This window comes from Paenibacillus sp. SEL3 (assembly GCF_054602585.1).
In genome coordinates, this window is the sequence record NZ_CM137725.1 from 6,163,186 (window position 1) to 6,220,856 (window position 57,671).

Below are 57,671 nucleotides of genomic sequence, written 5' to 3' on the forward strand. Positions count from 1 at the left end.
CTTGTCAACATATCTTACGCATGGAAAAAGGAATATAGGCTTGCGGATATGGATGTAAAGCTGTTGCAAATCGCAAGTTTTTCTTTTGATGTATTTGTGGGAGATGTTTCGAGAACGCTGCTCAACGGAGGCCAAATGGTTATTTGTTCATCCGAGGAGAGATACGATCCTGCACGATTATATTCACTTATTAAAACCCATAAAATAACCATCTTTGAATCCACACCGGCACTGATTATTCCTCTTATGGATTATATCCATGATAATGCTTTGATTATTGATAGCCTCAAGTTGCTTATACTTGGATCAGATACTCTCTCTGTGGAAGATTATGAAAGATTACAATCCTGGTATGGAGAGAAACTGCGGGTTGTTAATAGCTATGGGGTTACTGAGTCCACCATAGATTCCAGTTATTACGAAAAGAGACTGGGAAGCTATTTGGAATCCGGGAGTGTACCTATCGGAAAGCCAATGCAAAATATAAAATACTACGTTGTTGACAAACACTTGAGACCTCAGCCTACAGGGGTTTTGGGTGAGTTGTGCATAGGGGGAGAAGGGCTTGCAAGGGGATATCTAAACCGGCCCGAACTGACAGCTGAAAAATTTGTACCTAACCCGTTTATACCAGGGGAAAGGATGTATCGTACAGGGGATCTGGCCAGATGGCTGTCTGATGGGAATATGGAATTTTTAGGAAGAGTAGATCATCAGGTAAAGATAAGGGGATTTAGAATAGAGCTGGGGGAAATAGAAGCACAACTGCTAAAGCACGTTTCAATAAAGGAAGCAGTGGTTATTGCAAGGGAAGATCAGAAGGGAAACAAGTATCTGTGTGCCTATGTGGCAGGGGAAAATGAATTAACAATAGCAGAACTAAGGGGACATCTCTTAAAGGACCTTCCAGACTATATGATACCATCCTATTTTATGCAGTTAAAAAAGCTGCCGCTGACTCCCAATGGCAAAATAGATAGGAAGGCATTGCCCGAACCTGACGGCAATATCGATGCTGGAATAGAGTATGTCGCACCCTTGGGTGAAGTGGAGGAGAAACTTGCGGGGTTGTGGCAGGATATCCTTAGTATAGAGAAAGTGGGAAGAAACGACAATTTCTTTGAGCTGGGGGGACATTCCTTAAGGGCAGCAAATCTTATTGCCAGGATTCACAAAGAGTTCAATGTAAACATACCGCTTAAAGAAATATTTAAGAGCCCAAATATGTCTGAAGTTGCCGAGTGCATCAAGATTGCAAAGGAGAGTGTATTTCATTCTATTGGGCCGGCTGGGGAGATGGAGTACTATCCAATTTCATCCGCCCAGAAAAGGCTGTATATTCTAAACCAGCTTGACGCAGTTGGGATGGCATACAACATGCCTGGTATTATGCTAATTGAAGGCAAACTCGATAAACTGCGCTTTGAACAGGCTTTTAGGGAGCTTGTTGACAGACATGAGTCTTTCCGTACCTCATTCCATATGATAGATGGTAAACCGGTACAAAAGGTCCATAGCAATGTGGATTTTAGTGTTATGTATATGGAAACCGATGAGGAAAGAGCTGCGAAAATAGCCAGTGAATTTATTAGGACCTTTGACCTTGATGAGGCTCCTTTACTTAGGGTTGGGCTTATAAAAGTTGGAGAAGACAGATATATTATGATGTTTGATAAGCACCATATTATATCTGACGGGGTGTCTGACGACATACTGGTAAGAGAATTTATGAGCCTGTATGAAGGTAAGGAACTTCCGGAACTTAAGATTCAGTACAAGGATTTTTCCGTATGGCAGAACAGGCTGTTTGCTGATGGGACAATTAGTAAGCAGGAAGAATACTGGCTCCAAGTATTCAAAGGAGAAATTCCTTTGCTTAATATGCCGCTAGACTACCCTAGGCCAGCTATACAGAGTTTTGAGGGAGATGTGATCAGTTTCAAAGCAGGCAAGGAGCTTGCTGTTAAACTGAACAAACTTGCAGTGAATAATGGTGCCACGCTCTACATGGTACTTTTAGCTTCATACAATGTCCTTTTATCCAAGTACACCGGACAGGAAGATATTATAGTTGGAAGTCCCGTTGCAGGAAGGCCGCATACTGATCTTCAGGACGTTATTGGTATGTTTGTAAACACGCTAGCCATGAGGAATCACCCTCAAGGTGGAAAGACTTTTGTGGACTTCCTTAATGAAGTAAGAGAAAACTCCTTAAGGGCTTACGAAAACCAAGATTACCAATTTGAAGAACTGGTAGATAAGCTTAACCTGGAAAGGGATCTGGGTAGAAATCCACTTTTCGATACTATGTTTGTACTGCAAAATATCGAGGCATCAGAAGTGAAGATGGATGGGCTAAGGTTTATGCCCTATGACAGTGAAGTAAGAATATCCAAGTTTGACTTGACTTTAAACGCTGAGGAAACAGAGGACGGTATTGCATTTGAATTGGAGTATGCTACCAGGTTGTTTAAGAAAGAGTCAGTTATAAGGCTTATTGCCCATTACCTTAATGTATTGGAAGAGGCAGCAGCCTTTCCTGAAAAAAGGCTATTAGAAATTGATATGCTGTCACAAGACGAAAAACATCAAATATTATATGAATTTAATAATACAAAAGCAGGATACCCTCGGGAAAAGACCATCCATCAGATTTTTGAGGAACAGGTGGAACGGACACCCAATAATATTGCTGTAGTGTTTGAAGATAAACAGCTGACTTATAGGGAGCTAAACGAAAAGGCAAACCAACTGGCCAGAAAATTAAGAGAAAAGGGAATAAAACCTGATAGTGTAGTGGGAATTATGGTAGAACGTTCCCCGGAAATGATCATAGGGATCATGGCTGTCCTAAAAGCTGGGGGGGCTTATTTACCCATAGCTCCTGAATACCCTGAAGACAGGATCCAGTTTATGCTTGATGACAGTGGCAGCCAAATTATTCTGATACAGGATAAATTTATAAATGCTAAAGGTAGTTACAGAAATGCTGAATTTATTAGCATAGAAAATCAGGAACTATTTACTGGGGATGTATCAAATCCAAAGTTAATTAGTAAACCTGAAAACTTGGCTTATGTAATATATACATCCGGTTCTACCGGCAAACCCAAAGGGGTAATGATAGAGAACTACTCCGTAATCAACCGGATCAACTGGATGCAGAAGCAATACCCGATAGCTGAAGGTGATGTGATCCTGCAGAAAACTCCCTATACCTTTGACGTATCGGTATGGGAATTATTGTGGTGGAGCTTTACTGGGGCCAAAGTCTGCCTGCTGATACCGGGAGGAGAAAAAAATCCGGAAGAAATCGTGAAGGCAATCGAAAAAAATAAAGTTACCACAATGCACTTTGTACCATCCATGTTGAGTGTATTTTTAGAGTATGTAGAAGAAAAGGGGATAATAGAGGAAATAGCAAGCTTAAAGCAGGTATTTGCCAGTGGAGAAGCACTGAACCTGAAGCAAGTAGAAAAGTTCAACAAGCTGCTGTACAAAGAAAAAGGAACAAGCCTGCATAACCTGTACGGGCCAACAGAAGCAACAGTAGATGTATCCTACTTTGGCTGCTCCACGGAAGAAGAATTGGAGCTTGTACCAATAGGAAAGCCCATAGATAACATTAAGTTATATGTTGTGAGTAAGGAAAAAGGCCTGCAGCCGATAGGAGTAGCGGGAGAACTATGTATAGCAGGGGATGGACTGGCAAGAGGGTACTTGAACAGACCGGAACTTACAGAAGAAAAATTCGCAGCAAACCCATTCGCACCGGGTGAAAGGATGTACAGGACAGGTGACCTGGCAAGGTGGCTGCCTGACGGCAACCTAGAATATCTGGGCAGGATCGACCATCAGGTAAAGATAAGAGGCTACAGGATAGAACTGGGTGAAATAGAGAACCGGTTATTAAAGCATGAAGCAATAAAAGAAGCGGTGGTATTGGACAAAGAAGGAGCTGACGGAAATAAGTATCTTTGTGGATACGTCGTACCGGATCAAGAAATAACCGTACAGGGGATGAGGGAACACTTGTCAAAAGAGCTCCCGGACTACATGATCCCTTCCTACTTTGTGCGGATGGAAAAGCTGCCATTGACCCCTAATGGAAAAATAGACAGGAAAGCATTGCCCGAGCCTGACGGAAGTATGAGTACGGGAACAGAATATGTAGCGCCGCGGAATGAAGTGGAAGAGAAACTGGTTGAAATATGGCAGGAAGTGCTTGGAGCAAAACAGGTAGGAATAAGGGACAACTTCTTTAAAATAGGCGGAGATTCTATACGTGCAATATCATTAGTCAGCACAATATGCAAAAAGTTGGATATAAACATCCAAATCAGGGATATATACATGAATCCTGATATTGAGAGATTGTCTGCATTCTTAAAAGTAAAAGATACGGAAGCTTTTAACAGTAAGATGGGTAAAGCAAGGGAAGAACTGGAGTTATTTAAACAGCGAATATTGATGAATGAAACTCTCTCAGAAAAGTTACCTTCGGACATGGAAGATATATATCCGATGAGTCACATAGAGCTGGGTATGATTTATCATTCCAAAAAAGACTATGAAAATGCAGTTTATCATGACCAATTTGCATTTCATCTGAATGACAAAGACTTTGATTTCCCAGCATTTAAAGAAGCGATGCTTCTAATGACGTCAAAACATGATATTTTAAGGACGGTTTTTAATTTAGAGGATTTTGAAACTCCTGTGCAAATTGTTTACAAGGGCAGTAGTCTTGATATTGAGCAGATAGATATCATGAATTTTAGCAGGACAGGGCAGGTTGAGTATATAAACAAATATTTGGAAAATGACAGAGCGAATCCGTTTGATATATCAAAGCCCCTTTGGAGGATAAGAATATTCAAACTTGACGCAAACCATATTTGTCTGGTTCTGATATTCCACCATGCTATCCTGGATGGCTGGAGTGTTGCTTCATTGATTACGGAAGTTTCAAACCTATACTCTAAGCTTAAGCAAGAAAAAGATTATATACCAACACGGCTTAAATGCAGCTATAAAGATTATATAGCAGACCAAATGACAATTAAGGACAACCAGGAAGTAATTAATTATTGGAGAGAGGAATTAAGTGAATATAAAAGGTTGAATATGCCTGCAAATATTCATGGAAAAACAAAAAAATCTTATAAAGTAGACCATGTAACACGTCATTTAAGTCAGGAATTTTTAGGTGATTTAAGAAGTACTGCCAGAAGATATGATGTAAGCTTAAAGACACTTTGCTTTGCTGCATACACTTATATGCTCAATATGCTTTCATACGAGGATGACTTTGTCGTAGGTTTGGTAGAAAATAACAGACCTGTATGCGAAGATGGAGATAAGATGCTGGGGTGCTTCTTAAATACGGTTCCCGTCAAAATGTGTTTTGATAAAATCGCTATATGGGAGGAATTGATAAAAGTTGCAGAAAAGAAATTAATAAACTTAAAGCTTTATGGAAGACTGCCTTTATTTGAGATCATAAATATCCTGGGCGGAAAAGAAAACAAAGAGGAAAATCCTTTATTTGATACCATATTCAATTATGTGGATTTTCATATATATAACGAGATAATAAACAAAGAAATCGGTGATGTTAAAGATAGAATTTCAGTTGATGAATATGAAGCAACCAATACAAGTCTTGACTTTACAGTAAGTAATACATTCGATGATCTTAATATAAGCTTGATCTACTCGGACAAAGTATTGGAAAGAAAACAGGCAGAAAAGTGTATAGACTATTTTATTAATATTTTAAATATGTTTATCCATAACCCCAAAGGGTCAGTTGACAAGCTTATTATATTAAGTCATGAAGAAAGAAAGCAGTTGCTGATAGACTTTAATGATACTAAGAAAGACTATCCGCAGGACAAAACCATACATGAGCTGTTTGCTGAGCAGGTGGAAAGGACACCTGACAACATAGCTGTGGTATATGAAGACAAGCACTTGACTTACAGGGAATTGAACGGAAAGGCAAATCATTTGGCCAGAGTATTGAGGAACAAAGGGGTAAAGCCTGACCGTATTGTAGGAATTATGGCCGAACGTTCATTTGAGATGATTGTGGGGATATTTGCCATATTGAAAGCTGGAGGGGCGTATCTGCCGATAGATCCTAATTATCCTGATACAAGGATAAAGTATTTGTTGGACGATAGTGGTTCCCAGATCCTTTTGACCTCCAGGACCTTTATGGAAAATAAGCAGATTGATGCGGATATTATATATCTGGAGGAAGAATATTTAAATGAAGAGAACTCAAAGCTTGAAAATGTAAACAAACCCTCGGACCTTGCGTACGTCATTTATACATCAGGTTCGACAGGGAAGCCCAAAGGTGGAATGATTGAGCATACTAGCGTTGTAAACATAATTACAGCCCTCCAGGCCATGTATCCGCTTAAAGCGGAAGACGCTTTTCTATTTAAAACAACTTATACCTTTGACGTATCCGTAGCTGAGATATTTGGCTGGTTCCTCAACGGAGGAAAGCTTGTAATATCACGCCAAGGTGTGGAAAAGGAAGCTATGGAGTTAGTAGAGGTAATAAACAAGCATAAGATAACCCATGTAAACTTTGTACCATCAATGCTGAATATAATGGTACAAACTTTAAAAGATAATGGTATAAAACTGCCATCAACTCTCAGGTATATTTTTGCTGCTGGAGAAGCGCTGCCCAAAAAGCTTGTCCATGAGCTTTTCGATGTCTCAGAGAACACATCTCTGGAAAATATCTATGGGCCTACAGAGTCCACGATATATGCAGCGGGTTACAGTATAACAAAGAAAATAGCAGAAGAACTTATAACAGTACCTATAGGGAAAGCTTTACAGAATGTATACCTTTATATACTGGACAAGCACAACCAATTAACTCCTGTAGGAGTGGCCGGTGAACTTGTGATAGGTGGAAGCGGTCTTGCAAGGGGCTATTTGAATAGACCTGAACTGACAGCAGAAAAATTTGTACCTAACCCGTTTATTCCCGGCGAAAAAGTGTACCGCACAGGGGACTTAGTAAGGCGGCTTCCTGATGGGAACATCGAATTCATGGGCAGGATCGACCACCAGGTAAAGATAAGAGGCTTTAGAATAGAGCTTGGAGAAATTGAAGCACATCTGGTGAAGCACACTGCTATTAAGGAAGCAGTGGTTATTGCAAAGGAAGAGCAGCAAGGGAAGAAGTACCTGTGTGCATATATTGTAGGGGAAAATGAATTGACCATTTCCGAGCTAAGGGAGCATCTCTTAAACGAACTACCTGACTACATGGTACCAGCATATTTCATGCAGCTGGAACAGCTGCCATTTAATGCCAACGGTAAAATTGATCGGAAAGCATTGCCTGAACCACAGGGGAATATTAATACCGGAGTAGAGCATGTAGTTCCTAGAAACGAAAGAGAAGAAATACTGGCCAAAGTATGGGAAGACGTACTAAAAACTGAAAACATCGGGGTAAAAGATAATTTCTTCAGCCTTGGAGGAGACTCAATAAAAGCCATACAGGTAATGTCGCGTCTTAACGTCCATGGGCTAAAGCTCGAAATGCGGGACTTATTCAAACATCCTGTAATTGAGGAACTCGTCGAATATATACAATCTACAAGCCGAAGAATTCATCAAGGCCCGGTAGAAGGCATAGTACCGATAACACCTATACAAAGATGGTTGTATAAACAAGACAGCAAGGATATCCATCATTTTAATCAGGAAATAATGATATATGGGCGTAACGGATTTGAAGAAGCTATTATTCGAAAAGTATTGTCAAAGCTTGTAGAGCACCACGATATTTTTAGAACAGTGGTAAAAATAGAGGATCAAAATATACTCCAATACAACAAAAACCTTGAAGGTGAACATTTTTCATTGGAAATTGTAGACCTTAGGGACAGCTATAATTACCGGGAAAAAATAGAGCTGGAAGCGTCGAGGATTCAGAGGAGCATGGACTTGTATAACGGTCCTTTAGTTAAGGTTGGTCTGTTTAAGACTAAAGAAGGGGACCACCTGCTAATAGCTATTCACCACCTTGTAGTTGATGGGGTATCGTGGAGAATCATACTGGAAGATTTGGACATAGGATACAGACAGGCGCTAAACAATGATGAAATAAAATTCAGCAACAAGACCGACTCTTTCAAAGATTGGGCACAGAGGCTTGATGAGTATGCCAATAGCCCTGAACTATTAAAAGAAATAAATTACTGGACCAATTTGGAAAAAACTGAAACAATACCGCTTCCAAAAGACCGAGAGATTGAAGAAAGAAGGTATATGAATAACAATAGCGTCAAGATCGAGCTGAGTATTGAAGAGACTGAGAAGATGCTAAAGCGGGTAAACCATGCTTATAACACAGAAGTAAACGACATATTGCTTACCGCCTTGGGATTAGCAGTGAGGGAATGGACCGGAAATGATAAGGTTCTGATCAGTCTGGAGGGGCACGGCAGGGAGGAAATCATTAAAGACATTGACATAAGCAGGACCGTGGGATGGTTCACCACCCAGTATCCCGTGGTGTTAGATGTCAGCGGACAACTCGATATTTCCCGCATGATCAAATCGGTAAAAGAAAACATCAGGCAGATACCTAACAAAGGGATAGGTTACGGCATACTAAAATATCTTACCTTGCCGGAAAACAAAGCCGATTTAAATTTTAATCTAAACCCTGAAATAAGCTTCAATTACCTCGGTCAATTCAACCAGGATAATGTAGACAATTTATTTGGAGTGTCTGATATTCCTGCCGGAGAGTCTACAGGACCAAACTATAAAAGTGAGTATTGTATTGATATTAACGGCGGAACTGTAGAAGGCGGGAAGCTGGAATTAAACTTTAGCTACAACCAGGGCGAGTATGAGAAGAGTACTATTGAAGGGGTAGCGGTGAGTTTTAAAAAGCATTTAGTAAACATAATAACCCATTGTGCAGAAATGGACTATTCAGAAGCTACACTCAGTGATTTTACAGTAGACGATCTGAATATGGATGAGTTTGAAGACGTATTGAATAACTTCGAATAAAAAGAGTTTGTATTTAAGGAGGAGTACTTATGAGTGATTTGAAGAAACAAAACATAAAAGATATGTACCGGCTCACTCCTATGCAGCAAGGGATATTGTACCACTATATGATGGATAAAAATTCAGACGCCTACTTTGAGCAGATATCACTTTCTATAAAAGGCATCCTGGACATTGATTGTGTTGAAAAGAGCGTTAATATCATTATTGAAAAGTATGACGCTTTGAGAACAATTTTTTTGTATGAAAATGTAGCCAAGCCCTTACAAGTAGTCATGAAGGAAAGAAAGCTGTCTGTCAGCTATGAGGATATTACCTCCCTTGCCGAAGAACTAAGGGATAGGTATATAGAAGAATACAGGGTTAAAGACAGAAAAAAGGGCTTTGACTTATCAAGGGATATTTTAACAAGATTAAGTGTAATTAAAACAGGCTACCAATCTTATAACATGGTATGGAGCTTTCATCACATCATTATTGATGGGTGGAGTCTCGCAAATATATTTAGAGAATTTATGGAAAACTATGAAGCCCTGATGAATAGCCGGGAGCCGGAGTCAGGAAAGGTATATCCTTACAGCCGCTATATCAAATGGTTGGAAGGCAGAAATCAGAACGAGGCCGCAGATTACTGGGAAACCTATCTTAAAGGTTACGAGCATCAGACAGTCCTTCCCCAAAACGGCAGGTCTGCAAGTGATGATTTCAGGATTGAAGAAACGGAGTTTAAAATATCTGAACAAATAACTAGCGATCTTGAGAAGTTTGCAGCCAAAAACAATACAACCATGAGTACCATTATAAAGACCATATGGGGGATATTATTACAGCGGTATAACAATACCGATGATGTGGTGTTTGGTGAGGTGGTATCGGGAAGGCCTCATGAAATACAGGGAATTGAGAGCATGGTGGGTTTATTTATAAATACCGTTGCAGTAAGGGTGAGTTGTGATGAGGATAAAACTTTTACCGAACTGATCAAAGAGATGCAGCAATCGGTGCTTGAATCTGACCGGTACAGTTTCTATCCTCTGGCGGATGTGCAGTCAAAAACATGCTTGAAAGATGCCTTGATACATCATGTTATGGCTTTTGAAAATTACCCTATGGATGAAGCGGTTAATGCTTCATCCAGTAATGGCATTTTAAATGTAGTTGGAATGGAAATATTCGAGCAGACGAATTATGATTTTGGGATACTCGTTGATGGCGGTAAGGAATTATCTATTAAATTCAGTTACAACTCACTGGTATATGATGGTAATTTCATAGAAAAAATCAAGGGACATTTTCAGTCGGTAATAGAAATTGTAACCGATAGTCCCGATATGCATATTAGGAATATTGATATACTCACCGAAGTGGAAAAAAAAGAAATAGTACACTGCTTCAATAATACAACGGAGGAATACCACAGGGAAAAGACCATTCACCAACTATTTGAGGAACAAGCGGTGAAGACACCTGACAATGCGGCAGTGGTGTTTGAGGGTAAGCAGCTAACCTATAGGGAACTCAATGAGAAGTCAAATCAGCTTGCAAGAGTGTTGAGGGATAAGGGAGTTAAACCAGACAGCATAGTGGGTATTATGGTAGAACGCTCACTGGAGATGGTCATAGGTATATTTGGCATACTTAAAGCCGGAGGGGCATACATGCCTATAGATCCTGACTACCCTAAGGCAAGAATCGAATATTTACTCGAGGACAGCGAGATAGGGGTGCTGATTTCCCAAAAGCAATTCCTGGAGAAAGTGGAGTTTTACGGGAAGTATATAGACATAGAAGATGAAAGCCTTTATGCCGGAAACCCTATGAACCTGGAAGTGGTATGTTCACCGCAAAATTTGGCATATATCATTTATACATCTGGGTCTACAGGAAAACCTAAAGGGGTTATGGTAGAACATAAAGGGGTAGCAAATCTGGAGGCGTTTTTCAAGACCCGCTTAAATGTAAGTGAAAGCGATAGGATTATTCAATTTGCATCAATTTCATTCGACGCTGCAGTTTGGGAAATATTTATGGGACTATTGGCAGGAGCAACACTATATATATCTTCAAGCGATATTATCAATGACTATCGAAGATTTGAAGAATACCTAAATGAAAATGAGATAACTATTGCTACTTTACCACCTCCGTATCTGGCAAATCTGGACCCGGAAAAAGTAACTTCCTTAAAGAAGGTAATTGCAGCAGGTTCGGCTTCCACTCCCGAACTTTTAAAGAAATGGAGCAACAGGATTTCATATATAAATGCTTATGGACCTACTGAGACAACCGTATGTGCAACGGTATGGAAAGCAGATGATTGTGAGACGGCCGATAAGTCGGTACCTATTGGTAAACCTATTACCAATACCCGGGTGTTTATAGTTGATGAAAACAATAATCTTAAGCCCATAGGTGTTGAGGGTGAACTCTGTGTTTCCGGGGCAGGATTGGCGAGAGGATACTTGAAAAAACCGGAACTTACCAGGGAAAAGTTTGTACCGAACCCATTTATGCCTGGAGAACTGATGTATAAAACAGGAGATCTTGCAAAGTGGCTTCCTGACGGGAATATTGCATTTGCCGGCAGAAAAGACCACCAGGTTAAAATAAGAGGGTATAGAATCGAGCTTGAGGAAATAGAAGCAGCCCTTTTGAAGCATGCTGATATAAATGAGGCGGTGGTCATTGACCGGGAGGATTCAAGTGTAGGCAGGTATCTTTGCGCTTATATAGTGTCTGACCGAGAAGTGACAGTGACCGAAATAAGGGAGCTTATATCTAAAGAGCTGCCCGATTATATGATTCCATCCTATTTTATGAGGATAGCAAAAGTACCGTTAACCATAAATGGAAAATTGGACAGAAAGGCGCTGCCGCTGCCTGATGGAAGAATAAATACAGGAACAGAGTATGCAGCGCCTTCAGGTGAAGTGGAGGAAAGGCTTGCGCTGCTGTGGCAGGACATCCTTGGAATAGAGAAGGTAGGAAGAAATGATAACTTCTTTATGCTCGGAGGACACTCGTTAAAGGCAACAAGCCTTGTAGCAAGAATTCACAAAGAGTTCAATGTAGACATACCTCTTAAGGAAATATTCAAGACACCAACCATCTTAGAAATTGCCAGCTACATTGAAGACTCAAAGGAGAGCCTATATCAGTCCATTCAACGTGCTGGGGATATGGAATATTATCCCATTTCTTCCGCCCAGAAAAGACTATATATATTAAACCAGCTTGAAGGAGCTGGAATCGCCTACAATATACCTGGCATAATATTGCTGGAAGGTACTGTTGATAAAGCACGTTTTGAGCAGGCTTTTCATAGTCTGATAGAAAGGCATGAGAGCTTTCGAACCTCCTTCCATATGATCGAGGAAGAGCTGTCTCAGAAAGTCCATGACAAGGCGGACCTAAGTATCATGTACCTGGAAACCAGTGAAGAGAAGGTTCCCGAAATAGTGGAGAAATTCATAAGGCCCTTTGACCTTGGAAAGGCTCCACTATTAAGAGTTGGACTTGTAAAGATTGGAGAAGCCAGACATATTATGGTGTTTGACATGCATCATATCATATCGGATGGAGTGTCCAACGACATACTGGTAAGAGAGTTTATAAGCTTATATGAAGGGAAAATACTTCCTCCACTGCGTATACAGTACAAGGACTACTCAGTTTGGCAGAGGGAATTGTTTGCAGGAGCTGCCATAAGTAAGCAGGAGGAATTCTGGCTCCAGACCTTTCAGGGAGAGATCCCTGTGCTGGATTTATCCACCGACTACCCAAGACCCGCAGTACAAAGCTTTGAAGGAGACTACATCAGCTTTGAAGCTGATAGCGAGCTTGCGGTTAGACTTAACAAGCTTGGATCAGACAATGGAGCTACATTATATATGACGCTTCTTGCTGCATACAATGTGCTGTTATCTAGATACACTGGACAGGAAGATATTATTGTGGGAAGTCCTATAGCTGGAAGGCCTCATGCTGACCTTCAAGACATCATAGGTATGTTTGTAAACACTCTGGCCATGAGAAATCACCCGCAAGGAGAAAAGACTTTTATTGAATTCTTGAAAGAAGTTAAAGAAAATGCTTTGAAAGCATACGACAATCAGGACTATCAGTTTGAAGAATTAGTGGATAAGCTGGACATAAGGAGGGATATGAGCAGGAATCCCCTCTTTGATACCATGTTTGCCATATACAATGTTGGAAAAGCAGAGCTCATAACGTCTGATCTAAGCTTCAAGCCGTACAACAAAGGGATAGAAGGCAGAATATCAAAATTTGACATCACCTTAAATGCATTTGAGACTGAGGATGGTATAGCCTTTGAACTCGAATACTGTACAAGACTGTTTAAGAAAGAAACAGTTGAAAGACTTGGGGCTCATTACATCAATTTGCTGGAAGAAATTGCAGCATACCCCGAAAAAAGGCTTTATGAAATCGAAATGTTATCACAGGAAGAAAAACAGCAAGTATTATACAGCTTTAACGATACTGCTCTCGAATATCCCCTGGATAAAACCATACACCAAATGTTTGAGGAGCAAGTGAAAAAGACTCCTGATCATATTGCAGTGGTTTTTGAAGGTAAACAATTAACCTACCGAGAACTGAATCAAAAGGCAAACCAATTGGCCAGGGCATTAAGAGAAAAGGGAGTAAAGCCTGATGATATTGTAGGCATAATGGTGGACCGCTCGCCTGAAATGGTTATAGGTATAATGTCAGTAATCAAGGCTGGGGGGGCGTACCTTCCTGTAGATCCTAATTATCCATTGGAAAGAAAAAGGTATATGATGGAGGACAGCAAGGCCAAAATTTTACTCACCCAAAATCATCTTATGGATCGTGATGATTTCGATGGTGAGATTATTGATTTATCTGATTATGATTATAATTTTATAAACGATGTGAATATAAAATGTATAAATAAGCCTGGTGATACAGCGTACATCATCTATACCTCTGGCTCAACGGGAAACCCTAAAGGTGTTTGCATTGATAATAAGAGTGTATTAAACCTGGTAGAGGGTCTGTTCCAGAGAATATATAGCAAATATGAATCACCGTTGAATGTTTGCCTCATTGCCCCTTATGTTTTTGATGCTTCGGTGCAGCAGATTTTCGCAGCACTGCTAATGGGGCATGCATTGTACATTGTACCGGAGGAAGCAAGGAAAGACGGTAAAAAGCTGCTGGACTTCTATAGTGAAAATAGGATTGATATTTCGGATGGAACGCCCATACACGTAAATATGATGTTAAATTCTCCTCCTATAGATAATAACCTAAAAGTGAGACATTTTATTATAGGCGGAGATGTTCTTCCATTTGATGCAGTAAAAGACTTCCTAAGCAGATTTGAGGATGTGCAACCTTGCATCACAAATGTTTATGGTCCTACCGAATGCTGTGTGGATTCTACGGAATATTTGATTACTGCGGCGGGGCTTAGTAGATTGGATAATATCCCCATAGGCCGTCCTTTGCCAAACACCAGAGCATTCATACTTGGTAAGAAATTAGAAGTAAATCCTATAGGTATCGCTGGGGAATTATATATATCTGGGGATGGTCTTGCCAAAGGCTATTTAAACAAGACGGGGCTTACTGCAGAAAGATTTGTATCTAACCCGTTTATAAAGGGAGAAAGAATGTATCGTACTGGGGACTTGGCAAGATGGCTGCCTGACGGGAATATAGAATTTTTAGGCAGGATGGACCACCAGGTAAAGATAAGGGGATTTAGAATAGAACTTGGAGAAATAGAGGCTCAGCTATTAAGACATGCTTCAATAAAAGAAGCTGTGGTTATTGTAAAGGAAGACCAACAGAAGAACAAGGATCTGTGTGCATATTTCGTTGGGGAAAATGAACTGACAATAACTGAACTAAGGGAATGCCTTTCAAAAGAATTGCCCGAGTATATGATCCCGGCATACTTCATGCAGCTGGATGAAATGCCTTTGACAGCCAATGGTAAGATAGACCGGAAGAACTTGCCCCACCCTGCTGCTCATTTAAATACTGGAGTAGAGTATGAAGCACCTTCAGGTGAAGTGGAAGAGAAGCTTGTACAATTGTGGCAGGATATCCTGGGGGTTGAGAAAATAGGGAGAAATGATAATTTCTTTGTGCTTGGGGGGCACTCATTAAAAGCAATAAACTTTGCAGCCAAAATTCACAAAGAGTTCAATGTAAATATATCTCTTAAGGAGATATTCAAGCTGCCGACAATTGCAGAAATTGCCAAGTACATCCAGGAAGCCCAAGAGAGTATTTATCAATCTATCCAGCCCACTGGAGAAATGGAATACTATCCTATGTCGTCTTCCCAAAGAAGGCTGTATATATTAAATCAGCTTGAAGGAGCAAGGGTGGCATACAATATGCCAGAGTTTATGTTGTTAGAAGGCAGTATTGATATAGAACGTTTTGAGAAAGCCTTAGATCAGCTGGTAAAAAGGCATGAGGCTTTCCGGACCTCCTTCCATATGGTAGATGGTGAACCGGTGCAGAAGGTCCATGATGAGGTGGAATTTAGTATCATGTACATGGAAACCGGCGAAGAAAAAGCCTCAGAAGCAGCAAATGAATTCATAAGGCCATTTGACCTTGGCAAGGCTCCTTTACTAAGAGCAGGGCTCGTAAAAATTAGAGAAGACAGGCATGTCATGATGCTTGATAAACACCATATCATATCTGACGGGGTGTCGGATGAAATACTGGTAAGAGAATTCATAAGCTTGTATGAAGGAATGAATCTTCCAGCACTTCAGATTCAGTACAAGGACTATTCCGTATGGCAGAATAAATTGTTTGCTGACGGCACAATCAGTAAACAAGAAGAATACTGGCTCCAGGCATTTAGGGGAGAAATACCAGTACTTGATATGCCGGTAGACTACCCAAGGCCGGCTATACAGAGTTTTGAAGGCGATATGGTCAGTTTTGAAACAGGCCGGGAACTTGCACATAAACTGAACAAGCTTGCCGTGGATCATGGAGCAACACTGTATATGGTGCTTCTAGCTTCATACAATGTGCTTCTTTTCAAATACACCGGACAGGAAGATGTCGTAATTGGAAGCCCTATAGCAGGAAGGCCACATACAGATTTGCAGGACATCATAGGCATGTTTGTCAATACCCTAGCTATGAGGAATTACCCTCAAGGTAAAAAGAATTTCAGCGAGTTTTTGATGGTAGTAAAAGAAAACGCTCTAAGGGCTTATGAAAACCAGGATTACCCATTTGAGGAACTTGTGGAGAAGCTTAGCATTAAGCGGGATTTGAGCAGAAATCCGCTGTTTGATACTATGTTTGTCTTGCAAAATAAAGAGGCATCAGAATTTAAGATGAATGGGCTAAGGTTCATGCCCTATGATAATGAGTTCAGGGCGTCCAAATTTGATTTGACCCTAAACGCCCAAGAGACCCAGAATAATATTGTATTTGGGTTAAAGTATGCTACTCGTCTGTTTAAGAAAGAGACAATAGAAAAACTTGGGGTCCATTTCATCAATGTACTGGAAGAGATCACAGCTTACCCCGAAAAGATGCTGTCCGAAATAAATATACTATCTCAGGATGAAAAACAGCAAATACTAAATAGTTTTAATGATACAAAGGCAGAATACCCTAGGGATAAGACTCTACATGAGCTGTTCCAAGACCAAGTGGAAAGGACACCTGATAATGTAGCTGTAGTGTTTGAGGACAAGCAATTAACCTACAGGCAGCTCAATGAAAAGGCAAATCAGCTTGCCAGAGCACTAAGAAGTAATGGTGTAAAGCAAAACAGCATAGTTGGAATAATGGTAGAAAGATCCGTAGATATGCAGGTTGGAATACTGGGAATTTTAAAAGCAGGAGGTGTATATTTACCAATTTCAACCAAACTTCCTGAACTAAGAATAAAAAAATTACTGGAAGATAGTAATGCAACTATGCTGTTGACGCAATCACATTTAGCGGATAAAGCAGAGTTTTACGGTAATATATTACTGCTTGATTCCCCTGAAATATACATTGGAAGTGCTGAAAACCTTGATAAAATAAATAAACCAGAGGACTTAGCTTATATCATTTATACATCGGGATCTACTGGAGTTCCGAAGGGTTCAATGATAGAGCATCGAAGTGTAGTTAACTTGGTTTATGGACTAAGAAAGCTTGTCTATGAAAATTATGATAATTATTTAAATGTTGCCCTTGTGTCCCCTTACTTTTTTGACGCATCTGTAAAACAAATATTTGCGGCTTCTCTCCTTGGCCATACGCTGTTTATAGTTCCTGAGGATACAAGGCTAGATGGTGAGGGCCTTCTAAAGTACTATAACAGGAATTCAATTGCTGTTTCAGACGGAACACCAGCACATATAAAGCTTTTAACAGATACTGCCAGGCCTGGCGAAAGTCTTTCAGTTATGCAGTTTATTATCGGAGGGGAAGAACTTTCATGTAAAGGTATACAAGGTTTCTATGATCGGTTTAAAGATAATAACCCTACTATAACAAACGTTTATGGTCCAACAGAATGCTGCGTAGATTCAACTTATTACCATTTAAGCCGTGAGAAGGTGAGAAATCTAACAAGTATACCTATAGGTATGCCATTGCAGAATTATAAGATATATATACTTAATGAAGACATGAATATCTTACCGGTTAATACAACTGGTGAAATATATATATCTGGAGATGGGCTGGCAAAAGGCTATTTGAACAAACTTGAATTGACTACGGAAAAATTTGTAGCTAATCCTTTCAGCTCTGGAGAAAGAATGTATCGTACCGGTGATCTTGGAAGGTGGCTTCCTGACGGAAACATCGAATTTATAGGCAGAGTAGACCATCAGGTAAAGATTAGGGGCTTTAGGATAGAGCTTGGGGAAATAGAAGTGCAGCTATTAAAGCATCCTTCAATAAAAGAAGCTGCGGTAATTGCAAAGACAGACCAGGAGGGCAACAAGTATTTGTGTGCTTATATAGCAGGGGAAAGTGAATCTACAATATCAGATTTAAGGGCGCTTCTCTTAAAAGAACTTCCCGATTACATGATACCACAATACTTTGTTCAGCTGGAAAAGCTGCCTTTGACAGCCAATGGCAAAATAGATCGGAATAATTTACCCCAAAATGACGGTACTTTAGCTACATCAGTAGAGTATGTAGAGCCTTGCGGTGAAGTTGAGGAGAAGCTTGCACTGCTGTGGCATGATGCCCTTGGAGTACAAAAAATTGGTGTGAATGATAACTTCTTTGAACTGGGAGGATACTCACTGAAGGCAATATCCCTTATAAGCAGAATTTATGAACAGTTAAATGTTGAGGTACCACTAAAAGACTTTTATATGGCCCCAACCATAAAGGAAATTGCCCGTTTTATACACAATACGTACGCCAATGATTATATTACACCAAGTCCGGCAATTCATTTTAATTCAGCAATGGAGAGTCTTATGTTTGCATTCCCTCCAGGAGGAGGAAATGGAATAGCTTATGGTAGTTTATCAAAACAAATGAATGCTTATTCCATATATTCCTTTGACTTTATAGAAAATGAGAGCAGGATGGAGGAGTATGTGAAGGCAATTACTTCTGTCAAACCCGAGGGCCCATATATTCTATTTGGTTACTCGGCAGGAGGTAATCTGGCATTTGAAGTTGCTAAAGTATTAATTGAAACTGGACATCATGTATCCGATATAATCTTTCTGGATTCGGCTAAATCATTTGTCCTTATTGAGGAAGAAAGCGAAGATGCTAAGAAACTTGCTGAGCAACAGGATAAAGAATTTATAGAAGAAAATGAGAAACTTATAAAAGGCATGTTTGGAGATAACCAGGCAGTTATTGAAAAGGCCATTGAAAGAATGAGAAATTATCATAAATACACTAGAAGTGTTATAAACTCGGGACAGATAAACTCCAATATCCATCTTATTATATCACAGCAGCAAGACAATGAAGGTGAAGCTGATTTATGTGAAGGATGGAGAGAGGCAACAACGGGAGAGTTCAAAGTATATAACGGATTTGGCAGTCATTTTGATATGTTAAGTACAGGATATATAGATAAAAATGCGGCTATTATTAAAGAAATATTGGAAGAGATCAACCAATAGTTCAGATATAAGGGGTAGATATAATGGATAAGATTAAATTGTTTTGTCTGCCGTATGCAGGAGGTTCTGCAGCAGTATATAAATATTGGGAACAATACTTGCATGATAGGATTGAGCTTTTCCCGATTGAGCTTGCGGGAAGAGGCAGCAGGATTGGTGAACCGTTTTACGGAAGTGTTGAGGAAGCGCTTGAAGATATACACCGTATTATCATAAGCAACCTTGAAGAACAACCTTATGCGTTGTTTGGCCACAGTATGGGCAGTGTACTTGTATATGAACTTGCCTATAGAATAAAGGAGCTCGGACATCCATATCCTGTCCATATGTTTATTTCCGGCAGATATCCTCCGGGTTTTGTAAGTAAGAAGAAGGTACTCTATGATTTGCCGGATAAGGAGTTTGTGGATGAGGTATTTAAGCTGGGAGGCACGCCCAAAGAGGTTCTGAAAAGCAATGAATTAATGGAGTTGTTTTTACCGATACTCAGAGCGGATTTTAGAATTACTGACACATACAGGCACATTGAAAAAAACGCTAAGCTTGACTGCGATATAAGTGTATTGTGGGGAAAAAGAGAAAAGGGAGCCACTATTTTTGACGTTGCAAAATGGCATGATTATACGTCCAAAAGTTGTAAAATTCATATGTTTGACGGGGATCATTTTTTTATACACGATTACAAAAAGGATGTAGCAGCAATAATAAATAGTAGTCTCATCGACTTTGCAGACAATGTTATGTGAAGACTGAAGTTTATTTAAAATTTAATATGAAATCAAGAGGCTAAGTTTTTAGGTTGACTTTAATGACCTGTAGACTTAGCCTCTTTCCAGTCTAATCAAAAATTTCAAGAAAGTAGAACCTACGTCCTATTGGAATTATTTTCATGTTTCTGTATTATCAGAATTGTAATCATTTGTTTAATCGCTTTAATTATGGAATGAACTTGAAGTATTTGTGAAAACAAAGGGGGGGAAATAGTGCTGATAAATGTTGAAAATGAGCAACACAGGAAAATACCAGAAGAAAAATACAAGGAGGTTTGAAAATGACTAGCAAAAAGTTTTCTTTTAAAGCCACATCACTTTTGGTAGTTTTAGCAGTATTCTTATCCACCTTTTGCGCAGTCTTGCCGGTGAGCGCAGCCGCTAGGGGAGCATGGGCACCAAATACTGCCTATGCAGTAAATGATACAGTAACATATAGTGGAAGTACTTATACCTGTCGTCAGGCACATACTTCCCTCGTAGGTTGGGAACCACCTATTGTTCCTGCTTTATGGGAGAAAGGCGGCAGCGGAACTACGCCACCTACAACACCGCCAACAACGCCACCAACAGGTCCTTCAGTAACAAAGCCTTCCGAAGTTCCAAGCCACATATGGACATACACAATGAATGCGGGCGATAAATTCGGTAAAGGCGGAGATTTTGCTTTATTGCTGAGTGCTGTGATCAAAAAGGAAAGCAGCTTTGGAGCAGGCTTACCAGGCAGTCCATCAGCCGGCGACGGATTGATGCAGGTAGAACCAAACACACGTAATGCTTATTTATCTCAATTCAGTTCAAAATTTGGCCGTGCTTATAATCACGGCAGTGAACAAGATCAGGTATGCTTGGGCGGACTGATTTTAAATGAAAAGATTACTAGATTCGGCAACATATATAATGGCTTATTACACTATAACGGAGGAGATAACTGGTATCCGGGAGCTACAGACTCTTATGGCCGTCCTATTCTGGCCAATCAATATGCAGATGCAGTTTACGCTACTTATAAGGGCTATGGCGGTAAGAACTAAGGTGGATTTTAAAAAAAGATAAGCAAAATCGGGCTGAAAAATGCGTTTTTTCAGCCCGATTTTTTTAGGGCCTGTACGCAAACTGTACAACTCGTAGAAATCTAGTAAAATAAGGCACATGAGACGAAGATACGAGTTAACGGATGAAGAATGGAATATAGTTGACCCCCTGTTGCCCCCAGCCCGAAAAAAACAGGGAGGACGTCCGCCCAAGGATCGGCGCCAGATGCTCAATGCCGTGCTTTGGGTTGCTCGAACGGGCGCGCCATGGCGGGATTTACCGAGTTACTATGGCCCTTGGTCTTCAGCCTACAGCTTTTTCTGGCGGCTACAAAAAGCGAATATTTGGGGTGAAATACTGAAGCATGTCGCCATCGAGCCGGATTGGGAGCAGGTCATGGTCGATGCCACCATCGTCCGCGTCCATCAACATGGAGCGGGCGCAAAAGGGGGCAGGACCGGCAAGCAATCGGACGTTCGTGCGGAGGATTAACTACCAAAATTCATGCGATGGTGGATGCGCTCGGCTATCCGCTGCGTTTCGAATTGACGCCAGGACAAGACCACGATTCTGTCACCGGCTATCGCCTTCTTCATGAACTGGACTTCTGCCCGGGCGAAGTGTTGGCTGATCGCGCCTACGATACCAATGCCATTCTGGAGCTTTTGCAAAGCCGAGCGATCACTCCGGTTATCCCAAGCAAACGCAATCGGCGGGTAAAGCGCCCGTTAGATTCTGAAACGTATAAAGAGCGACACTTAATTGAATGCTTTTTCAACAAAGTAAAAAACTATCGACGCTTGGCCACTCGCTATGAAAAAACAGCGAACATGTTCATGGCTTTTTTGACGCTGCTTTCAATTCGTTTATGGCTCAAATAGGTTTGCGTACAGGCCCTAGAGAATTGTACAATTAAATTTTTGAATAAGAACAAAGAGAAGGTTCTAAAACAGGCATTCTCTCTAAAAAATATGTACAATATACTATTTGTGAAAAGTTATGTAGATACTCGAGCATTTGAAGTCCAAAGAAGAAGCGGTTATTATCAACACGACTTCGTCACTTGGATTCGTGCCACTGGCGGGTGCTGCTGTTTATAGTGCGACGAAAGCAGCGCTCCATTCCTATACGCTATCCCAACGGTACATGCTTAAAGACACATCGGTGAAAATCCTGGAAATTGCGCCGCCAGGGGTTCAAACGTATTTCAATAACGATCCGAGCTCTATGCTACTAGCATCATTCATTGATGAAACGATGAAGGTACTTGGTACGGATGCGGACGAGGTTCTAGTGGAAGAAGCGAAAGTATTTCGAAACAACCCGGGCCCGAACGAAGGTATTTTTGTGAACCAGTTAAACAATATGATGTTTGAGCCGCCAAAGGGTCATTAATCCGTTTAATACTTAGCGTATATTTTCGTTAATTATCTCAACTCGCTTTTAGAAAATCCTTGATTATCAAGGGCGTGTACATCGAAGACATGTAAACAACGTATTCGCCTTGACAATGAGCCTCGCGGCATCGGAGTCTAAACACGTGCGCCGATGCCCATAGGACACGGTTTACCTAGGGCTTGCTGAACGAATCAAAACTCCAACAGGCACAAGGGTTTAGGGCCTCTTATGTCGAAGGAAAACGGGGCAGCCCCGTGAAAAACCGTGCACTTGGAGGCGTCAGGATTGTATCAGCGAACCGAGAACCAGATGAACCTGCCCGTCGACTTTTTTCTGCCGTTCGGCGGAAAGCTCGCAGAAGATAACCGCTGGGTGCTGCTGGCCCAGATGATTCCGTGGTGGATGCTCGAAGAGAAGTATGCGAAAAACTTCAAGAAAAGCCTCAAGGGCCAAAAAGCCGTTTCGATCCGTATCGCGCTCGGCGCACTCATCATCCAGGAGCGGCTTGGCACCGATGATCGGGAGACACTTCGTCAGATTCTGGAGAACCCGTATCTGCAGTACTTCCTCGGTCTGCCGGAATATCGGTACCGCCGTCCGTTTCATCATTCTCTCATGACGCATTTCCGCAAGCGATTGGGTGGCGAAATTCTGGATGAAGTGAATGAATGGATCGCTCTGGAAGAAGCGCGCAAGTGTCGGATGATTCATCGGGCGACGATGAACCTGGCAGCGGAACTGACGCAGCGTCCGGTAAGCCTTCAGAAACGCAGCTACAGCAGATGGAACTGACGAACGAGGGCGAACTGCTGCTGGACGCTACCTGCGCGCCGGCGGATATCGCCTACCCGACGGATTTGTCGTTACTGAATCAGGCCAGAGAAAAGCTGGAGAAGATCATCGACATCCTGCACGAACTGGAACGTGGAAAGACCCGCAAGCCCAGAACATACCGAGAGCGTGCCCGCAAAGCTTATCTGGCGGTTGCCAAGCAGCGGCGCGTGAAGCCGCGCGCGATGCGAAAAGCGATCGGCAAGCAGCTCAGGTTCGTTTCCCGTGATCTGCGCATGATCGCCGAACTCGCCGATATGACGAGCGGCCTGCCGCGGCGTTTGTACAAGGAACTGCTGGTCATTCAAGAGCTTTATCGTCAGCAGCAAACGATGTATGACAAGCGGACACACAGCATATCGGATCGGATTGTCAGTATCGCACAGCCACATGTCAGACCGATCGTGCGCGGCAAAGCCAGGGCAAACGTCGAGTTCGGAGAGAAGCTGGCGATTAGCGTGGTGAACGGCTACGCTTTCCGCGAGCATCTGTCGTGGGATAGCTACAACGAAGGGCAGACATTGCAGGACGCCGTAGAGCGTTACCGCGCCAGATTTGGTTATTATCCCAAAGCGGTGCTGGCCGACCAGATCTATCGAACCCGCGACAACTTGCGCTTCTGCAAAGAGGGAATTCGCTTAAGCGGACCGCAGTTGGGTCGTCCGTCAGCCGATCAGCAGGAGAAAAAGAAAATCGCCAAGACGGATGCAGCCGCACGCAATGCGGTGGAAGGCAAGTTCGGCGAAGGCAAGCGCAGTTATGGGTTTGGCCGTATTCGAGCACACCTTCAGACGACGAGCGAGACCGTGATCGGGCTGCAACTGCTGGTGATGAACCTCGAAAAGAGACTTCGGGGTCTCTTTTTGTCTATTTTGCAATGGCTGTGGTTGAGACTCGCGGTCCGCTTGCTCGTTCCACTGTAAAATGTGACCCGTTCAGCAAGCCCTACCTAGCAAGGTTATCCGATGCCTCTCATTGTAAAGGCACCACTACGCTGAATACGTTGTTTACAGAGTTAAGATATCCCGTAAACAAAGTAACATTATCGGTGAAATTCGTTACTTTGTTTACTATTAATAGCATGGTTTAAGCTAGTCAAGATAAAGTTAAAATGTTGGCGGATCGCCAATAGGACTAATGACAAATTGAAGGTGAAATTGCATATCGACAGCGGACACGATGCCGGGGCGATGTGGTTTGCGTACTCGACCGTCTATTCTTCACCGGACGAAAGCGGCTGGTATTCGCTCGTTATCATTGAAAAAAATGGTTTTTTTCCAATGCGCCACACGGAGCAAAAGCCAGTGCAACGATCTACAGTGTCATTGAAACAGCGAAGAAAAACGGGCTAAATCCTTTCAAGTATTTGACGGACCTGCTCGAACAGCTTCCGCAGCTTGCGAATCCGAAAGATCCGGTTGAGCTAGACGAATTGTTGCCATGGTCGCCTTCGCTCCCACTGACGTGCCGCCTATTTCAATCAAACTAAGACTAACAGGCCCTCATCTTGGGAACAAGGTGGGGGCTATTTTGCGCTTACACAACTGCTGGTGATGAACCTGAAAAGAGACTTCGGGGTCTCTTTTTGCCTCTTTTGCAATGGTTTTTGTCAAGGCTCGCCGTTCATTTGCTCGTAACATCGTAAAACATGATCCGCTAAGAAAGCCCTAATTATCAAGATTCAATGTGATGTCTGAAAAGAAAATTGAATTTACCTAAGAATGGATATAAAAAAAGAGGGAGTGAAGCCCAGCAACTATTTCATACCACTTATTATCATTTTGCTGTATATAATTCTAAGTCATGAAATTGAACCGATTTGCTGATATAATCAATTTATAGTTCTCTCAGAAAGGTCCGTGACATATTGAAACTTATTATTGCGGAAAAACCGGATCAAGGGGCGAAGTTGGCTTCACCTTTTAAACATAAAAAAACAACAAGGGTATATTGAAATCTCACCGAACGATACATTTAAAAATCGCCTACTAAAGGCGATTTTTTATTTTTGACTGTGATAATATTTATCGGATATAATTAAATGTGAATAGGGAATGAGATAAAGTTCTTGTCATTTATGGGATAATGTTCTTGTCATCCGACATGGATGTCGGGAGATAAGAACATTATCTCATTAATTGCTGCGAAAATCGCGGCTTTTTTATTTATGGGATAAAGTTCTTGTCAAAACCAAATGACAAGAACTTTATCCTATTACCGATTTTGACAAGAATATTATCCCATTCCCAACGAACCAATCATCGAAGGTTTATATTTTAACAGCTTTTTTGTTTATCGGTACAAGTTAGTGTCCGGAGTCGACAACAAAAACTTGTATTAGTTAACTCAACAATTATGAATTCATAACCGCCTGAATTTTTGCCGGTTATCATTAAGTGCCGCGGCATAAGAACATTGTACCATTGCCGATTAGATAGGTATTTAAAGTGGAATTGGTTGGTCTTTTGTGTATGACTGGAATCCTAAAGGCAGATTTAGCGGTATTCAATGAGGTCTTTATTGGTCGGGAAATACGACATTATTGTGTCCTAATTTGAAGGCGGGATACGCTAGTTATTCATTCAATGCCCGGACAAAGAATGCGCTGTTGTATCAAGAAATGGAGGCATGAGCTAAAATCAGTGGCATATGTATCCGGGTCTGGTGATCCTTCCGAACCGGACACAGTGGCTTGCTGGGAATATTGATGTACTTTCCTTCTTTGCGAAACGTTACATTGAGTATTATCATTTAAAGAACGAGGAGTCGTCCTGGGTTAATAAGTACGATTATCACTATCAAAAGCGAAGATGCTGGACGTCATATTAAATCAATGACGTTTTACACACCTCAAGCAGTTGCAGTGATGGTCATGAGTAACTAAATTTTTGTTTTTTACTGGCACAAGTGCTTGTCTTGAGCTGAGGACAATCGCTTGTATTAATTATCGAAAGGCACGAGAACAGGCTTAGCGATCCTGCAAGCAGAAGTCCAAATATGTAGACCTTGCATCCCTAGGAAACCTGCAACGCACAGCAGTAGATAGGAATATTATGTAAGCTGCGGTTAAACGGTAAGTCATTTCATGCGCTAAAATGTTTCAAGCTCGCATTATTCACGGCACGTGCAGACGGCAAGGAACCAGTTTACCAGCTGAAACATGAACAGCCTGGCCAGAACCTTAGCACGGTTCAATTCCGCTATGACACTTAATGAATAGCGTAAATAAGTTGGCTGCTCAACCAAAAGTGAAGCTAGGAGTGGCAACAGAGGCACAGCATGAACCATGCTGTGCCTCTGTTTTTTTAAGTGCTTTTGCCAGTCAACATATACTTTTTTGACATGGAGTAATTTAGGGAAAATTGATAAATTATTAACTGTAAGCGCTAACAAGACATTAACATACTTGGGTATTTTGGAGGGAGCATCAAAAAATTAGTATTGAAAAAGCTTGATAAAGGAGAAATTCACTTGAACAAAGACAGCAATCTAATGAAGTTTTCTTTATTATCTGTATCTTTAATATTGACTTCGTCAACGGCGATTAGTGCCGCAATCCCGCAAATGAGCGAAACATTCAGTGGGTATTCATTATCTTCAATTGAGCTGTTAACTACAATTCCTTCCTTCATGGTTATGATTTTTGTGTTGCTGAGCAGCTTTATTGCCCGCAAGATTGGTCAAAAGCAAACCATAGTTATTGGACTGATTATTACTGGGGTTTGTGGCATTATGCCAGCATTTGTGAGCAGTTATGAGCTGGTGCTGATCTCAAGAGCTGGTCTAGGGATTGGTTTTGGCTTGATGAACTCACTGGCAGTTAGCATGATTTCATCATTCTATAGTGGCAATCAGCGTGCGACATTAATTGGCTTCCAAAGCGCATTCCAAGGCTTGGGAGGAGCATTCATGACGTTCTTGGTAGGAAGTCTTCTGGTAATTGGCTGGCAGTATTCATTTTTAGTGTATGCATTAGCTTTTCCAATTCTCTTATTATTTATAATGTTTGTTCCTAAGCCGGAATCCTATGGTTCTGTTACGGGTGAAGAAGCGCCACAAGCCTTTAAAACGAATAAAGCCATAATCGGGTATGCTATTTTCCTAATGGTCTTAGCAGTTCTATACAATGCTGTTTTCGTGAAGCTTGCAACATTACTAACGACCAACCATCTGGGTTCAGAAACAAGTGCAAGCACTATCTTTAGTATTTTGCAATTAGCAAGTATGGTCACAGGCTTTATGTTCGGTATTGTTCAATCCAAACTTCGCAAGTTTACACTGCACACTTCTTTGCTGTTGATGGCAATAGGTTTCTTTTTGATTGCCAGTATTTCAAATATGTATGTTGTTGCAATTGGTTCTATCTTAGTAGGCATTGCATTCTCTTTATTTATCCCGTTTTTGTTCAATCAAGTGAGTATCTTATCGCCTAAAAATTCAGCAACCTTCAATACGTCGATTCTGTTGGTCGGTGCAAACATCGGATCGTTTGTGGCACCATATGGACTGCTCGCATTATCAAGTATTAAAACTGCAGAGCCTTTGATCGCAGTTTTCATCAACGGTGGTATATTGTTATTTGCTCTGGCAATTTCAGGACTTTTTCTGGTTAAGAAAATCAAAGCATAAATGAAAAGAGGCTGAACAAATGTTTAGAATTACTGAATTTAAGGTAGAGTACCGCAAAGTTCCTATCGGGTTGGATATTGATAAACCACGTTTTAGCTGGACGATGACCTCGTCAAAGCAAGAAGTGAAGCAGCAAGAATATAGAATTAGGGTTCGAGATCAAGCGCGATTAGTCTGGGATTCAGGTATCTGCCAGTCAGACGTGTCTCATTTAATCGAATATGACGGTAGTTGTCTGGAACCACTAAAAAGCTACCAGGTATCGCTTGAGGTATCAAATAATTATGGTGAGAAGGCATCAAGCTTAAGCAGTTTTGAAACAGGGTTAATGGATTATCGAAATATGAAAGCGGATTGGATTACGGTGAACAGTAAAGGAAGAGATGAGATTCCTATTTTCAGAAAGACATTCAAATTGAAGAGTGAAGTTGCGAAAGCACGTATCTATGCTTCTGCTCTTGGAGTGTATGAGCTATCCCTAAATGATAACAAAGTGGGCGACAGCTATTTCGCTCCAGGCTGGACGTGTTATCACCATCGGATTCAATATCAGACCTATGATGTCACTGAAATGCTCAAAGAGACGAGCAAAGATTACAAGCTGGATATAACGGTTGCAAACGGCTGGTACAAAGGAATATTTGGATTGGAATCCTCCCCCAACAACTATGGAGATAGAGTCGCATCCATTGCTTATGTGAGAGTGGAATATGCGGATGGGGGAATAGACGAGTTTGGAACCGACAGTAGTTGGTCTTGCTTTACGGGGCAGACCGTAACAAGCGAAATGTACCTAGGTGAGCATATCGACAAAACGATCAGCGAAACGGAATTGGGTAAGGTTGAGACGTATAGCTATCCCAAAACGGTGCTTATCGCACAGGAAAACGAGCAAGTTAAAATTACCAAGAGGTTTAAAGCGATAGAAAAAATAGTGACCCCAAAAGGCGAAACCGTTTTAGATTTTGGTCAAAATCTAACAGGCTTTATTAGCTGCGTATTGAAGCAGCCCAAAGGTACTAGAATAACCATCAAGCATGCTGAAGTGCTTGATAAAGAAGGTAATTTCTATACTGAGAACTTACGGGCTGCCAAGCCAGAAGATGTGTTTATTTGCAGTGGTGAGGAAGACGTATTCACACCTAAATTTACTTTTCACGGCTTTAGATATATAGCAATTGAGGGGCTAATCGATGCGTGGGGTATGAAAGACTTTACCGCATGTGCTTTACACACGGATATGGAGGAGACAGGAACATTTACCTGCTCAAATACCAAAGTTAATCGTCTTCAACAAAATATCGAGTGGGGACAAAGAAGCAATTTTCTGGATATTCCTACCGATTGCCCACAGCGTGATGAACGTTTGGGCTGGACAGGTGATGCCCAGGTGTTTGCTAGAACAGCCGCATTTAACTTTAACACAGCACTTTTCTTTACGAAGTGGCTGAAGGACCTGGCGGTGGAACAAACTCGCAAAAGCGGAGTGCCTTACGTTGTACCGAATATCCTGGGTGAGGCAGATGCAGCTACGGGTTGGGGAGATGCGGCGACGATTATTCCATGGACGATGTACCTGGTCTATGGGGATAAGCGTATCCTGGAGCACCAATATGAAAGTATGAAGAATTGGGTAGAGTACATCCATAGCAAGGCGCAAGGCCCTGAATTATGGCAGCAAGGGTTCCATTTTGGTGATTGGGTAGCACTGGATAAAGAGGAGGGTAGTGACCGAGTAGGTGCAACAGACGTATATTTTATTGCTTCTGCGTTTTATGCATATTCGACCTCGCTTCTAATGGAGACTGCTAAAGTCCTGAACAAGGAGGAAGATGCCACAAAGTATCGACAATTGTATCAGCGGATTATTGCAGACTTTAGGGATGAGTATATTACGAAGAAGGGTCGTCTGGTCAGTGAAACGCAAACAGGTTGTATTTTGACGCTAAACTTTGACCTTGCAGAAGAAAAAGACCGACCAAGAATTTTAAAAGCGTTGGTAGAAAATCTGAATCGTCATGATAATCATTTGGTTACAGGTTTTTTGGGAACACCATATTTATGCCAGACACTTACTGAAAATGGATACCATCAATTAGCAGGTGAGGTCTTTCTGAAGGAAGATTACCCTTCATGGCTTTATACAGTTAACATGGGCGCTACTACGATGTGGGAACGATGGAATTCCATTAACCCAGATAGGAATTTTGACGAATCCGGCATGAACTCATTTAATCACTACGCCTATGGAGCCATTGGAGACTGGATGTATCAAAAACTAGCAGGAATTCGTTTGATTGAGCCGGCCTATAAGCGCTTCATGATAAAGCCAGAACCGATTCATGGGATTACTTGGGTAGATGCCTCATTCACCTCGGTATATGGTATCATCAGGTCCAAATGGAGGTTTGAAAAAAATATCTTCTCCCTAGATATTGAAGTTCCAGTAAACACAGAAGCTGAAATTTGGTTAATCCATTCGGAGAAACCTGTTTTGGTTGGCTCAGGTAGCTATCATTTTGAGTTTGTTACTGGGCAATCAATTTAAATATATCATTAATCTTTCAGCTAAAATGGAGGGCGTGCTTTGGTAGCACGCCCTCCTGTTATATTACTTCTCCTCTGCTGTATTGCTTTGAAGGGAATCTAGTAAAATCTTTTTTGCTGTGGCCCCTTTATCGGTGTAGTCAAACATGGACATGCTTCCCCAACCTATGAAGTCAGGAGCCCAGTACCGTATGCCTGCCAGGCCATGTGTCTTACCCCATTCGATAACATCATGGTAAATAGCTGCTTGTCCTTCTTCTGTATGAGGATAGCCCTTGACTGTTTTTGACCATCCTGCAAATGGACCTTCCACTTTCCCTGAAGGATAGGAGAACTCGGCGATAAACACGGGGACGCCAACCTGCTTGTTAATAGCAGTAACTATTTTTTTATACATGACCATCTTGTCGATATATATCCCCGGTGCGCTGGGATAGAAGCTGATTCCAGCAACACTTAATGGGAATCCATTTTCCTTCAGCGTATTGAAACACGTGACTGCATTATGCACCGTAGACACGACAGTTGCAATATGCGTGGAAAATTTGACGTTGCTGGGGTTTATGCCTAACTCAGCATATGCGCTCTTGATCCCGTCAGCTACCGCTGCCATCTGTAATGCGTTGTACTTCCATACGTTGTTTTTAAGCCAGCTCGTCCCGAAAATAGGAAGCATATATCTCATTGACATCGGGAAGCTTTCCAGTTTTGGATTCACAGCTGTCTTCAATCCGAGGTTAACGCCTGCAAAGCCAAAATTGGCCTCGTTGCCAATGTTCCAATTCTCGACAGTGGCTCCTGTTTTCAGAATTTCTGCCGCTACAAATTTTCCGTAGGCTTTCAAAACAACATTCATTTCATCCAAAGTAAGTTCTTCCCAGGGTTTCCCATTTTGCAAAGCATAAATCTCTGGATATTCTTCAAAGTTCGGAGCTTGCTGCCGATCCATGTCCATATAGGTATAGGCACCCATGATTTCAGGATTCAGTGGAATGTTCAATTTTGCTGCCATCTTGGCCAGCTCCAGTCCTTGTTGCAACGTATGGTAATTTGCATTGGAGTCCTCCTCGCCATTCACAAGATTGTCCTTGGTGGGATAGCGTTTTGTGGCGATTCTTGCATACATTTCCGTTGCCCCTGCCGTAATATACATTTGTTCCAGTTCCTCACGGTTCTTAGCTGTCAACTTATCTGCAGAATAAGTATATGCATTATCAAAAGCGCTGCCTGAAAAAGGACTCACCGAAAGTGCCGTCCGAAATTTCTCCGAATTAGGTGCGGGTACGTAATTTTTATTTTCCACATAGATGGACAGGTTGCCTAAAATAACTCCACCTATAATAGCGATAACGACAACTATAGAGAGTATGATCTTGGTTCTTGTTTTAATTCGCTGTAGGAATGATTTTGCTTGCTTCAACATACATTTATGACCCCCATTTTATATTTTGGTTGCTGCGTATACCAGACAATATACAGATAAGTTATGAACTTTTTATTAACTCGTTTTGTAGGGTGTGAGTGTACTATATGTTGAGCTATGTACTACACAACTGTAATTCATAAAAAGTTTATATTTTACGTTATAATTAGGAATAACTTAAGGTGTAATCATGTCTAAGAAAAGAAAGGAATCTTTATGCTTAACATTTTGATCGTTGAAGATGATACGAAGCTGCAACATTTATTTAGCACTATTTTAAAGAAGAATAATTACAATCCTATAGTTGCGCCAGACGGTGAACAAGCGCTTGAACTCATGGAACACGAGCATATTGACTTGATTATATCTGATATTATGATGCCAAATATGGATGGCTATGAGTTTACCAAGCAGGTGCGAGAGTTTAATCCGGCTATCCCCATTTTTATGATCACGGCCAAAGATACCTTTGAAGATAAGAAACAGGGGTTTTTGAGTGGCATTGATGACTATATGGTCAAGCCTATTGATATTAATGAAATGCTTTTACGGATTCATGCTCTTTTAAGGCGCTCTAGGATTGCAACAGAGAAGAAAATTCATTTCGGCAATACCAACTTGTTATACGACAACTTGACAGTCGTTTATAATGGAAAAGAGCTTCAAATGTCTCAAAAGGAGTTTTATGTACTTTTTAAGCTGATGTCCTATCCTAATAAAACGTTTACTCGGCAAAATCTAATGGACGAAATCTGGGGGCTGGATAACATGTCAGATGAACGAACGGTGGATGTACATATTAACCGGATTAGAGACAAGCTAAAGGATAACCAGGATTTTAAAATTGTGACCGTACATGGATTAGGCTACAAGGTGGTGAAAAATGAAGAAAGTCAAAAAAAATAATCAAATCGGCTTATGGAATCGACTGGTATTTATTGTGTTTGGTATTTTAGTGTTCACTGGAATTATTGCCTATCTCATTGTATTCACTGTACTTAACCGGGATTTATTTTATTACCTGGAATTTAATTTTTCATTTTCGCTTATTTTAGCACTACTTCTTAGTTTAATTATTGGAACGGCTATAACCTATCAAGTAGGTAAGGAAATTCTGATCCCTATGATGAAGCTAAATCATGCTTCCAAGGAAATTGCAAGCGGCAACTTTCACGTGGAGGTCAATGTAAACACGCGTATTAGAGAAATTCAAGAAATTTTCCGAAACTTTAATCAAATGGCTAGTGAATTAAAAAGCATTGAAATGATGAGAAATGACTTTGTTACTAATATCTCACACGAATTCAAAACACCCTTAACTTCAATTGAAGGGTATGCCACCTTATTGCAGGACGAAGGACTGGCAGTTGAGGAACGTGAGCAGTATATCCAGATGATACTCGATAGTGCAAAGCAGCTTAGCACATTGTCGTCCAATATTTTGAGGCTGTCTAAGCTGGAGAATCAGGATAGAGTTACGGATAGAAAGCTGTATCGCCTGGATGAGCAGATCCGCTATGTTTTGCTTCAATATGAACAAGCGTGGTCAGAAAAGGAAATTGAATTAAAGCTGAACCTGCCTAAAACATCTATTTATCAAAACGAAAGCTTATTGACTCAGGTGTGGAGCAATCTGTTATCGAATGCCATTAAGTTTACTCCGGCAAATGGCAGCATTGAGATAACGATCACAAAGCTGGAGACAGAGGTCGCTGTGTCCATCAAGGATAGTGGTATGGGTATGACCCCGGAAGTGAAAAAGCATATTTTCGATAAATTCTATCAGGGTGACCACACCAGAGCGAAAGAAGGAAATGGTCTAGGACTTGCGTTGGTTAATCGTATTGTTTGCTTATGCAATGGACAAATCAATGTTTACAGTGAACCGGGCCAAGGAAGTGAGTTTAAAGTGAAGTTTTTAAGCGATTGAATCATAGTGTCGTACTGCTTGCTCATAATAATTCCTCAAGCTTGCTGGAAGTCTCGACGCTTTCAGCAAGCTTGAGGAATTATTTGTAGTCAGGTAGCCATACAGACTTTAGGATATCCGTGTGACTACTCAACATAATCTTTTAAGAAACAAGGCACAATTTAGACATCAGCAAAAAAATTAATTTCAGGAGCAAGTGGCTATGCTCCATAATTAAAAGGTTATTGGGCGACAGAATTCAGCAGTGGATAATTATTGCTTCCATATTCGGTACGGTCGCCTTCTATTGGTATTTTTATATCTCTCCGCTCCACGAAGGAGAAATACAGCAAGCAACAATTTAAGGGAATAGGCGAAGTTAGTGAAAACATTACCATATCAAACGACACTCAAGCTATGGTTTACGAACAAATTTTGGTTCATTATTTTTTTCGTCAATATTCTGGTCCCTTTATAGGACCTGTACGCAAACTGTATAATGCGTTGAAATCAAGTGAAATAGGGGACATAAGACGAAGATACGAGTTAAAGGATGAAGAATGGAATATCCTTGAACTCCTGCGGCCCGAAAAAACTTCGACAAGGATCGACGACAAAATGCTTATACGGTGCCTTTGGATCGCTCAAACAGGATCACGGTGATCCTACCATCGGATGCGTTTATCAACATGGAGCGGGTGTAAAAGGAGGCAGGACCGGCTAGCCATTGGACGCTCGGACGGAGGATTAACCACCAAAATTCATGCCTTGATGGCGCTGGGCTATCCACTGTGTTTTGAATTGACGCCAGGGCAAAGACCACGACTCCGTCACCGGATCGCGCCTACGATACCAACGCCATACAAGAGCTTTTACATAGGCGAGCGAACACTATGGTGATCCAAAGTAAACGCAATCGGCGGGTAAATCGCCCGATTGATTCTGAAACGTGCAAACACGACACTTAATCGAATGCTTTTTCAACCAGTTCAAATGCTATCTACGCCTAGCCATTCGCTATAAAAAACAGCGAACATGTTCATGGCTTTTTGGACGCTATTTTCGATTCGTTTATGGCTCAAATAGGTTTGCGTATAGGCCAGGCAAACAAACTCTTTACAGAGCATATCTCAGGAAATATTTCAAATCATTCAAGAGGAACACGCCTTTAGGAGATCGATACAACTCATTTCATGCTATCCCCTTATTTTGTAAGTTATTGTGCAGGTTGGAGTGAGGAAGAAGTAATCGCTAGTGCAGCAATGAAAAAATTGAACAAGTATTTTTGAAATATTTTCTTTTTGTCAGGTAAGAGTGTTTTCCAGACAGAAATTCTGATTATAAGCAAGTAATATACATGGGAATGACTTTAAGTATGAAGAAGTGACTTAATTTAAGAAGCAGAATTGGCAATGATTCTGCCATCCTTGTAGGAATGGGGATTAGAGTGCTATGAGAAGAATAGTAGTTAGTGGAAATACGTATTTGTGGAATTATAGAGCGGTTTACTGTAGATCCATGTCAACTATTATTTTTGAGAATAGAGATATAAAATTTATAATTCAGTTTCTACTAAAGATACAATTGCTGCTGGTGGCCCTTTGAATGAGAGATTACGGGTGATGAAAGAGGGTAAACAATATTCTATTAATCTTAGCCAACCTAAGTATGTTGCTGAAGTGTTGCAGTATATACTTGGTATGGAGTTAGATGTGACAGTGAAGAAAGTGCATGAACTAAATGATAATGGATTGTTGGTTAGTAAGTGGTATCAGGATGTGACTGGGCTTTTGATATAAGGATTAATACCAAGAAAAGTAAATTAGGAAATTGATTATACCTAGGAAGGACAGGACAAAGAGCGGGGGAATTTACCATCGTACAATAAAACTGCACAAAAAAATGAGCAGAGACAAATGAAAACGGTTCTGCTCATTACTTTCAACTAAACTGGTGCTTAGAATCTCATTTTTGCTTTTAGCTTAGAGTTCGAGGACTCCTTCTTTTGGACTTACACGGAAGGCTGCTGCTAGATCGGCTAACTTTTGATCCGTGATGCTCTGCTTCACTTCTCTTACGCCAATCAGGTTATAGATCGTAGCTGCTTTTTCAATGGTCTCTACTAATCCGAACGTAGCATCCATCATTGGGCCTGTGACAAATATTCCATGCTGTGGCCAGATGACTACACGAAATTCTTTCATTTTATCAGCAGTTGCGCGACCGATCTCGCTGCTGCCAGGTACCATCCAAGGGACTACTCCTATGCCATCCGGGAAGACAACGAGACATTCCGTGCACATCTCCCATAATGTTTTGGTTAATTTCAACTCGTCCAGATCATGTGTGAAGGTCATGGCGATTACATTGGTTGCGTGCGTGTGCAATACGATACGGTGCGTCGGATCCACTTTTAAGCGCTCGATATGACTCATGAAATGGGAGGCCAGCTCACTTGTTGGAACTGCTCCTTCTCTCAGACCCCAGAGAATTTCGACACTTTTACCATGCTCATTGACACGCAGCACCCCTAGATTAGCTTCCGGGTCCTTAATTACATTTCTGAAGTACTTGCCGGACCCGGTGACGATGAAATACTTACCAGCCAGTTCGGTTACTGGAAAGGTTAAGTCGATGGTGCGGAGGGATTCATGAATATTGATATATTTCTTGACCTCAGCTTCATCCAGCAAATAGCTGATATTCCCCCCGTTTAATTCATCCCAACCAAGAGACCACATAAGATGTGTAACCTCTGACATTTCCTGAATAAATGGTGCTTCTATATTACCAATGTATCTTTTTGAGTTCATTACTGCTGATGTCATGCTTGGCTCTCCTTTGATTACCTTATATTTTTTACCGTTGAGACATAATTCCTTGCTCATATTCCTTTACTTCTGTAAGCCATTGCTCACGTACTGGTGTATTTTGCACTGCACAGTAGTAATCCCAGATCGCACCGAAAGGATAAGATTTTAATTCTTCTACTAATGCTAACCGAGTCGTATAGTCCCCGGCGAGTTCGGTATCTTTCAGCTGAGACACGGGCTCGAGCATTGCGCGCAGCAAGGCTTTGATCGTATTGCGTGTACCGATCACCCAAGCGGCCACATGGTTGATACTGCCATCAAAGAAATCGAGACCAATATGGGTGCGCGGAAGCAAATCTCCACGGACCAGTTCACGGGCAATTTCAAGCAGTTCATCATCCAAGGTAACCACATGGTCGCTATCCCAACGTACAGGTCTGCTGACATGAAGCAGCAGCTTTTCACTGAACATTAGGATCGAGGAGATTTTATTTGAAATGACTTCAGTCGGATGGAAATGCCCAGCATCAAGGCACACGGCTTTGTTACGAGTCAAAGCATAACCCATATAAAATTCATGCGAGCCTACTACATAGCTTTCGGAGCCAATACCAAACAGTTTGCTCTCTACTGCATCGACGTTGTATTGTGGATCAATCTCCTCACTAAATACTTCATCCAACGATTCCATGAGACGCGTACGAGGGGAGAGCCGATCAACAGGGGTATCCTTATAACCATCTGGAACCCAGAAGTTGGTTACGCAAGTTTGTCCCAATTCACGTCCGAAGGATTCGGCAATTTTACGAGAAGCTTTACAGTGTTTAATCCAGAAGCTGCGGATACTCTGATCTGCATGGCTTAATGTGAATCCGTCTGCTGCCTTTGGATGAGAGAAGCAAGTCGGATTAAAATCAAGTCCCAGCCCTTGTTCTTTGGCCCATTCTACCCAACGAGCAAAGTGTCTTGGTTCCAGCTCATCCAAATCTACTTTTTCATCTGTATCGGCGTAGATGGCATGCAGATTGACTTTATGCTTACCGGGAATTAAAGATAATGCCTTTTCCAGATCTTTGCGCAATTCATCTGGGGTTCTGGCCCGTCCAGGATAGCTTCCAGTAACAGCGATTCCACCACTAAGCTCTTTATCTTTAAACAGAAATCCTTTGACATCATCTCCCTGCCAGCAGTGCAGAGATATTTTGATTTCGGACAATCTTTTTAATACTTCATCAACATTAATTCCAAGGTTCTCGTATAGCTTCTTGGCCTCGTTATAACTATTAATAATACTTGGGTCCATGTATTTAACCTCCTAAGTTTATCCAGCGGCTTATTGATTGTTTAGGTTATGCATCTTATGAATTCTATCCCATCGTTGAATTGCTTCCTGAAGTCCGTTTATTTTTCTTGGTTTATAAGATTTGATTTCGAAGGAATTGGCAATGATTTTTCTAACTTCATGAATGTTTGGAATATCTCTTGCTCTAATTAGTTGAACAGCAAGATTGCCAATGGCTGTAGCCTCTGTTGGGCCTGCTTGCACTTCCTTGCCTGTGATGTCAGCGGTTAGTTGGCACAGTAATACATTGTTGGCCCCGCCGCCTACAATTTGTACGACTTCAATCGTGCTACCTATGATTTCTTCCAGTTCTATAAGATAGGAACGGTAAGAGAGAGCCAAACTATCAAATATGCAACGCGCTATTTCACCTATAGAATGAGGTATTGGCTGCCCGCTATCCAGACATGAACTGCGGATTTCACCAGCCATATTATAAGGGTTTAAGAATCTAGCGTCATTGCAAGGAATCAGGCTGCGAAAGCCTTGAGCATCAGTGGCAAGCTCAGCCAATTCGGCAAAGCTATAGCTGTCTCTGGTCTGTCTCCGCACTTCTTGAATCATCCAAAGACCCATGATGTTCTTCAAAAAACGATAGGTTCCGAAAGCGCCCCATTCATTAGTATAATTTGCCTGCATGGCAGCTTGGCTGTTGATCGGATGATCCAGCTCTACTCCAAGCAATGACCAAGTTCCACTGCTTATGTAGGCTGCAGTTCGTTCGCTTTGAGAAGGAACACCAAGTACAGCAGAGGCCGTATCATGAGTTGCGACACAGATTAGCAGGCATTCTGGCAAATCATATTCTTTCACCAAGTCTTCGTTGACGAAGCCAAGCACCTCACTCGGTTCCACCAGTTCAGCGAATTGTTCTCTTTTGAGTTGCAGCAAATGTAATAGATCATCATCGAATTCACGTGTTCTTAGATTTAGCAGTTGGGTCGTCGAGACATTGGTTACCTCGTTCATTTTTCGGCCGGACAATCGGTAATAAAGATAATCCGGAACCATCAGGATTTTATCAGCTTGAGCCAGTTCCTCAGATTGATGTGCATAAAGCTGATTCAGCGTATTAAAGGATAGCTGCTGGATTCCTGTTTTGGCATAGATTTCAGAAGGCGACATTAGTTTGTTAATTTCCTCGATGATATGGTCTGTTCGAGGATCACGATAAGAATATACTTCCTGTATACGATTACCATTGGCGTCCAAAAGCACGTAATCTACAGCCCAGGTGTCGATTCCTAATGTGCATTTACGAATCCCACTCCGCTTGGCCTTCTTTAAGCCGACAATAATCTGTTCAAGCAAATAGTCTATATCCCAAAAGTAAGCGCCGCTGCGCTCCGTAAAGCCGTTTTGAAATCTGTGGATTTCTTCCAGAATGAGTTTGCCTTCCTTCAATTTTCCCAGTACGAGCCGTCCGCTTGAGGCACCAATATCAACGGCAATATGATCAATCATTAGGAGTCTCCTTACCTTGAGGTGTGATGAACGAAAGATATTTCATGAAGCACTACAAAATTTTCTTGAACATATCGATAACTTCCTGTTTGGTCGGAATAAATGGATTACCGGGTGCACAAGCGTCTTTCATAGAGTTTTCAGCAAGCAGGTCCAGATCTACATTCTTCACGCCAAGCTCGGAAAGCGTGGAGGGGATGCCTACTTCATTGGAAAGGGCCTCGATCGACTCAATTACAAATGCTGCACATTCTTCATTACTTTTACCCTCAACTTGAAGCCCGATGACCTTCGCGATTTTTCTAAACTTTTCAGGAACGTGCTTGGCATTCTCTTTTTCAACGATCGGCAACAGCATCGCATTACATACACCGTGTGGTAAATCATACACACCACCGAGTTGATGAGCCATCGCATGGACATATCCCAGTCCCGCATTGTTGAAAGCAAGGCCGCCCAAGAATATGGCATATACCATCTGCTCTCGTGCTTCAAGATCATGACCGTTCTTTACAGTGCGGGCCAAATTAGCAAAAATCAATTCAACGGCAGCAAGTGCAGTTGCATCTGTCACCGGATATGCATTAGGAGTTACTAATGCTTCGATAGCATGTGTCAATGCATCCATTCCTGTTGCTGCTGTTAGTGCAGCCGGTTTGTCTACCATCAATTCTGGATCATTCACAGAGATGGTAGCAAGACTGTTTTTGTCTACCATAACCATTTTTACTTTGCGTTCTTCATCCGTGATTACGTAGTTGATGGTTACCTCCGCTGATGTGCCCGCAGTAGTGTTGACCGCGATGATCGGAAGGGACTTATGTTTGCTCTTGTGCACACCTTCGTATTCTTTGATATGGCCGCCATTTGTGGCAATAATGCCTATCCCCTTGGCCGTATCCTGAGGTGACCCTCCTCCAAGGGAGATCAGATAGTCGCAGTTGTTCTCCTTTAGAAAAGCAACTCCATCATGGACATTTTTACAGGTAGGATTAGGTTTCACGTCATCATAGACTACGTAATTAATCCCTGCTTTGTCCAATACAGCCTTGAGCTTACCTCCAATACCGCTTTTCATCAAAAATTTATCAGTAACGATCAATGCCTTCTCAAGTTTCAGCTCATGGATGTATTCCCCAATTTTCCTGAGGCATCCTTTTCCCATGATGTTAATGGAGGGAACATAATACACATGAGTAGCCATAATTTTAAACAGCCTCCTTTAGTTTTGTTTTACAACTTCATACTATGTACAATAATCTGTGAAGTCAACAATTAAAATTTTGTTTGTGTTGTTTTGCGTTTAAAAATGTTTGTTTTTAGACAAAAGTAAAGATTATTTTTTTTTCTGACTTGTCTTTGTGTGGAGGTTACAGTAAAATCCATCTATATTATGTTCAGATCTGTATTGGGAAAGGAGCAAGTGGATGTTACCAGGTGAAAGACGAAACATCATTATTGATTTGGCTCTTCAAGATAAGCGAGTACTCGTGTCCGACTTAAGCAGGGAATTCGGGGTAACAGAGGAGACGATCCGTCGAGACTTGGAGAAGCTTGAGAAAGAAGGCATACTTACTCGTACTTATGGTGGAGCAGTCATTAGTAGACATACCAGTGAAGATTTGCCGTTTAATACCCGCAATTCGCTAAATACAGATATGAAGCATAGTATTGCATTGAAGGCATTTGATCTTATTAGTGATGGAGACACCTTAATGGTCGATGCAAGCTCTACAACTTTTGAACTGGTAAAATTATTGAGTAACAAAAGAAATTTGACGATTATTACGAACTCTGTCCATCTACTACATAAATTTTCGACTACAGCCTTGAACATTATTTCCTCGGGGGGCTCTCTGCGACATCGTTCCCATTCTTTAGTTGGAGCAGTCGCTTGCAATACCATTGAGAGATATCACGTTGATACTGTAATAATCAGTTGTAAGGGGATTGATCTGAAGAACGGAATTACAGATTCCAATGAACCTGAATCTGACTTGAAAAGATGCATGTTACGGCAAGCAAGCCAGATAATATTATTAGCAGATCACACCAAATTTGACAATACTGCATTTATTAGATTATCAGAGATATACCAGATTGATGTATTAGTCACGGACTGTATGCCCTCTGAAGTGTGGATGAATTTCTTTAAAGAAAACAGTGTTGAAGTTATTTACTAAGGCGTGATTAATCATTGGCTTGAATCAGGTGGGCAAAAAAGTACTGAAACAATTGCAGATACTATTATTTCCTTTGGCCATCACAACACTTTTAAATAGAGTTTAGCATTACTGATTAGGAACATTTACCTCATAATGTGGAGTGCTAAGAAAGACAAGAAGAATTTTGAGATTGTTGGTATTATTTAATTTCTATTTCGTATCAAGTAATGTTTTCATTAATCTAGGGTCTCAACACGATTTTCTTTTCAGTAAAGAACAAGTTTGCTTATTGAAGTATAATTCTGCGTACTTCCATCTATAATTAGCCATACTAAGTTGGAGAGATTAAACGTAATCATATTTTTATGGCATCCTCAAATTTTGTTTTGTGAAAGGGGGGCAGAATGCAATTTATTATAACTGACCAGATGCTTTAATAATTTATAGATGGGATTCATATAAAGCTGAAGGTGTGCTCGAAGCAAAAATTATTGTACAGTTGACAGCCTAGCGTTATACTATAATTATCGGAAAATACACATTATGGTATATAAACTAAAACTATATCTAGCCTGTTCCTGTGACCAAAGTTGGAAAGTTAGAGGCTCCTGGGAAGGGCACGGTTCTAAATTGATGCGTAGTGTATTCTAACAACAAATTTGCTTTAAAGGTACAATTTCTTGTCCTTATTCTGACACAATGATTACTTAATAGGAAATGACTATTATTTTTTCTAAGAATACATTGTAGAAAAGGAAGTTGATTCTTGGCGTCTCAGGCCCTGCGGCATAAAAGTAACGGACACCGTGCTGTCACTTCCTTTTTTATTATTATGATCTAATTACCAGAATGAATATAGAGAAGGCGTATGATTCCTAAAGAAATGTGTTGTAGAGGCGTTAAAGTAGTAGAACGAAATTAACCGAAATATGAAGCGGTTCCGCCCGCTACGAATTCCTGGTGAGGATGAAGTTCAGGCGGCACCCATATGGGAGGATATACGAATGATCCGTAAAGCTTCTATAATGAAGGTGTTCAAGGACTGCCATGAAGAATACCGCAGAAGACATGACGAGCTATGGCCTGAAATGAGGGAAATGCTGCAAGAGCATGGTGTAGTCAGCTATTCTATTTTTCTCGATGAAGAGAATGATCTGCTATTCGCTTATTTAGAAATCGAAGACGAGGAACGCTGGGCGAAGTCGGCAGATACATCGGTATGCCGTAAATGGTGGGAATACATGAAGGACATAATGGAGACGAACGAAGATAACAGCCCTGTAAGTCGGGAGTTAAAGAACGTTTTTTATCTGAAAGCATAACTATTTTGCTACGAGTATTTTCACCGCTATAAGGTACAGGTTAAAATAGCACAGATATTTAATACCTATTCAGGTGGATTAAGGTGTGATGACGGAAGGGCAATTTCTAATTTCGTCAACCAAGCTTTACATGATAAAGATATTACGATTTATGGAGACGGTACCCAGACCCGCTCCTTTTGCTATATAGATGATTCGATCCATGCGCTTCAGCTGATGATGGAAAAAAAAGAGGCTACCGGAGAGATTGTTAATATCGGTAATCCTGTGGAGCATACCATTCTTTATATCGCTCAATTGGTCAAGAAATTAACACGATCCAATAGCATAATTACGTTTCAGCCACTTACCCAAGATGATCCTAAAATGAGGTGTCCAAAGATTGATAAAGCGATCAGTATTCTAGGCTGGTAGATTCATAGTGAGTTAATATCAGTTTCAAAAATTCTCGGAACGGATTTGCAATACAAAATGCTGTCGAATATACTAAAAAACGATAGTTTGACTATCATTTTTTTTAAAAAAATATTGGGTGAATGAGGTGAGCTTATAAGGTTAGCCAACAAAGTACAATTATTACCGGCGCGGCTGGCGGCATGGGGAAATCAGATGCGTTGCTGTTTGCCAAAGAAGGCGCTAAGGTCGTCATTGCGGACCTGCAGGAGGACAAGCTCCGAGGGATTGTTCGCGAGATTGTCGAAAGCGGGGGCGAAGCTATCGCTTTAAAGCAACAACGTAGCTTCAGAAGAAGGTTGGGTTCGCATTGTAGACGAGACAGTTACGAAGTTCGGTAAGGTCGACATTTTAGTCAACAATGCAGGGGTTTCCAACGCAAATGTTTCTGGTATCTGACGATGCGCAATTTGTTACAGGACAAACCATTGGCGTTGATGGCGGAACTACTATGCTGTCTTAATAGGCGTGAGGAAAAAACTCAATTTTACTTCATCGGGTTAGCTAGTATGAATACTGGCTGGCCCTTTTTGCATGAATTGCAGCAGAGAAGTCCTTGGGAAGGACCTCGAGCGATCAATACACCATCAGACAAATGAGATCGATTAGCAGCTCGGTGGCATAAAAATGATCTCAAAGGGTGGAAATACACTGTCCTGTTTAATGTGTGCTCACATCGGTCCTCATAGTTTGGGAATCCGCGATATTCTAAAGCCAATCTAAAGCCCAAAGGCGATGTTTAAGCCCTTAATTGGTCGAGGAACAATTTCTTCAGGATTTTGAACTGTTCTACGTCTTCTACCTGGGTATGGAATGCGGCAATGCCATTCAGCATAGCCATTTTCTTGGAAAAATTCCCAAAAACGTTCATCATGGTAATGATGGTATCGGCAGTCATATTGTCCGTTCTTACAGAGCCGTCTTGCTCCCCAAGTAGAGCAAGCTCACTGAAAAGCGCAATCAGTTTGTTGTACTGTGCCTGGTAGATTTCTATATCTTCCAGAGGTTCTTTTGACATAGCAACGTAACATTCAAATGCTTCAATAAGTTTAGAGTTTTGTTGATGCTCTGTGTTCTGAAAAAAGATGAGTGCACCAAAGATTCTATCCAGCTTGTCGTAACAGTTGCCTGGGCCCCTGACAATTTCCGATAACACTTCAAATTCGGATTGAACAATATTGGAAGCCACGGACACGATTAATTGCTCCTTTTTAGGGAAATAACGGAAGATGGTAGCTACGCCCAAACTCGCCTCCTGGGCAATCTCCTGCATCGTGGCTTGTTCAAACCCTTTATTGGTAAAAACGATCTGGGCTGCTTTAATAATATTGCTGCGCCGCTTGATTCTCAGATTGCTGCGCTCATGTTCAAGTCTTTGACTAGGTTGAATGAGGAAGACCTCCTTACAGGATTCAGCTTCAATTATGCTAGCAAAGTTACCTCTAGCTTGTCAATGAACAGGCCCATATTAAACATAGCGAAGCATATGGATTAACTTTTACTTGGTTCACAAAATAAAGTTGAGCTAAAGCAATTTGCGAAGCTTTTCGGATCTAAGTGTCTCTTCAATATGGAAGTGTTCTGCGTTGCCATAACTTAGGGTAGAGTTGCAGCCTCATGTCCAGAATGATATTATTGCTATTATAATGATAGTGACAATATCATTTTTCTTTTTAAATATATTAAATTACTGGAGGATGAGCACAATGACCTACAATGAAAATATCAAAATTGGTGATCTATTAAACAATGATGAGGCAGTCGCTGTACTGCAAAAACATTTACCTGAGTTTGTAAATGAACCAACATTTAAGATGGCCTCTAATTTCACTTTGGATCAGCTGGTTGCCCTTCCACAAGTGAACATTCCCCTATCTACACTTGAAGCACTTAAGAATGATTTGGCTCCAATTGTGATTGTAGCAGAAGAAACTCCACAAACCCACGCTGCTCCTTCTTCCAGAAAAAACGCTGCTTCACTTGAGGGTAAAGTCATAACCATCACAGGTGCAGGAAGCGGGATTGGACGGGCAAGCGCAGTGCTGATGGCAGCAAGAAGAGCTAAGCTGGTGCTGGTTGACTTCAATGCTGCTACAGGAGAAGAAACGCTAAAGCTTGTTCGTGAAAACGGCGGGGAGGCCATTTTTGTTCAAGCTGATGTATCCAGAAGTGAGGATGTTCAGAATTATATACAGAAAGCAATTGAAACATATGGAAAAATTGATGTGGCATTTAACAACGCTGGTATTTTGCAAAAATTTCAACCCTTCCATGAAATCTCAGAAGAAGAATTTTCACGTGTGATTGATGTTAATCTGAAAGGAATATTCTTAGGAATGAAATATGCCCTGCAAGTGATGGATAAACAAGGCTACGGTCATATCATCAATACCGCATCCACAACCGCAATCCGTGCCGAGCACAGTTTGGCTGCCTACACTGCAAGTAAGCATGGAGTTGCAGGATTAACAAAAGCGGCTGCAATTGAGTATGTGAGAAAAGGAATTCGCATAAATGCCATCTGTCCTGGTGGAGTGGCTACAACCCTAACAGCGGCTGTTCCTCAATCACTGCAAGAAAGTGGTTATGTACCAGAAGAATTCCCGAACATGCGGATCGGCCGTTATGCAGAGCCTGAAGAGCTGGCTGAATTGGTTGCTTTCTTGGCCTCGGATGGTTCGAGTTATATGACGGGGTCCATAATTGTGGCCGACGGCGGTCTTACGCTCTGATTTGAGATAGCAACAAAGAAGATAGACGTCACATGTTTCACGCTTGAGTGAGTATATGTTGGTTATAAGGCTTCAGCAGAGGCACATCGCAGGAAACGATGTGCCTCTGCTTTTTTATTTTTTTGACAGTCAATATCTATTTTTTTGACATGGTGAAAATTGAGCAAATGAGTTAAAAATAATATTGTAAGCGCTAACAATATATTGGAATACGCTAGTAGCAAGGTGGATTTAAAATGCAAAACTATTAACAAGAACAACTGGGAGGGGGAATCATTTGAAAAAGACAAGCATTTAATATTCACTCGTTAATGTTCAATTCATCGTATTGGTCAGATACAGTGTTTTTTGTTTTTCCTTTCAATATTGAATCTTTTCATAAATCAGGAGGGAAATAAAATGAAAAAAATGTTAATTTTCACTTTGATGACCGTCTTTTTACTAACGGGATTTGACTCCACAACATACGCTCAGCCTGCTAAATCAAAGTCACAAGGAAGTAATGATTTTAGAATGGCACTTTCTCTTGGTCAAGGAGTATCGGGTACATTGAATCAAGGATATAAATTCAAGTATGGAAACCAGATTGTTAGAACACCTAATGAACTGCAGAAATTATATAGGCAGCTAGGTTCTAATGAAATGTTTGTTCGTATTAATACCAAGAGATATAACGATGGAGACGTTTCAATCGACCCGGAGCACGCTGAACTGCTGTCTCTGGAGTCTGGACTGAAGGTATGTAAAATTGCAAAAGAACTGAATCTAAAAGTGAATCCAGAAATAATGGTAGCTTACACTTATATGGATTCATTTTCCCAACAGGCACCTAACTTTAAAGACTATCCTGAAATTATCAAACCCGATAAACCCTGGAATGAATATAGCTTGGAAGAAATGAAAGATGTGTTGTATCAATACGGAGAGCTAGTGGCTAAAGAAGTAGTAGAGTCGGGGTGTGAGGTTGAATTCTGGAATATAGGTAACGAGGCCAACTTTGGTTTTGGTGGAGTGAATGTGGGACTCAAAACAGCTGTAAACCCTTTGTTAAAAAACAAAACCCTACAAGATATGTTCATATCCCCCTCTTTTGGAACTACATGGTTAAAAGAAAATGTTTGGAACTATAACGGGGAAATGATGTCTGCTTTAGCTAATGGAATAAAGAAAGTAGACCCAGATGCGAAATTTTCCACGCACATAACAACGTCTATGGCCGATACAACTTTTATGACCTCTTACTTTAAAACATTAGCGGAAAACGGTTACAAAGTAGATCAAGCTGGAATTAGTTTTTACCCAACCTCAATGAGTCACTTTGCAGATCCAGTGAATTATGTAAAAAATATGATCACTGAAACTTACAATGAATTAAATATTCCAATTTTTGTGGCTGAATTTGCATATCCTTCCGAAGCAATGACCAGCGGCCCTTTTGCTGATTGGGATACTCCAATACCTGGATATGAGATTACAGAAGAAGATCAGGCTCGTTTCACTATAGATTTTATTAAGTGGGGTAGAGAAAATGGAGTAAGTGGGATACGCCCATGGGCTCCAGATCTAAGTATTAATCATTGGGCACCCATGTCTTTATTCAAAATGGACTCAGATGGATCAACTTTATCCGCAAAGCCAATTCTATATGAATTTAAAAAGTACTTTAAAAATAGCTAACAAATGAATTTTTTAATTCAAAAAGGCGTTAAGTATACTAAAAAAATGATTGTACGTATGCTGACCAAGGCGACGGCGGTTATTCCACGAAATAATAACTCACTACTTGCGCCAAAAAAGAGCTCATTTGAGAAAATGAGTTCAGAGTGTCGAGAAAGTCCAACGGACTTTCCGGCACTTTATTTTTTATTTGGGGAAACTCAACTTTTAAAACAAAAATCGATTTAAAACGATCTGAGGACCCATTTTTATTTGATCAAAGTGGCCATTTTAAACCTGATTAAAAAACAGGGGGTTTCTCGACAGCCTGAGCTCATTTGAGAAAATGAGTTCTTTTTTGTTATGAGATACCTTATGGCATATTAAATGCAAAAGAAGGCTTCTTTTGTTCTTACATTATTTCCAGCGTATGTGGATTTTCACGATATTTTCTTGGCGTCACACCAGTCATTTTTTTGAACATTTTCGTGAAGTAGCTTTGATCTGTGAAACTGAGCAATTCCCCGATTTCCGTGATCGGCCTATCCGTGAAGGCTAGCAGATTTTTGGCTTCATCGATCCGGGCTTGTTGAATATATTCGCTTACAGAAACGCCAACTTCTTTTTTGAACAAAATGGAAAGATAACCGGGGCTTAATTTAACGTAATTCGCAATTTGCTCATGGTTGATTTTACTGTACAGGTGGTTATGGATAAAATTTTGGCACATGGTAATCGTCTTTGAATATCGACGTTCCTTTGCTTGCCGAACCTTTTGTGTAAATGTTAACAGAGCTTCCACAAGAAATTGGTCAATCTCCTCCGATTTATTCATTTCCTCAAGCCGTTGGATGAAAAGGTCGCTGAGGCTAAACGCTTGCTCTGACAGAACCCCCCCTTCAATGGAGGAACGAGTAGCCAGTGTAATGGAGGTGATTGCAAGATTTTTTTTGGATCGGATAAAGCTAGATTTAGATAGTACCCCGACCTTATCGCCAAAATCATTGCCGAAGTTTTTGAAATCCTCAATGCGACCTTCTCTAATAATATTGAATAGTTTTTTCTCCAGTAATGGGTCTTGGTGAAAATCACTGGTTTGGCGTGTTTTGGCTGTTTCGGCTTCCGTATGAAACTTTAAATTTGAGCTCAAAGCCGTATTTATTTCATTAATGATCTCTTTTGGCGAAATCATTTTTTGCGTAACCATGTGAAAAACCAGGGTGCAAATCTCCAACAGTGTATCACGTGGAATTACAGGGACGGTATGGTAATAGTTTAGAATCTGTTCTCGTTGGGCGCCAAAATGTAGATCGTTGATTATCCCCAAAATTTTTGAGTCCGGAAGCGCAGATGAAATAGAAGGTCCAAGTAATAGTGTACCTTGAAAGTGGCCTCCTTGATGTAAACTAATCAGAATGTAGTTTTCCAAATAGAAACTTTTCTGAAGGATGGGGAGCTCACAAGGCTTCGTGGGATCAAAGTTTAATACCTCAAATAAGTTTTGTCTCTTATTTCGGTAGAAAGGGTTTAAACTGCGATTTGGGGTATATTCCCATGGGATATCACCTGTTATATTTACAAAAAAAGTTGATAATTGGAAAATAAAGGACATTCGTTTACTGATGAAAGAAAGAAAATCCTGGGAAATATCCATTTAGCAATCTCCTTTCTACAAAATTTAAGCTGGAGTCAATTATATAGAAAAAATTCAAAGTACGGCAAGAGTTAAAGATGATTTAGAAGAATTGAAGCGGCTTTACTTCTTCCCTAGATTGTTAATATTAAAATTTGTATTGTAAGCGCTTAATTTAATTCAATAATTAAAATACCATATACAAAATTAAAATACCATAATGTTTTCAAGAAATCCCTTACAATTTAACTTGCCTATACTATGCAAGTGAAGGGAGTCGGAAGAAACAGTGCATAACAATATTGATGAATTGATACGCGAGCTGACGCTAGAGGAGAAAGCAAGCTTGTGCTCGGGTAAAGATTTTTGGAATACACAGGATATCAAGCGATTAGGTATACCCTCTATTATGATGACGGATGGACCACACGGAGTCAGAAAGCAGGAAGGTAATTTTGACCATCTCGGTTTAAACAAAAGCGTGCCCTCTACCTGTTTCCCTACAGCCGCCGGTGTGGCTTGCTCATGGAATGAGGAACTGATTGCAGAAATGGGAGCGGCGATTGGTGAGGAATGCCAGGCAGAAGATGTTTCCATCTTGCTTGGGCCTGGAGCAAATATCAAACGTTCACCTTTGTGTGGAAGAAATTTCGAATATTATTCGGAGGACCCGTATTTGTCGGGAAAAATGGCCTCAAGCTTCATCAAGGGGGTTCAGAGCCAAGGTGTTGGTACATCGCTGAAGCATTTTGCTGCCAACAATCAGGAATACCGGAGAATGTCTATTAATGCGGTTGTGGATGAAAGAACTTTAAGGGAGATTTATTTGGCCAGCTTCGAGGAAGCTGTCTTAGAGGCTGAACCTTGGACCGTTATGTCTGCCTATAACAGATTGAACGGCGAATTTTGCTCCCAGAACAAAACCTTGTTGACTGATATTTTGAAGGAAGAATGGGGATTCGAGGGAGCAGTTATCTCCGACTGGGGGGGAGCGATTGAAAGAGACGCAGATCTAGCAGCTGGCCTGGAGATCGAAATGCCTTCCAGTGGGGGACGTGGAGCCGCCAAAATTGTGGAGGCTGTGAAATCCGGCCAAATCCCGGAAGAGATGCTTGATCAGGCGGTAAGGCGCATACTCAAATTGGTATTCAAAGCAGCGGAGAACAAGAAAGCCGGAGTCGTCTATGATCCAGAGAAACACCATGAGCTGGCTAGGATGACAGCAAGAGAATCCATGGTGCTTCTGAAAAATGAAGATCACATGCTCCCGCTTAAACCAGGAACAACTTTGGCGGTGATTGGAGGCTTTGCGAAGCAGGCAAGATATCAAGGGGCGGGCAGTTCTTTTATTCAAACAACCAAGCTGGATGTCATCTATGATGAACTGAAAAAGCTGGCGGGAGATGACGCTAACCTGCTTTATGCCGACGGATATGCTATGAACTATGATGAAATCAATGAGGCATTGATCCACGAAGCGGTGGAACAGGCTAAGCAAGCCGAAGTAGCCGTAATTTTTGCAGGGCTTCCAGCGAGACACGAATCCGAAGGCTTTGATCGGAAACATCTTAAGCTGCCAGCAAATCATCAAGCCGTGATCGAAGCCGTGGCTAAAGTGAATGCGAATACCATTGTGGTGTTAAGTAATGGATCTCCAGTTGAGATGCCGTGGCTAAACCAGGTGAAAGCGGTATTAGAAGGGTATCTCGGTGGTCAGGCAACCGGAGGAGCTGTTGCCGATTTGCTGTTTGGTGTCGTCAGTCCTAGCGGTAAACTGGCAGAAACCTTCCCGCGGAAGCTGGCACATAATCCTTCCTATTTGAATTTCCCGGGAGATGAACATGAGGTTCATTACAAAGAAGGGATTTTCGTCGGTTACAGGCATTATGATACAAGGGATGTGGAGCCTTTATTCCCGTTTGGATACGGACTTAGCTACAGTACTTTTGAGTACAGCCAATTACGAGTTGACCAAAGGCACATCAAGGATCATGAGACGCTAAACGTAAGTGTGGCGGTGAAAAATACAGGGTCCATGGCCGGGAAAGAAATTGTTCAGCTTTATGTAAGAGATATGGAGAGTACGGTCATTCGACCAGAGAAGGAGCTTAAGGGCTTTAGAAAGGTGTTCCTTCTTCCGGGAGAGACGCAAACGGTTACTTTCCAGTTGGATAAAAGATCGTTTGCTTATTACAACGTCCAGTTAAAGGATTGGCATGTAGAGACAGGTGCCTTTGAAATTCTGATCGGCAAATCCTCCAGAGAGATTGTGCTTCGAGAAAGCATAGAGGTGGAATCTACTGTTCCACTCCCGAAAATCATCACGAGAGATTCAACGTTTGGCGATTTGATGGAGCATCCTGCCGGGGCAGAGCTTGTTAAATCCATGCTGGCTGCATCAGCTCCTTCAGAGGAGGGAGATGGCGCCAAAATGCTGGGTATGAATGTGAATGAAGTGATGAAAGCTACTCATCTTCGCACCGCCGTAGCGATGAGTAACGGAGTCTTTACGGAAGAGGCTCTAGAAAGTATTTTGCAGGCAGTTAACGGCGCAAACTGATGTAAATCCAAACGAAAGGGAGTACTGCATTAATGAAAATTGTTGATTTGCGGACGGAATATCGTAAAAATCCGGTTGGGCTGGATGTAAGGAAGCCGCGTTTTTCCTGGAAGCTGGTCTCTGAGGAACAAAATGTACAACAAACGGCCTATCGGATTCAAGTTACGACGGATGGGAATAGCATTTGGGATACAGGTAAGCTGGAAAGCGATACATCAATCCATGTAGAATATGCCGGGCTGGATCTTGCTGCTTCAACCAGATATCGGGTTCAGGTAGAGGTATGGGATAACAAGGAGAAACATGCAACTGTGCAGGGAAGCTTTGAGACAGGATTACTGAACGGAACGAATTTCAAGGCGGAATGGATTACCCATCGTTTTCCCGCGGAAGAAACCGCTTGTCCTGTCTTCTTAAAAGAGTTTGCTGTGAGCAAAACCGTACGCACGGCGCGTATTTACGCAACGGCCCTTGGTGTCTACGAAATCAGGCTGAACGGGGTGAAGGTGGGCGACACGTATTTTGCGCCAGGTTGGACTAATTATAGAAAACGCCTGCAGTATCAAACCTATGACACTGATGGGATGCTGCATGAACAAAATCGTTTGGAAATAATCGTGGCGAACGGTTGGTATAAAGGCATTTTTGGTTTTACTTGTACGCCTAATCATTATGGGGACCGCGTAGCCGCTTTGGCGGAACTGCATATCACTTACACGGATGGAACCGCTGAGATCATCTCAACGGATACAAGCTGGAAGGTAGCAACGGGGAGTATTCGCAGCAGTGAGATTTATATGGGTGAAACTATTGATTCCTGTTATCCTCAGCCAGAGCTGGAGCCAGTGGAACGCTTTTCATTTGACAACAACCGCATCATCGCTCAGGAGAGTGAGCCTGTTCGGATTACCGAAAGACTTGCCGCCAAAGCGCTGATTACGACACCAGCAGGAGAGCAAGTGCTGGACTTTGAACAAATCCTGACCGGGTTTGTGGAAATGAAGGTAAAAGGGAAGGTCGGACAAAAAATTACAATCAGGCATGCAGAGGTGCTAGATAAGGAAGGGAACTTCTACCCGGACACGCTTCGTCAAGCCATTTCGATCGATCATTTTATTTGTAACGGTGAGGAACAGGTCTTCATGCCGCACTTTACTTTCCATGGGTTCCGGTATATCTGTGTGGAAGGGCTGGAAGATATTCGTCTGGAAAACTTCACAGCATGCGTGCTTCACACGAATATGGCTATGACGGGAAGCTTCACTACATCCAACGCTTTGGTAAACCAGCTTCAAAGCAATATTCAATGGAGCCAAAGAGGTAATTTTCTTGATATTCCAACTGATTGTCCGCAAAGAGATGAACGGCTGGGCTGGACGGGAGACGCTCAGGTTTTTGCCCGAACCGCCGCTTACAACATGGATGTCGCACTGTTCTTCAGCAAATGGCTGCATGACCTTGCTTCAGAGCAAACGCCGGAATATGGGGTTCCTCATGTCGTTCCGAATATTTTAGGGGATCAGGATGGAGCGGCTGCCTGGAGTGACGCGGCAGTTATTATCCCTTGGGTGCTTTATGAAACCTATGGTGACGTTCGAGTCCTGAAGGAGCAATACGAGAGCATGAAGGGGTGGGTCGATTATATTACTTTACGCTGCGGACGCAACGGATTATGGCAGTCGGGTTATCAATATGGAGATTGGCTTGCGCTGGATAAGGAGGAAAGCGCCGATCGGACAGGGGCGACAGATCAGTATCTGATAGCCAATGCGTATTATGCATATTCCACCCGTCTTTTATGCCAAGCAGCAAAGGTTCTAGGCAAGAAGGAAGACGTTCAGAATTATGATCAACTTTATAACCATATTAAAGAGAATTTCAACCGGGAATATATTACGGCGACTGGCAGAATGGTCAGTGAAACGCAGACAGCTTGCGTTCTGGCTTTATATTTTGATTTGGCGGATGAGCAATACCGCGAGCGTATTCTGGAAGCGCTCAAAACCAACATTGCCAATCACAGAAATCATTTGTCCACCGGTTTCGTAGGAACTCCTTATTTGTGCCATGCATTGACAGAAAATCAACTTCATGATCTGGCGGGGATACTTCTTCTAAAAGAAGATTATCCGTCCTGGTTATATGCCGTAAAGAAAGGGGCCACAACCATTTGGGAGCGTTGGAACTCCATTTTGCCTAACGGCGATTTTGATGTCTCCGGCATGAACTCCTTAAACCATTACGCTTACGGATCAATAGGGGAATGGTTGTACCGCAGGCTGGCGGGTATCAATCCACTGGAGCCGGGATACAAAAAGATTCTGATCAAGCCACAATTTATTGCCGGAATCACTTTTGTTGAAGCAGAGCTTGATTCCGTTTACGGACGGATTGTGAGCAAATGGTCCTGTCAAAATAATATGATTCGCATTGAAGTGGAGATACCGGCTAATACCACCGCTATTTTGGAGCTGCCTGAACGGGAACTGCCAGTTGAAGTGGGTTCCGGAAGCTATAGCTACGAATATGAGACGGAGACGAGCCTGGAGCAAGAACGCTTCTCTACTGATTCCACGTTGGGCGAGATTATGGATGAGCCGGTCGCAGTGGAAATGCTGAATCAATATGCACCGGAAATGCTAAATCATCCGATGATTCAGTTTGCCCGACAGCTTTCAGTTAGTGAGGTGTTAGGTAAAGCACCTGAAGAAATGAAGGATTTATTTAATATGGTTATTCATACTCTTAACCGGAGTTGCTAGATTCGGTTGGAAGGAGCGGGTGCATTTGCCCGCTCCTCAGGATAATAGGGGGAATCAGAATGAGTAAAGCAGAAATCATCTATAATGAAAGCGTTGACAATGAAACTAAGCATGAAGAACCTAAGCTTAGATTCCGGGAAAAGATAGCTTGTTCTATCGGTGGCATGACCGGAACCCTGCATTTCCAAATGATTTCGATGTTTTTACTCTTCTTTTATACGGATGTCATGAAAATATCCCCTGCTTATGTCGCAGGGTTATTTCTGGTCGCTCGTATTATTGATGCAGTACTGGCACCCATGTTTGGTATATTTGTTGATAAAGTGACTACGCCTTGGGGAAAGTATAAGCCGTGGATGCTTATTCTAGGTATTCCGACAGCCATTTTTGGTTGGCTGACTTTTACCAGTATCGATCTTTCCCATACGGGAAAAATCATATATGCTACGGTAACTTACCTTGCATATAGTATTATGATTGCGGTTACACCTGCGCCAAGCTCAGCTATTATGCCTGCTGTCACGAAACGAGTTGATGAACGGGTATCCATTGGCACTTATAGCTACATGCTTGTTATGGTTGGAGCCATGTTTGTTACAATCGCCGCTCAACCGCTTTATAAAGCTCTAGGGGGCGGAAGCGATGCCAGAGGATTTTCTTTATTAATGCTTGGGGTCGGTGTCATTACGATTCTGGTATCTCTGTTTCAAGTACTAAACTTGAAAGAAAGATATATCGTTACATCAAATAAAGATGAGGCGAGACCTTCATTAAAAGAGATGCTTGTTGCAGTATTTACCAATAAAAATGCTATTATCGTTTATATTTACGTATTAGCTTTGAATTTGGCTAATGGGATCAGATCAGCCGTTATGATCCACTACTTCAAATACTTTTTTGGCAATGAAGGTTTGTTGGTTACCGTGGGCATTGTATCCATTTTACCAGTTATGATTGGAGCCGTATTAAGTCCGATCGTTACAAAAAAAATAGGCGTCAAGGCAAACGTACTCCTTGGAACATTTGTGACTGTATTGTCGATGCTCGCCATTTTGGTAATTCCAAGCAGTCCAGCGGGTGTTACCGCTTTTCTGGTGATCGGGGTAATCTCCGGCGTGTTCACTGGGTTCTCTAGTCCTGCCCAAGGAACAATGCTGCCTGCGGCTATGGATTACACGGAATGGAAGACAGGGATTAACGTCAATGCGTTTATGGGTTCATTTATGGGATTTCTACAAACCTTCGCCACAGCTCTATCCGGTGCTATTGCTGCTGGAGCGTTAGTAATGATCGGCTATGAGCCTGGCGTGGAGCAAAGCAGCGCAACCTTGACAGGACTCAAAATTTTAATGGGAGTTATACCGGCTGTTGTAATCGTTTTCACAGTAAGCGTCGCTTGGTTTGATCTGACGGAAGAAAAGCAAACGCAGATTGCAAAAGATTTGGAGGAACGTAGAAATCAGAAAAAAAATGATTGATAGAATCATAAATTGGAGGGCCATATATGAATACTTTCACCATACAGTTAACAAATGACGGAGTTACTTTGACACCCTATCTTCTGGACTCTTCTCCTGAAATGAAAAACACCCATGTTCGTCCAGCTGTACTGATCCTTCCCGGCGGCGCATATCGAATATGTTCCGATAGGGAAGCTGAACCCATCGCTATGGCATTTTTGGCCGAGGGATATCAAGCCTTTGTTCTAGAATACTCTTTGAATGAAAACGCTGCGTTCCCCAAACCATTAAATGATGCGGAAGAAGCACTGGAATTGATTCGCCGACATAGCAATGAGTGGGGGATCGATCCAAACAAAGTAGCTGTGTGCGGATTTTCTGCTGGAGGCCATCTGGCTGCTGCATTGGGCACCATGGGACGCGTTCGGCCCAATGCAATGATTCTGGCATACCCTTGCATACTTGAGACGATGGGTGAAATCCTCCCTGCGCTAATTCCGGGGATCGATAAAGCGGTGGATGCTTTGACGCCGCCTGCGTTCATTTTCCATACGTTTACGGATACACTAGTACCCGTAAACAATGCACTGGCTTTAGCAACAGCGCTGGATAAAGCCAAAATTTCTTTTGAGTTGCATATTTTCCAGAACGGTGTGCATGGCTTGTCATTAGCCAAGTCAGTTACTTCTGGCGGCTTGCGTTCAATGAAGGATGAGCATGTAGCACAGTGGTTTAGCTTGTGTACGGGCTGGATCAGTAATATCTTCGGTGAATTTCCTTCTGATCTGGATATCCTGCTAGACGAAGATATCCACGAATACAGTCTGGATGTACAACTTGGTGTCTTATGGAAAAACCCTGAGTGCAAAAGCCTGGTATTGTCGGCAATACCGATACTGACCGATGATCCCGGCCTTCAGGATGCGCTGGCGGTTCCATTGCGAACCATTATTGAGTTTGGCGATGGCCTTTTGAATGATAAAGCAGCTAGAATTCTGGATCAAAATCTTAAAAATATTCCTGTACAAAAACTTCACAGTTAATGCCTTCTCTAAGGTTAAGCTAGGAGTATACGAGATCCATTTGGGAGAGCACGCAGGTGAGACATTGTAGACCCGAAACACTGGTGCAAAAGTGTTCCGGGATTTCGCGTGCTTGAAAAACGATTATTCTGACTAGGAAGAGATAGGTTACATAGGCGCAGCGGATTAAAATGGGAGCGGCAATCATGTTTAGGACTAATTCTGTATCGGGGCGAATTTGTTTGTTTTAGGAGGCAAATATGAACATTAAAGAGTTGGATGCTTTGTTGCAAAAAGAAGAGGATATCGAGACGCTACAAAGATTAACAGGCATGAGTGTCAACGACTTAAACGTTCCCTTTGATGATAGAAAGATTCCTAAAGTATCGAGAGAGTTACTATTTCAAGAAGGAAATATAATCATTCGTAAACATCGGCGCTACGCTCCGGTAAGAACGCATACGCATGATTTTGTCGAAATGAACTATGTCTACTCAGGTAAGTGTATACAGATGATCAACGATGAAAGAATCGAAT

Annotated in this window: 31 protein-coding genes and 3 pseudogenes (2 of these 34 only partly in view); 27 read left to right on the forward strand and 7 right to left on the reverse strand. The window is 41.6% G+C overall.

The window, feature by feature from the left end; genetic code table 11:
• From ACYCS5_RS27835 to ACYCS5_RS27885, 11 genes and pseudogenes are all read left to right on the forward strand, one after another.
• Window positions 1-9,069, forward strand: partial view of a non-ribosomal peptide synthase/polyketide synthase gene (locus tag ACYCS5_RS27835; protein WP_459760475.1) — the 3' portion only. Its footprint begins 8,250 nt before the window's first position; only the last 9,069 of its 17,319 coding nucleotides appear in the window; its start codon lies off the left edge, out of view; its stop codon occupies window positions 9,067-9,069.
• Between the two features lie 29 nt (window positions 9,070-9,098).
• Entirely contained in the window at window positions 9,099-19,208 is a 10,110-nt protein-coding gene (locus tag ACYCS5_RS27840; protein WP_459760476.1) for a non-ribosomal peptide synthetase, read from the forward strand.
• Between the two features lie 23 nt (window positions 19,209-19,231).
• Window positions 19,232-19,954, forward strand: coding sequence for a thioesterase II family protein (locus ACYCS5_RS27845; protein ID WP_052132609.1), 723 nt, complete (start codon window positions 19,232-19,234; stop codon window positions 19,952-19,954).
• A 305-nt stretch (window positions 19,955-20,259) separates the two neighbouring features.
• Window positions 20,260-21,012: a carbohydrate-binding protein gene (locus ACYCS5_RS27850; RefSeq protein WP_090738952.1), complete on the forward strand. Its 753-nt coding sequence runs from the start codon at window positions 20,260-20,262 to the stop codon at window positions 21,010-21,012.
• 118 nt (window positions 21,013-21,130) lie between these two features.
• Window positions 21,131-21,894, forward strand: a pseudogene (locus tag ACYCS5_RS27855) (IS5 family transposase).
• Window positions 21,895-22,021: 127 nt separating this feature from the next.
• Window positions 22,022-22,408 (forward strand): annotated as a pseudogene (locus ACYCS5_RS27860) (SDR family NAD(P)-dependent oxidoreductase); the annotation flags it as partial.
• A 312-nt stretch (window positions 22,409-22,720) separates the two neighbouring features.
• Window positions 22,721-24,165, forward strand: a protein-coding gene (locus ACYCS5_RS27865; protein WP_459761348.1) for an IS5 family transposase whose coding sequence is annotated in 2 segments (ribosomal slippage) — window positions 22,721-23,107 and window positions 23,110-24,165 — 1,443 coding nt in all. Because the reading frame shifts where the segments join, the coding sequence is not laid out codon by codon here.
• A 222-nt stretch (window positions 24,166-24,387) separates the two neighbouring features.
• Window positions 24,388-24,594 (forward strand): hypothetical protein, encoded by a 207-nt coding sequence (locus ACYCS5_RS27870; RefSeq protein ID WP_459760477.1) that lies wholly within the window; start codon window positions 24,388-24,390, stop codon window positions 24,592-24,594.
• Window positions 24,504-24,731: pseudogene (locus ACYCS5_RS27875) on the forward strand (transposase domain-containing protein); the annotation flags it as partial. The gene ACYCS5_RS27870 and the pseudogene ACYCS5_RS27875, both read left to right, overlap by 91 nt.
• Window positions 24,732-26,713: 1,982 nt before the next feature.
• On the forward strand, window positions 26,714-27,871 hold the full coding sequence (locus tag ACYCS5_RS27880) for an MFS transporter (RefSeq protein WP_459760478.1): 1,158 nt from the start codon (window positions 26,714-26,716) through the stop codon (window positions 27,869-27,871).
• A gap of 19 nt (window positions 27,872-27,890) precedes the next feature.
• Window positions 27,891-30,419 carry a family 78 glycoside hydrolase catalytic domain gene (locus ACYCS5_RS27885; RefSeq protein ID WP_459760479.1) on the forward strand — a complete coding sequence of 843 codons (2,529 nt, stop codon included), beginning with the start codon at window positions 27,891-27,893 and terminating at the stop codon, window positions 30,417-30,419.
• Window positions 30,420-30,482: 63 nt separating this feature from the next.
• On the opposite strand, the gene ACYCS5_RS27890 is transcribed toward ACYCS5_RS27885, so the two are convergent.
• On the reverse strand, window positions 30,483-31,841 hold the full coding sequence (locus ACYCS5_RS27890) for a glycosyl hydrolase 53 family protein (protein ID WP_459760480.1): 1,359 nt from the start codon (window positions 31,839-31,841) through the stop codon (window positions 30,483-30,485).
• A 216-nt stretch (window positions 31,842-32,057) separates the two neighbouring features.
• Between ACYCS5_RS27890 and ACYCS5_RS27895 the strand changes: the two genes are divergently transcribed.
• From ACYCS5_RS27895 to ACYCS5_RS27905, 3 genes are all read left to right on the forward strand, one after another.
• Window positions 32,058-32,747, forward strand: coding sequence for a response regulator transcription factor (locus tag ACYCS5_RS27895; RefSeq protein ID WP_459760481.1), 690 nt, complete (start codon window positions 32,058-32,060; stop codon window positions 32,745-32,747).
• On the forward strand, window positions 32,725-33,771 hold the full coding sequence (locus ACYCS5_RS27900) for a HAMP domain-containing sensor histidine kinase (protein WP_459760482.1): 1,047 nt from the start codon (window positions 32,725-32,727) through the stop codon (window positions 33,769-33,771). Before ACYCS5_RS27895 ends, ACYCS5_RS27900 begins: the two co-directional genes overlap by 23 nt.
• A 1,601-nt stretch (window positions 33,772-35,372) precedes the next feature.
• Window positions 35,373-35,549, forward strand: coding sequence for a hypothetical protein (locus tag ACYCS5_RS27905; RefSeq protein WP_459760483.1), 177 nt, complete (start codon window positions 35,373-35,375; stop codon window positions 35,547-35,549).
• Window positions 35,550-35,732: 183 nt separating this feature from the next.
• Here the strand turns inward: ACYCS5_RS27905 and rhaD are convergent, their stop codons facing one another.
• Genes rhaD through ACYCS5_RS27925 form a run of 4 tightly spaced genes read right to left on the reverse strand, consistent with a single transcriptional unit; the run spans window position 35,733 to window position 40,573 of the window.
• Window positions 35,733-36,578, reverse strand: coding sequence for a rhamnulose-1-phosphate aldolase (gene rhaD / locus ACYCS5_RS27910; RefSeq protein WP_459760484.1), 846 nt, complete (start codon window positions 36,576-36,578; stop codon window positions 35,733-35,735).
• A 31-nt stretch (window positions 36,579-36,609) separates the two neighbouring features.
• Complete coding sequence (rhaA, locus tag ACYCS5_RS27915; protein WP_459760485.1) at window positions 36,610-37,866, reverse strand: L-rhamnose isomerase; 1,257 nt, start codon at window positions 37,864-37,866, stop codon at window positions 36,610-36,612.
• 30 nt (window positions 37,867-37,896) lie between these two features.
• On the reverse strand, window positions 37,897-39,369 hold the full coding sequence (gene rhaB, locus ACYCS5_RS27920) for a rhamnulokinase (RefSeq protein ID WP_459760486.1): 1,473 nt from the start codon (window positions 39,367-39,369) through the stop codon (window positions 37,897-37,899).
• Between the two features lie 52 nt (window positions 39,370-39,421).
• Window positions 39,422-40,573: an iron-containing alcohol dehydrogenase gene (locus ACYCS5_RS27925; RefSeq protein WP_459760487.1), complete on the reverse strand. Its 1,152-nt coding sequence runs from the start codon at window positions 40,571-40,573 to the stop codon at window positions 39,422-39,424.
• Between the two features lie 223 nt (window positions 40,574-40,796).
• Here ACYCS5_RS27925 and ACYCS5_RS27930 point away from each other — a divergent pair, with 223 nt between their 5' ends.
• The 5 genes from ACYCS5_RS27930 (at window position 40,797) to ACYCS5_RS27950 (ending at window position 43,708) form a co-directional block, all read left to right on the forward strand.
• A complete protein-coding gene (locus ACYCS5_RS27930; RefSeq protein WP_459760488.1) occupies window positions 40,797-41,552 on the forward strand; it encodes a DeoR/GlpR family DNA-binding transcription regulator in 756 nt (251 codons plus the stop codon).
• Between the two features lie 986 nt (window positions 41,553-42,538).
• Complete coding sequence (gene rhaM, locus ACYCS5_RS27935; protein WP_459761349.1) at window positions 42,539-42,856, forward strand: L-rhamnose mutarotase; 318 nt, start codon at window positions 42,539-42,541, stop codon at window positions 42,854-42,856.
• A gap of 54 nt (window positions 42,857-42,910) precedes the next feature.
• Window positions 42,911-43,270 carry an NAD-dependent epimerase/dehydratase family protein gene (locus ACYCS5_RS27940; RefSeq protein WP_459761350.1) on the forward strand — a complete coding sequence of 120 codons (360 nt, stop codon included), beginning with the start codon at window positions 42,911-42,913 and terminating at the stop codon, window positions 43,268-43,270.
• 182 nt (window positions 43,271-43,452) lie between these two features.
• Complete coding sequence (locus tag ACYCS5_RS27945) at window positions 43,453-43,650, forward strand: hypothetical protein (protein ID WP_459760489.1); 198 nt, start codon at window positions 43,453-43,455, stop codon at window positions 43,648-43,650.
• Window positions 43,619-43,708 carry a hypothetical protein gene (locus ACYCS5_RS27950; RefSeq protein WP_459761351.1) on the forward strand — a complete coding sequence of 30 codons (90 nt, stop codon included), beginning with the start codon at window positions 43,619-43,621 and terminating at the stop codon, window positions 43,706-43,708. The genes ACYCS5_RS27945 and ACYCS5_RS27950 overlap by 32 nt, the downstream gene beginning before the upstream one ends.
• A 340-nt stretch (window positions 43,709-44,048) precedes the next feature.
• On the opposite strand, the gene ACYCS5_RS27955 is transcribed toward ACYCS5_RS27950, so the two are convergent.
• The gene (locus ACYCS5_RS27955; RefSeq protein WP_459760490.1) at window positions 44,049-44,582 is read right to left on the reverse strand and encodes a TetR/AcrR family transcriptional regulator; all 534 of its coding nucleotides are present in this window, start codon (window positions 44,580-44,582) and stop codon (window positions 44,049-44,051) included.
• Window positions 44,583-45,303: 721 nt separating this feature from the next.
• Between ACYCS5_RS27955 and ACYCS5_RS27960 the strand changes: the two genes are divergently transcribed.
• The 3 genes from ACYCS5_RS27960 (at window position 45,304) to ACYCS5_RS27970 (ending at window position 47,946) form a co-directional block, all read left to right on the forward strand.
• Entirely contained in the window at window positions 45,304-46,041 is a 738-nt protein-coding gene (locus tag ACYCS5_RS27960) for an SDR family NAD(P)-dependent oxidoreductase (protein ID WP_459761352.1), read from the forward strand.
• Between the two features lie 399 nt (window positions 46,042-46,440).
• Window positions 46,441-47,718, forward strand: a complete 1,278-nt coding sequence (locus ACYCS5_RS27965) for a glycosyl hydrolase 53 family protein (protein ID WP_459760491.1) — start codon at window positions 46,441-46,443, stop codon at window positions 47,716-47,718.
• 3 nt (window positions 47,719-47,721) lie between these two features.
• On the forward strand, window positions 47,722-47,946 hold the full coding sequence (locus ACYCS5_RS27970; protein ID WP_459760492.1) for a hypothetical protein: 225 nt from the start codon (window positions 47,722-47,724) through the stop codon (window positions 47,944-47,946).
• A 163-nt stretch (window positions 47,947-48,109) separates the two neighbouring features.
• Here the strand turns inward: ACYCS5_RS27970 and ACYCS5_RS27975 are convergent, their stop codons facing one another.
• Window positions 48,110-49,126, reverse strand: a complete 1,017-nt coding sequence (locus ACYCS5_RS27975; protein ID WP_459760493.1) for a helix-turn-helix domain-containing protein — start codon at window positions 49,124-49,126, stop codon at window positions 48,110-48,112.
• Window positions 49,127-49,619: 493 nt separating this feature from the next.
• Here ACYCS5_RS27975 and ACYCS5_RS27980 point away from each other — a divergent pair, with 493 nt between their 5' ends.
• The 5 genes from ACYCS5_RS27980 to ACYCS5_RS28000 all read left to right on the forward strand — a co-directional run.
• Window positions 49,620-51,890, forward strand: a complete 2,271-nt coding sequence (locus tag ACYCS5_RS27980) for a glycoside hydrolase family 3 C-terminal domain-containing protein (RefSeq protein ID WP_459760494.1) — start codon at window positions 49,620-49,622, stop codon at window positions 51,888-51,890.
• Between the two features lie 32 nt (window positions 51,891-51,922).
• Window positions 51,923-54,652 carry a glycoside hydrolase family 78 protein gene (locus tag ACYCS5_RS27985; protein WP_459760495.1) on the forward strand — a complete coding sequence of 910 codons (2,730 nt, stop codon included), beginning with the start codon at window positions 51,923-51,925 and terminating at the stop codon, window positions 54,650-54,652.
• 59 nt (window positions 54,653-54,711) lie between these two features.
• Window positions 54,712-56,130: an MFS transporter gene (locus ACYCS5_RS27990; protein ID WP_459760496.1), complete on the forward strand. Its 1,419-nt coding sequence runs from the start codon at window positions 54,712-54,714 to the stop codon at window positions 56,128-56,130.
• 26 nt (window positions 56,131-56,156) lie between these two features.
• On the forward strand, window positions 56,157-57,155 hold the full coding sequence (locus ACYCS5_RS27995; RefSeq protein ID WP_459760497.1) for an alpha/beta hydrolase: 999 nt from the start codon (window positions 56,157-56,159) through the stop codon (window positions 57,153-57,155).
• Between the two features lie 239 nt (window positions 57,156-57,394).
• Window positions 57,395-57,671, forward strand: the 5' portion of a protein-coding gene (locus ACYCS5_RS28000; protein ID WP_459760498.1) for an AraC family transcriptional regulator. It continues 686 nt past the right edge of the window; the window shows 277 of its 963 coding nt (coding positions 1-277); it begins with the start codon at window positions 57,395-57,397; its stop codon lies beyond the right edge, outside the window.

Bases quoted from the DNA above. Each gene is read 5' to 3' on its own strand.
- ACYCS5_RS27925 (WP_459760487.1), bottom strand. From the start codon at position 40,573: ATGGCTACTCATGTGTATTATGTTCCCTCCATTAACATCATGGGAAAA.
- ACYCS5_RS27995 (WP_459760497.1), top strand. From the start codon at position 56,157: ATGAATACTTTCACCATACAGTTAACAAATGACGGAGTTACTTTGACA.
- rhaA (WP_459760485.1), bottom strand. From the start codon at position 37,866: ATGGACCCAAGTATTATTAATAGTTATAACGAGGCCAAGAAGCTATAC.
- ACYCS5_RS27970 (WP_459760492.1), top strand. From the start codon at position 47,722: ATGAATTTTTTAATTCAAAAAGGCGTTAAGTATACTAAAAAAATGATT.
- ACYCS5_RS27845 (WP_052132609.1), top strand. From the start codon at position 19,232: ATGGATAAGATTAAATTGTTTTGTCTGCCGTATGCAGGAGGTTCTGCA.
- rhaM (WP_459761349.1), top strand. From the start codon at position 42,539: ATGATCCGTAAAGCTTCTATAATGAAGGTGTTCAAGGACTGCCATGAA.
- ACYCS5_RS27945 (WP_459760489.1), top strand. From the start codon at position 43,453: ATGGGGAAATCAGATGCGTTGCTGTTTGCCAAAGAAGGCGCTAAGGTC.
- ACYCS5_RS27965 (WP_459760491.1), top strand. From the start codon at position 46,441: ATGAAAAAAATGTTAATTTTCACTTTGATGACCGTCTTTTTACTAACG.
- rhaB (WP_459760486.1), bottom strand. From the start codon at position 39,369: ATGATTGATCATATTGCCGTTGATATTGGTGCCTCAAGCGGACGGCTC.
- rhaD (WP_459760484.1), bottom strand. From the start codon at position 36,578: ATGACATCAGCAGTAATGAACTCAAAAAGATACATTGGTAATATAGAA.
- ACYCS5_RS27895 (WP_459760481.1), top strand. From the start codon at position 32,058: ATGCTTAACATTTTGATCGTTGAAGATGATACGAAGCTGCAACATTTA.
- ACYCS5_RS27955 (WP_459760490.1), bottom strand. From the start codon at position 44,582: ATGCAGGAGATTGCCCAGGAGGCGAGTTTGGGCGTAGCTACCATCTTC.
- ACYCS5_RS27930 (WP_459760488.1), top strand. From the start codon at position 40,797: ATGTTACCAGGTGAAAGACGAAACATCATTATTGATTTGGCTCTTCAA.
- ACYCS5_RS27905 (WP_459760483.1), top strand. From the start codon at position 35,373: ATGAAAGAGGGTAAACAATATTCTATTAATCTTAGCCAACCTAAGTAT.
- ACYCS5_RS27890 (WP_459760480.1), bottom strand. From the start codon at position 31,841: ATGTTGAAGCAAGCAAAATCATTCCTACAGCGAATTAAAACAAGAACC.
- ACYCS5_RS27850 (WP_090738952.1), top strand. From the start codon at position 20,260: ATGACTAGCAAAAAGTTTTCTTTTAAAGCCACATCACTTTTGGTAGTT.
- ACYCS5_RS27985 (WP_459760495.1), top strand. From the start codon at position 51,923: ATGAAAATTGTTGATTTGCGGACGGAATATCGTAAAAATCCGGTTGGG.
- ACYCS5_RS27840 (WP_459760476.1), top strand. From the start codon at position 9,099: ATGAGTGATTTGAAGAAACAAAACATAAAAGATATGTACCGGCTCACT.
- ACYCS5_RS27900 (WP_459760482.1), top strand. From the start codon at position 32,725: ATGAAGAAAGTCAAAAAAAATAATCAAATCGGCTTATGGAATCGACTG.
- ACYCS5_RS27990 (WP_459760496.1), top strand. From the start codon at position 54,712: ATGAGTAAAGCAGAAATCATCTATAATGAAAGCGTTGACAATGAAACT.
- ACYCS5_RS27885 (WP_459760479.1), top strand. From the start codon at position 27,891: ATGTTTAGAATTACTGAATTTAAGGTAGAGTACCGCAAAGTTCCTATC.